This is a genomic window from Arthrobacter sp. CC3 (genome assembly GCF_039907775.1).
GTDB lineage: Bacteria > Actinomycetota > Actinomycetes > Actinomycetales > Micrococcaceae > Arthrobacter.
Genome location: NZ_JARCCY010000012.1, coordinates 1 through 57,671, shown reverse-complemented (window position 1 = coordinate 57,671; position 57,671 = coordinate 1). Strand labels below are relative to the sequence as shown.

The 57,671-nt window shown below is 63.8% G+C and carries 49 protein-coding genes, 2 tRNA genes and 1 riboswitch (1 of these 52 running past the window's edge); of the genes, 45 read left to right on the top strand and 6 right to left on the bottom strand.

All coding sequences use genetic code 11. The features are described 5' to 3' along the window. The 20 genes from PV761_RS09420 to PV761_RS09325 all read left to right on the top strand — a co-directional run. Window positions 1–498 carry the 3' end of an Rne/Rng family ribonuclease gene (locus PV761_RS09420; protein WP_347896162.1) on the top strand. Its footprint begins 2,871 nt before the window's first position, so only the last 498 of its 3,369 coding nucleotides appear in the window; its start codon lies off the left edge, out of view; the stop codon is at window positions 496–498. Between the two features lie 131 nt (window positions 499–629). Continuing rightward, window positions 630–727, top strand: a riboswitch (TPP riboswitch). Continuing rightward, window positions 710–2,299 carry a bifunctional hydroxymethylpyrimidine kinase/phosphomethylpyrimidine kinase gene (locus PV761_RS09415; protein WP_347896160.1) on the top strand — a complete coding sequence of 530 codons (1,590 nt, stop codon included), beginning with the start codon at window positions 710–712 and terminating at the stop codon, window positions 2,297–2,299. (Overlaps the previous riboswitch by 18 nt.) A gap of 323 nt (window positions 2,300–2,622) precedes the next feature. Next, complete coding sequence (rplU, locus tag PV761_RS09410) at window positions 2,623–2,931, top strand: 50S ribosomal protein L21 (protein WP_011692233.1); 309 nt, start codon at window positions 2,623–2,625, stop codon at window positions 2,929–2,931. Window positions 2,932–2,991: 60 nt separating this feature from the next. Next, entirely contained in the window at window positions 2,992–3,255 is a 264-nt protein-coding gene (gene rpmA, locus PV761_RS09405) for a 50S ribosomal protein L27 (RefSeq protein ID WP_009372867.1), read from the top strand. A gap of 116 nt (window positions 3,256–3,371) precedes the next feature. After that, a complete protein-coding gene (gene obgE, locus PV761_RS09400; protein ID WP_028269008.1) occupies window positions 3,372–4,961 on the top strand; it encodes a GTPase ObgE in 1,590 nt (529 codons plus the stop codon). Between the two features lie 64 nt (window positions 4,962–5,025). Further along, entirely contained in the window at window positions 5,026–6,123 is a 1,098-nt protein-coding gene (gene proB / locus PV761_RS09395) for a glutamate 5-kinase (protein WP_347896252.1), read from the top strand. A 26-nt stretch (window positions 6,124–6,149) separates the two neighbouring features. Next, window positions 6,150–7,499: a glutamate-5-semialdehyde dehydrogenase gene (locus tag PV761_RS09390; protein WP_347896157.1), complete on the top strand. Its 1,350-nt coding sequence runs from the start codon at window positions 6,150–6,152 to the stop codon at window positions 7,497–7,499. Between the two features lie 80 nt (window positions 7,500–7,579). Then, the gene (locus PV761_RS09385; RefSeq protein WP_011692229.1) at window positions 7,580–7,804 is read left to right on the top strand and encodes a hypothetical protein; all 225 of its coding nucleotides are present in this window, start codon (window positions 7,580–7,582) and stop codon (window positions 7,802–7,804) included. A gap of 40 nt (window positions 7,805–7,844) precedes the next feature. Next, window positions 7,845–8,477: a nicotinate-nucleotide adenylyltransferase gene (gene nadD / locus PV761_RS09380; protein WP_269319484.1), complete on the top strand. Its 633-nt coding sequence runs from the start codon at window positions 7,845–7,847 to the stop codon at window positions 8,475–8,477. Window positions 8,478–8,485: 8 nt separating this feature from the next. Next, window positions 8,486–9,775, top strand: coding sequence for a hypothetical protein (locus PV761_RS09375; RefSeq protein ID WP_347896155.1), 1,290 nt, complete (start codon window positions 8,486–8,488; stop codon window positions 9,773–9,775). Window positions 9,776–9,880: 105 nt separating this feature from the next. Continuing rightward, a complete protein-coding gene (gene rsfS / locus PV761_RS09370; protein ID WP_011692226.1) occupies window positions 9,881–10,282 on the top strand; it encodes a ribosome silencing factor in 402 nt (133 codons plus the stop codon). Window positions 10,283–10,421: 139 nt separating this feature from the next. Then, window positions 10,422–10,494 (top strand) — tRNA-Ala (locus PV761_RS09365). A gap of 210 nt (window positions 10,495–10,704) precedes the next feature. Then, window positions 10,705–10,777, top strand: a tRNA-Ala gene (locus PV761_RS09360). Between the two features lie 71 nt (window positions 10,778–10,848). Continuing rightward, the gene (locus PV761_RS09355) at window positions 10,849–11,199 is read left to right on the top strand and encodes a zinc ribbon domain-containing protein YjdM (protein WP_028269013.1); all 351 of its coding nucleotides are present in this window, start codon (window positions 10,849–10,851) and stop codon (window positions 11,197–11,199) included. Window positions 11,200–11,253: 54 nt separating this feature from the next. Next, the gene (locus tag PV761_RS09350; protein WP_347896152.1) at window positions 11,254–12,366 is read left to right on the top strand and encodes an NAD(P)-binding domain-containing protein; all 1,113 of its coding nucleotides are present in this window, start codon (window positions 11,254–11,256) and stop codon (window positions 12,364–12,366) included. Between the two features lie 118 nt (window positions 12,367–12,484). Further along, window positions 12,485–13,621 (top strand): methyltransferase, encoded by a 1,137-nt coding sequence (locus tag PV761_RS09345; RefSeq protein ID WP_347896150.1) that lies wholly within the window; start codon window positions 12,485–12,487, stop codon window positions 13,619–13,621. A 204-nt stretch (window positions 13,622–13,825) separates the two neighbouring features. Then, window positions 13,826–15,028 (top strand): ROK family transcriptional regulator, encoded by a 1,203-nt coding sequence (locus tag PV761_RS09340; RefSeq protein WP_043437307.1) that lies wholly within the window; start codon window positions 13,826–13,828, stop codon window positions 15,026–15,028. Window positions 15,029–15,142: 114 nt separating this feature from the next. Further along, window positions 15,143–16,498, top strand: a complete 1,356-nt coding sequence (locus PV761_RS09335; RefSeq protein WP_347896148.1) for an extracellular solute-binding protein — start codon at window positions 15,143–15,145, stop codon at window positions 16,496–16,498. A 3-nt stretch (window positions 16,499–16,501) separates the two neighbouring features. Further along, a complete protein-coding gene (locus PV761_RS09330) occupies window positions 16,502–17,383 on the top strand; it encodes a sugar ABC transporter permease (RefSeq protein WP_347896146.1) in 882 nt (293 codons plus the stop codon). After that, the gene (locus PV761_RS09325) at window positions 17,380–18,270 is read left to right on the top strand and encodes a carbohydrate ABC transporter permease (protein WP_347896144.1); all 891 of its coding nucleotides are present in this window, start codon (window positions 17,380–17,382) and stop codon (window positions 18,268–18,270) included. Before PV761_RS09330 ends, PV761_RS09325 begins: the two co-directional genes overlap by 4 nt. A gap of 8 nt (window positions 18,271–18,278) precedes the next feature. On the opposite strand, the gene PV761_RS09320 is transcribed toward PV761_RS09325, so the two are convergent. Continuing rightward, window positions 18,279–18,482, bottom strand: coding sequence for a hypothetical protein (locus tag PV761_RS09320; RefSeq protein WP_231510972.1), 204 nt, complete (start codon window positions 18,480–18,482; stop codon window positions 18,279–18,281). Between the two features lie 162 nt (window positions 18,483–18,644). On the opposite strand from PV761_RS09320, the gene PV761_RS09315 reads away from it, so the two are divergent. The 8 genes from PV761_RS09315 (at window position 18,645) to metE (ending at window position 28,137) form a co-directional block, all read left to right on the top strand. Next, on the top strand, window positions 18,645–19,652 hold the full coding sequence (locus PV761_RS09315; RefSeq protein ID WP_347896142.1) for an AAA family ATPase: 1,008 nt from the start codon (window positions 18,645–18,647) through the stop codon (window positions 19,650–19,652). Between the two features lie 10 nt (window positions 19,653–19,662). Next, complete coding sequence (locus PV761_RS09310; protein WP_347896140.1) at window positions 19,663–20,598, top strand: DUF58 domain-containing protein; 936 nt, start codon at window positions 19,663–19,665, stop codon at window positions 20,596–20,598. Beyond that, window positions 20,588–21,112 (top strand): hypothetical protein, encoded by a 525-nt coding sequence (locus PV761_RS09305; protein ID WP_347896138.1) that lies wholly within the window; start codon window positions 20,588–20,590, stop codon window positions 21,110–21,112. Before PV761_RS09310 ends, PV761_RS09305 begins: the two co-directional genes overlap by 11 nt. Further along, window positions 21,103–22,116 carry a VWA domain-containing protein gene (locus tag PV761_RS09300; RefSeq protein ID WP_347896136.1) on the top strand — a complete coding sequence of 338 codons (1,014 nt, stop codon included), beginning with the start codon at window positions 21,103–21,105 and terminating at the stop codon, window positions 22,114–22,116. Before PV761_RS09305 ends, PV761_RS09300 begins: the two co-directional genes overlap by 10 nt. Further along, window positions 22,113–23,123: a vWA domain-containing protein gene (locus PV761_RS09295; RefSeq protein ID WP_347896134.1), complete on the top strand. Its 1,011-nt coding sequence runs from the start codon at window positions 22,113–22,115 to the stop codon at window positions 23,121–23,123. The genes PV761_RS09300 and PV761_RS09295 overlap by 4 nt, the downstream gene beginning before the upstream one ends. After that, entirely contained in the window at window positions 23,120–23,929 is an 810-nt protein-coding gene (locus PV761_RS09290; RefSeq protein ID WP_347896132.1) for a hypothetical protein, read from the top strand. The genes PV761_RS09295 and PV761_RS09290 overlap by 4 nt, the downstream gene beginning before the upstream one ends. Window positions 23,930–24,698: 769 nt before the next feature. Next, on the top strand, window positions 24,699–25,670 hold the full coding sequence (locus PV761_RS09285) for a methylenetetrahydrofolate reductase (protein WP_028269026.1): 972 nt from the start codon (window positions 24,699–24,701) through the stop codon (window positions 25,668–25,670). A 106-nt stretch (window positions 25,671–25,776) separates the two neighbouring features. Beyond that, the gene (gene metE / locus PV761_RS09280; RefSeq protein ID WP_347896130.1) at window positions 25,777–28,137 is read left to right on the top strand and encodes a 5-methyltetrahydropteroyltriglutamate--homocysteine S-methyltransferase; all 2,361 of its coding nucleotides are present in this window, start codon (window positions 25,777–25,779) and stop codon (window positions 28,135–28,137) included. A 148-nt stretch (window positions 28,138–28,285) separates the two neighbouring features. Here metE and PV761_RS09275 read toward each other — a convergent pair whose 3' ends face one another. Next, complete coding sequence (locus PV761_RS09275; RefSeq protein WP_347896128.1) at window positions 28,286–28,792, bottom strand: DUF2004 domain-containing protein; 507 nt, start codon at window positions 28,790–28,792, stop codon at window positions 28,286–28,288. 110 nt (window positions 28,793–28,902) lie between these two features. On the opposite strand from PV761_RS09275, the gene PV761_RS09270 reads away from it, so the two are divergent. Then, a complete protein-coding gene (locus PV761_RS09270) occupies window positions 28,903–30,342 on the top strand; it encodes an aldehyde dehydrogenase family protein (RefSeq protein WP_347896126.1) in 1,440 nt (479 codons plus the stop codon). Here the strand turns inward: PV761_RS09270 and PV761_RS09265 are convergent. Continuing rightward, a complete protein-coding gene (locus tag PV761_RS09265; protein WP_347896124.1) occupies window positions 30,339–31,253 on the bottom strand; it encodes a LysR family transcriptional regulator in 915 nt (304 codons plus the stop codon). The genes PV761_RS09270 and PV761_RS09265 overlap by 4 nt on opposite strands. A 209-nt stretch (window positions 31,254–31,462) precedes the next feature. Between PV761_RS09265 and PV761_RS09260 the strand changes: the two genes are divergently transcribed. From PV761_RS09260 to PV761_RS09205, 12 genes are all read left to right on the top strand, one after another. Beyond that, the gene (locus PV761_RS09260) at window positions 31,463–32,842 is read left to right on the top strand and encodes an FAD-dependent oxidoreductase (protein WP_043437312.1); all 1,380 of its coding nucleotides are present in this window, start codon (window positions 31,463–31,465) and stop codon (window positions 32,840–32,842) included. Continuing rightward, window positions 32,842–33,573, top strand: coding sequence for a DUF1365 domain-containing protein (locus PV761_RS09255; RefSeq protein WP_028269030.1), 732 nt, complete (start codon window positions 32,842–32,844; stop codon window positions 33,571–33,573). The genes PV761_RS09260 and PV761_RS09255 overlap by 1 nt, the downstream gene beginning before the upstream one ends. After that, window positions 33,570–34,979 (top strand): class I SAM-dependent methyltransferase, encoded by a 1,410-nt coding sequence (locus PV761_RS09250; protein ID WP_347896121.1) that lies wholly within the window; start codon window positions 33,570–33,572, stop codon window positions 34,977–34,979. The genes PV761_RS09255 and PV761_RS09250 overlap by 4 nt, the downstream gene beginning before the upstream one ends. Window positions 34,980–35,384: 405 nt before the next feature. Next, a complete protein-coding gene (gene nrdH / locus PV761_RS09245; RefSeq protein WP_011692201.1) occupies window positions 35,385–35,630 on the top strand; it encodes a glutaredoxin-like protein NrdH in 246 nt (81 codons plus the stop codon). Window positions 35,631–35,745: 115 nt separating this feature from the next. After that, a complete protein-coding gene (gene nrdI, locus PV761_RS09240; protein WP_051628681.1) occupies window positions 35,746–36,174 on the top strand; it encodes a class Ib ribonucleoside-diphosphate reductase assembly flavoprotein NrdI in 429 nt (142 codons plus the stop codon). Between the two features lie 2 nt (window positions 36,175–36,176). Next, complete coding sequence (gene nrdE / locus PV761_RS09235; RefSeq protein WP_197024877.1) at window positions 36,177–38,333, top strand: class 1b ribonucleoside-diphosphate reductase subunit alpha; 2,157 nt, start codon at window positions 36,177–36,179, stop codon at window positions 38,331–38,333. Window positions 38,334–38,423: 90 nt separating this feature from the next. Then, on the top strand, window positions 38,424–39,398 hold the full coding sequence (gene nrdF / locus PV761_RS09230; protein ID WP_028269034.1) for a class 1b ribonucleoside-diphosphate reductase subunit beta: 975 nt from the start codon (window positions 38,424–38,426) through the stop codon (window positions 39,396–39,398). Between the two features lie 430 nt (window positions 39,399–39,828). After that, entirely contained in the window at window positions 39,829–41,904 is a 2,076-nt protein-coding gene (locus tag PV761_RS09225; RefSeq protein ID WP_347896118.1) for a hypothetical protein, read from the top strand. A 282-nt stretch (window positions 41,905–42,186) separates the two neighbouring features. Further along, the gene (locus PV761_RS09220) at window positions 42,187–43,683 is read left to right on the top strand and encodes a class I SAM-dependent DNA methyltransferase (protein ID WP_347896116.1); all 1,497 of its coding nucleotides are present in this window, start codon (window positions 42,187–42,189) and stop codon (window positions 43,681–43,683) included. Beyond that, window positions 43,680–44,867 (top strand): restriction endonuclease subunit S, encoded by a 1,188-nt coding sequence (locus PV761_RS09215; RefSeq protein WP_347896114.1) that lies wholly within the window; start codon window positions 43,680–43,682, stop codon window positions 44,865–44,867. The genes PV761_RS09220 and PV761_RS09215 overlap by 4 nt, the downstream gene beginning before the upstream one ends. Before the next feature lie 127 nt (window positions 44,868–44,994). Further along, window positions 44,995–48,411: a DEAD/DEAH box helicase family protein gene (locus tag PV761_RS09210; protein WP_347896249.1), complete on the top strand. Its 3,417-nt coding sequence runs from the start codon at window positions 44,995–44,997 to the stop codon at window positions 48,409–48,411. Between the two features lie 48 nt (window positions 48,412–48,459). After that, the gene (locus tag PV761_RS09205; protein WP_347896112.1) at window positions 48,460–49,203 is read left to right on the top strand and encodes a hypothetical protein; all 744 of its coding nucleotides are present in this window, start codon (window positions 48,460–48,462) and stop codon (window positions 49,201–49,203) included. 84 nt (window positions 49,204–49,287) lie between these two features. Here the strand turns inward: PV761_RS09205 and PV761_RS09200 are convergent, their stop codons facing one another. Both PV761_RS09200 and PV761_RS09195 read right to left on the bottom strand, forming a co-directional pair. Then, complete coding sequence (locus PV761_RS09200) at window positions 49,288–49,845, bottom strand: hypothetical protein (protein WP_347896110.1); 558 nt, start codon at window positions 49,843–49,845, stop codon at window positions 49,288–49,290. A gap of 88 nt (window positions 49,846–49,933) precedes the next feature. After that, the gene (locus tag PV761_RS09195) at window positions 49,934–50,767 is read right to left on the bottom strand and encodes a metallophosphoesterase (protein WP_347896108.1); all 834 of its coding nucleotides are present in this window, start codon (window positions 50,765–50,767) and stop codon (window positions 49,934–49,936) included. Window positions 50,768–51,383: 616 nt separating this feature from the next. On the opposite strand from PV761_RS09195, the gene PV761_RS09190 reads away from it, so the two are divergent. Then, window positions 51,384–51,740 carry a helix-turn-helix transcriptional regulator gene (locus PV761_RS09190; protein ID WP_347896106.1) on the top strand — a complete coding sequence of 119 codons (357 nt, stop codon included), beginning with the start codon at window positions 51,384–51,386 and terminating at the stop codon, window positions 51,738–51,740. Between the two features lie 1,086 nt (window positions 51,741–52,826). Here PV761_RS09190 and PV761_RS09185 read toward each other — a convergent pair. Further along, on the bottom strand, window positions 52,827–53,165 hold the full coding sequence (locus tag PV761_RS09185; RefSeq protein WP_347896104.1) for a helix-turn-helix transcriptional regulator: 339 nt from the start codon (window positions 53,163–53,165) through the stop codon (window positions 52,827–52,829). Window positions 53,166–53,543: 378 nt separating this feature from the next. On the opposite strand from PV761_RS09185, the gene PV761_RS09180 reads away from it, so the two are divergent. From PV761_RS09180 to PV761_RS09170, 3 genes are all read left to right on the top strand, one after another. Further along, window positions 53,544–54,035: a hypothetical protein gene (locus PV761_RS09180; RefSeq protein ID WP_347896102.1), complete on the top strand. Its 492-nt coding sequence runs from the start codon at window positions 53,544–53,546 to the stop codon at window positions 54,033–54,035. Between the two features lie 262 nt (window positions 54,036–54,297). Continuing rightward, window positions 54,298–56,340, top strand: coding sequence for a Mu transposase C-terminal domain-containing protein (locus PV761_RS09175; protein ID WP_347896100.1), 2,043 nt, complete (start codon window positions 54,298–54,300; stop codon window positions 56,338–56,340). A 5-nt stretch (window positions 56,341–56,345) separates the two neighbouring features. Beyond that, entirely contained in the window at window positions 56,346–57,452 is a 1,107-nt protein-coding gene (locus PV761_RS09170) for an ATP-binding protein (protein ID WP_347896098.1), read from the top strand. Window positions 57,453–57,671: the final 219 nt, after the last annotated feature.

Sequence of the window (57,671 nt, the reverse complement as noted above, 5' to 3'; positions counted from 1 at the left end):
GAGGTGGCGGCTGCAGGGCGGCCGGCAGCGGTCCTGACCTTTGGCGGCGAAAAAGTGGCACTGCCGTTCGTAGAGCACGCCGGGGAAGCTCCTGCCTCCGGACCGGCACTGACCCTTGACCGCCTGGCCGAAGCTTTCGCCCACCTTGGTGAGCCTGCCGCGGCAGAGACTCCGGCATCACCGGTTGAACCGCAGGCACCGGCGGTCCAAGAACCTGCAGCGCAGGCACCGGCGGTCCAGGCTGTTGAAGCCGACTACACCGACCACACCGCGGTGCAGGGCCGGGCCCGCCGTCCCCGCCGCAACCGAAGCGCGAGCCGTGCCCAGGGCGCAGCGAACGAGACGTCCGTGGAACACCACGAGACTGCCCCGGTTGCCGCATCAGGGCACACGCACGAAGCCAAGGCACCTGAGCCGGCGAAGAAGGATGCGCCCGCCAAGGCGCCGGCCAACGAGCCGATCATCCTTGGCGTGGGGGTCCCGGCCTCGGAACTCTGAGCCAACGAGCTTTGATCAGGCCAGGCTCTGGTTCAGCCAGCTGACACCGCGGGTGCGGCCCGGGACAGGCGTAGCAATACGCGTGTTTCGGGCCGTGCCCGCGAGTTCGTTGCGGGGAAAAGCTAGGCTAGGGGACTGACACGGGGTGCCGCGCACAGGGCCGGCTGAGATCCAGACCCGTTGAACCTGTCCGGTTAGCACCGGCGAAGGGATGTCTCCTTTGGCTTCATCATTCCTGCCCACTCCTGCCACCCCCGTAGCGCCTGCACCGGGAGGCGGCCCGCTGCGCAGCACGCCGCGGGTGCTGGCCATCGCCGGTTCCGATCCGTCCGGCGGGGCGGGAATCCAGGCGGACCTCAAAAGCATTGCCGCCACCGGGGGATACGGCATGGCTGCCATTACCGCCCTGACGGCACAGAACACGCACGGTGTCCGGGCGGTCCACGTTCCGCCGGCCGGCTTCCTGACTGCGCAGCTAGAGGCCATTAGCGACGACATCAGCATCGACGCCGTGAAAATCGGCATGCTGGGCGACTCTGCGGTGATAGCCGCCGTCCGCAGCTGGCTGGAGAAAGCCCGTCCCGCCGTCGTGGTTCTTGACCCCGTAATGGTCGCCACCAGCGGGGACCGGCTCCTGCAGGAGGCTGCCGAGGCCGAGCTGCGGGAACTGCTGCCGCTGGCCGACCTCATCACGCCGAACCTGGCCGAACTGGCGATGCTGCTCAACGAGCCACTGGCGGACAACTGGGAAGCGGCACTCGGCCAGGGCAAGCGCCTCGCCGCGCAGGCCGGCACCACCGTGCTGGTCAAGGGCGGACACCTCGACGGCGGCGAATGCCCCGACGCCCTCGTCAACACTGAAGGACTGCTCGCCCAGGACGTTGTGGTGGTCCCCGGCGCGCGGATCGACACCAGGAACAGCCACGGCACCGGCTGTTCCCTGTCCTCGGCCATGGCCACCGCGCAGGCAAGGCTGGGGGATTGGGAGGCATCCCTGCGGGCAGTGAAGCCGTGGCTGCAGGGAGCGCTCAGGGAAGCCGGAGCGCTGGAGGTGGGAACGGGCAACGGCCCGGTGCACCATTTCCACCATCTGGCGCCGAAGGGCCAGGATGCGCTGGCCGCAGGGGAGTTCGCCGCGGCGCTCCGGCAGGACGCCGGAGCGGACCTGGATGACATCTACGGGCTGGACTTCATCCGCGGCCTCGCCGACGGCTCCCTTACCGAGCAGCACTTTGCGTATTACCTTGCCCAGGATGCCATCTACCTGAACGGCTATTCCAGGGTTCTGTCCCGTGCCGCCGCCATTGCCCCCACCGAGGCCGAACAGCTCTTCTGGGCCCGCTCGGCGCAGCAATGCCTGGAAGTGGAGTCCGAACTGCACAGGACGTGGCTCAGCACCCGGAACGTGGACGCCGCCCTGGGACCGGTCACCAAGTCCTACGTGGACCACCTGCTGGCCTCATCTGTTTCCGGAAGCTATGGAGTGCTCGTGGCCGCGGTGCTGCCGTGCTTCTGGCTTTACGCCGAGGTGGGTGCCACCTTGCACGGTCAGTTCGAGGCGGCCGGGTCGCCGTCGGGCCATCCCTACGCCGAGTGGCTCCGCACGTACGCCGACGAGGAATTCGCCGCCGCCACCAGGGAGGCAGTGCGTATCACCGACGACGCCGCACAGGCTGCCTCTGCAGCAGAACGGCAGGCCATGCGCCTGGCCTTCCGGCAGTCGTGCCGCTACGAGGTGGACTTTTTCGACGCGCCGCGCGTGCATGCTGCACCGCAAAGTGTTCCGGAGCCGGTAAGGTAATGGGGCACGGTTCCGGAAGTCGTTGCAGCGGCAGTCTGTATTGCACAGAGTGGCGCCTATCACGTACTACCGTCGGAGCCAGCCTCATTTGCGGCCGAAGGCAAAATTAGCGTAGTCTAGATCTTCGGTGCTTACGCCAACACTTGGGTTATGACCCCGGAACAGTCTGTTTGGAATGACAAGCGGAATGGTTCGTGGGATAACTCATGGGTTCCCCCGGGGAATCCACCGGCGTTGAGGCACAGCGTGAGCCAGGCCAAACAATTGGACCCAGGTTCCGCACGCAAATCTAGTAATAAACGTCGAGAGAAGTGAGTTCCCCAGTGGTGTACGCGATTGTCCGCGCAGGCGGCCGCCAAGAGAAGGTTTCCGTTGGAGACTTCGTTACCCTGAACCGCGTCCCCGGTGGAGCCGGCAGCACCATTGAGTTGCCCGCACTGCTCCTGGTAGACGGTGACAAAGTCACGTCTGCCGCTGCGGACCTGGCCAAGGTAACGGTTACGGCTGAGATCCTCCAGGACCTTCGTGGTCCGAAGATCGTCATCCAGAAGTTCAAGAACAAGACCGGGTACAAGAAGCGCCAGGGTCACCGTCAGGAACTGACCAAGGTCAAGATCACCGGTATCAAGTAACCTTCCGTTACTTTCAGGTTTTCAGCAGATTCCCCAGAATTTTTAAGGCAGGCATTTCAAATGGCACATAAAAAAGGCGCGAGCTCCACTCGCAACGGTCGTGACTCCAACGCCCAGTACCTCGGCGTCAAGCGCTTCGGCGGCCAGGTAGTTTCCGCAGGCGAGATCATCGTCCGCCAGCGTGGCACCCACTTCCACCCGGGCGCCGGCGTTGGCCGTGGCGGCGACGACACCCTGTTCGCCCTGACCCCCGGCGCTGTCGAATTCGGCACCCGCCGCGGCCGTCGAGTCGTGAACATCGTTGCTGCTGCAGCTGCAGAGTAACAACAAGATCTAAACCGGTGGAGCGGGCCATGATGGCCCGCTCCACTGTTCTTTTAACCGCATTACAATCAATTTGGGCGTCCAAGACGGTCAGGTTAAGCACAGAGGAGATTCACGTGGCGAGCTTTGTAGACCGGGTAGTACTGCACGTATCCGGCGGTACCGGCGGTCACGGCTGTGTCTCCGTCCACCGCGAGAAGTTCAAGCCCCTGGGCGGTCCGGACGGCGGAAACGGCGGCGACGGCGGCGACGTCATCCTGCGCGTTGACCCCCAGACCACCACGCTGCTGGACTACCACCACGCGCCGCACCGCCACGCCACCAACGGCGGACCCGGCATGGGCGACTGGCGCGGCGGCAAGAACGGCGAAACCCTGATCCTTCCCGTTCCGGAAGGCACCGTCGTCAAGACCAAGGACGGTCGCGTGCTGGCCGACCTCGTCGGCGAAGGCACCGAGTTCATCGCTGCCGCCGGCGGCCCCGGCGGGCTCGGCAACGCCGCACTTTCCTCGCAGAAGCGCCGCGCCCCGGGCTTCGCGCTGCTCGGCATCGAAGGCGAATCCAGCGACATCGTCCTGGAACTGAAGTCCATTGCGGACATCGCCCTGGTGGGCTTCCCGTCCGCCGGCAAGTCCAGCCTGATTGCCGCCATGTCCGCGGCACGCCCGAAAATTGCCGACTACCCCTTCACCACGCTCATCCCCAACCTGGGCGTCGTCCAGGCCGGCGACGTGCGCTTCACCATTGCAGACGTCCCCGGCCTCATCGAGGGAGCCAGTGAGGGCAAAGGCCTGGGCCACCACTTCCTGCGGCACGTGGAACGCTGCGCCGCGCTGGTTCACGTCCTGGACTGCGGAACGCTCGAGGCTGACCGCGATCCGCTGTCCGACCTCGCCATCATCGAAGCCGAGCTCGAAAAGTACGCGGTTGACATGAGCTACGCCGGCAGCGACGGCGAAGTCGTCCCGCTCAACCACCGGCCGCGCCTGGTGGCCCTGAACAAGGTGGACCTGCCGGACGGCAAGGACATGGCCGAATTCGTCCGGCCCGAGCTTGAGTCCCGGGGCTACCGCGTGTTCGAAATCTCCGCCACGAGCCATGAAGGCCTGCGCCAGCTTGGCTTCGCCATGGCGGAGATCGTCAAGGCCGCCCGGGACGCTGTGGCCGCCACGCCGCCCAAGGTCCACGCCCCGGTGCTGCGCCCCCGCGCAGTCAACGAGTCCGGCTTCAAGATCCGCCGCGAGGAAAAGAACCTCGAGCCGCTGTTCCGCGTTTTGGGCGACAAGCCCGTGCGCTGGGTCAAGCAGACCGACTTCACCAACGAGGAAGCCATCGGCTACCTCGCGGACCGCCTGGCCAAGCTGGGCGTCGAAAACGAGCTGTTCAAGCAGGGCGCGAAGCCCGGCGACACCGTGGTGATCGGTGAAGACGACGGCGTGGTCTTCGACTGGGAGCCCACCATGATGGCCGGCGCCGAACTGCTTGCCTCGCCGCGTGGCACGGACGTCCGCTTCGCCGACATCGGCGACCGCCCCACCCGCGGTCAGAAGCGTGACGAGCAGCAGGAGCGCCGCGACGCCAAGGCTGCGGCCCGGGCCGAGCTGGAAGCCGAACGTAAAGCCGGCATCTGGACTGAATCAGTGAGCGGCCGCCGTGCCGCACAGCCGCTCAAGGAAAGCGGACTGACCACCGAGAATGAGGAGTGAACCCCCACACGTGACCGATAATTGCGCAATTGTCATCGAGGAACCCAGGACCGACGACCGCAGCATGCTCGCCAGGGCGCGCCGCATCGTGGTCAAGGTCGGATCGTCGTCGCTCACCAGCATCCAGGGTGGAATTTCAGAAGAGGCGCTGATCGGGCTTTCGGACGCGCTGGCCGCGAAGTGCAACGCCGGTACGGAGATCATCCTGGTGTCCTCCGGCGCCATCTCGGCCGGCCTGGCCCCGCTGGGCCTGGTGAAGCGTCCCCGGGACCTCGCCACCCAGCAGGCAGCCGCCAGCGTGGGCCAGGGGCTCCTCATGGCCCGCTACACGCATGCCTTCGCAGCACACGGCGTGACCGTGAGCCAGGTCCTGCTGACCGCGGATGACCTGATGCGGCGCAGCCACCACATGAATGCTTTCCGCGCCCTGAACCGGCTCCTCAACCTGGGCGTTGTGCCCGTGGTCAACGAGAATGACACCGTGGCCACGCACAAGATCCGTTTCGGTGACAACGACCGGCTGTCCGCCCTCGTGGCGCACCTGGTCCGGGCCGATGCCCTGGTGCTGCTCTCCGATGTCGACTCGCTCTATGACGGGCCGCCTTCAAAGGGTGCCAAGCGGATCGCCCAGGTGGACGGCCCCCAGGACCTTGAGGGCGTCAATATCGGCAAGCCCGGCAAGGCAGGCGTGGGAACCGGCGGCATGCAGACCAAGGTGGAGGCCGCCACGATGGCAGCCGATTCGGGAATCCCCGCGCTGGTCACGTCCACCGCCAACGCCGCAGCAGCCTTGAACGGCGAGGACGTGGGGACCTGGTTCTCCGTCAACAGCGGCCGCAAATCGGTGCGGATGATGTGGCTCGCCCACCTTGCGCACGTGCAGGGCCGGCTGTTAATCGACGACGGCGCCGTCAAGGCTGTCCGTGACCACCGCTTCTCGCTGCTCCCGGCCGGGATCACAGCCGTTGAAGGCACCTTTGAATCAGGCGACGCCGTCGAGATGGTTTCGCCGGACGGTACGGTCATCGCCCGCGGGCTGGTCAACTATTCCTCGGACGAACTGCCCCAAATGCTGGGACGTTCCACGGTGGAACTGGGGGAGTCCCTCGGCCGCGGCTTCGACCGTGAGGTTGTTCACGTTGATGACCTGGTTCTGGTCTAGCGGGCTGATTCGCCTAGACTTGAATGATGACTGAGGCACTGATTCACCAAGCCGCCGAGAAATCCCACGAGGCCGCGGAGGTATCTTCCGCGCCGGAAGATGCCCAGCTGTCCCCGGCTGAGGTCGAGGCTGCCGTGCACGCCATCGCTGACCGATCCCGTCACGCTGCCCGCCGGATGGCGCGCGCAAACCGCGCCTGGAAGGACAAGGGCCTTCGCGCCATCGGTGCGGCCCTGATCGCCAGCAAGGCCCAGATCCTGGCCGCTAATGCTCAGGATGTGGAAGCCGGCCGTGCCAACGGAACGTCGGCCGCCCTCCTGGACCGCCTGACGCTTAACGACACGCGCATCGAGGCCCTCGCCGCTGCGCTGGAGAACCTTGCGGGCCTGCCGGACCCCGTGGGGAATGTGGTCCGCGGCCAGACGCTGCCCAACGGCCTGCGCCTGCGCCAGATCAACGTTCCCATGGGCGTCGTTGCCGCCATCTATGAGGCCCGCCCCAACGTGACCGTGGACATTGCCGGGCTGGCGCTGAAAAGCGGCAACGCGGTGATCCTTCGGGGCGGCACAGCCGCCGCGGCCACCAATGAGGCCCTCATCCGGGTCCTCCGCGACGCTCTTGATTCAGTGGGCCTGCCCGCGGACGCCGTCCAGAGCGTGGACCAGTTCGGCCGTGAAGGCGCCAATGTCCTGATGCGGGCCCGCGGCCGGGTGGACGTCCTGATTCCCCGCGGCGGCAGGGACCTGATCCAGACCGTGGTCAACAATTCGTCCGTACCCGTCATCGAGACCGGCGAAGGCAACGTCCATATCTTCATTGACGAATCCGCCAGTGAAGACATGGCCGTGGAAATCCTCCTCAACGCCAAGACCCAGCGGCCCAGCGTCTGCAACACCGTGGAGACCCTCCTGGTGCATTCCGGATCCACCGTCCTGCCCGCCGTCGCCGCCGCCCTCCGGAAAGCCGGAGTCACACTGCATGCCGATGAGAGGATCCGCGCCGCGCTACCCGCCTCCGTGGAATCCGTTCCGGCCACGGACGAGGACTGGGCCACCGAATACATGGACCTCGACCTCGCGGTGGGCATGGTGGACAACCTGGATGAGGCTGTGAAGCACATCCGTAAATGGTCCACTGGCCACACCGAGGCCATCATCACCAACGACCTCGCGAACGCTGAACGGTTTATTTCCGAAATCGACTCAGCAGCGGTTATCGTCAACGCCTCCACCAGGTTTACCGACGGCGGTGAACTTGGCCTGGGCGCCGAGGTGGGAATTTCCACCCAGAAGCTCCACGCCCGCGGCCCCATGGGCCTGACGGAACTCACTACCACCAAGTGGATCGTGCAGGGCGAGGGCCAGATCCGCAGCTAGCAACGCTGTAACATGGAACAGAAGTCCGGAACGGCGGGAATGACCGCCGTCGTCATTTTGTGAACTCTTTAGGGGAGAAAATGCTGCTGCAGCAGGTAGGCGCGTCGGTCGCCGAACATGAAGAACTGGCTCCGCTGTGGGCCGAACCGTGGGTCTTTGGTGTTTCCATTTTTGCGATCATGCTCGTTCTGATGTTTGTGACGCTGTCCTACAGCAACCTGGGCAATCGGCATGAGGCCGTCGAGGAGCACTCGGATCCCCACCGCCAGCACCCGAACAAGCACGATCACGGCCAAGGCCACTAACATCACTGCGGTCCTGAAGCGGCGCGGCGCCAAGCGCCGCCTGCGTTTGGGTGTGATGGGTGGCACCTTTGATCCCATCCATCACGGTCACCTTGTCGCGGCCAGCGAAGTTGCGGCCAAGTTCGGCCTAGACGAAGTGGTGTTTGTCCCCACCGGCCAGCCGTGGCAGAAGATGAGCAAGAAGGTCAGCGAACCGGAGCACCGGTATCTCATGACCGTCATCGCCACGGCGTCCAACCCCAGGTTCACCGTCAGCAGGGTTGATGTGGACCGCCCCGGCCCCACCTACACCATCGACACCCTGCGCGACCTCCGTACGCTGCGTCCCGATGCGGACCTTTTCTTCATTACCGGAGCGGACGCCATGGCGCAGATCCTGTCATGGAAGAACATCGATGAACTGTGGTCGCTGGCGCATTTCGTTGGCGTGACCCGGCCCGGGCACGTCCTCGACGGAATGGGCAGGAAAGACGTCAGCCTCCTGGAAGTCCCGGCCATGGCCATTTCCTCGACTGACTGCAGGACGCGCGTCGCGGCCGGGAACCCTGTCTGGTACCTCGTGCCGGACGGGGTGGTCCAATACATTGCGAAATACGGCTTGTATGCCGGGCAGCCGGACCCGGACGACAGTGCCGCACTTACCGAGTTACACGAACCAGCCAGTACCGAGTGAGTTGTTAGATGAGCCAGGAACAGCCTCCCCTCCGTAGCCGCCGCGAATTGCGACAGGCCAGAGATGAGCGCGCGGAATCAGTTCAGGACGCGGTGCCCCCGGCACCGGGTTCGGTTCCCCCTGCCTCAAAAACGCCCGGGAACGCAACACCGGCGCCGGACCGCGAAGACGGCACAGGCCGCATCCGTCGTGTGGCTCCGGGGCCCGTGGACTCGGTCCGGACTCCGGCCGGCCCCGAGCGCTCCTCGCAGAGCCGGGCACGGGACCGCGCTGCCCTGCGCACCATCAAGGAACTGGCGCAGAAGGAGGAGCGGCTGTCCGGCGGCGGTCCGCCCACGCGCCGCCAGCTCCGGCTCCAGCAGCTCCAGGCGGAGGCGGCGCCTGCCACCGCCGCGAACATGGTCGTTCCGCCGGCCCGCACGTCCGCCCAGCGCACCGTTCCTCCTGCGCGTCCCGGGCAGGCCGCCCCGCAGGCGCGTCCAGGACAGCCGGCGCCACAGGCCGGCACCCAGCCCGCCGAGGCTCCGCGGGCGGAGTCGCCGGAGGCCAACGCGGACAGCAGGCTTCCCGATGGAATGACCGTCGAGCAGGCCCTTGCAGCGCGTTCCCTCATCGCCGAACAGGCCAGGAACCAGATCGCCAAGATGGAGCACATCGCGGCGAACGATCCCGAAGCAGTGGATCCTGAAATCCTTGCGGAGCAGATTGCCCTGGCCGAGCGCGCCGCCATCCTGAACAAGCGGGCCATGGCCAAGCAGAAGCTGGCCGAGCAGGCCAGCCAGCCTGCACACCCCAAGACCGAGCCCTCGGCTGTCAGCAACCTCGCGATGGTGACTCCGCTGGAGTTCGAGAAGGTCCCCGGCATCGACCGGCCGGTGATGAAAAAGCCTGCTACGTCATATGTCCCCGTGGTCACCAATCCCGGCCCCCGCTTGCAGCCGCCAGGCACCAAGGGGCCCCGCAAAACCGGCCTGCCGAGGCGGAACCCGGCGCCGGCCACCGGCCGGGCGGGCGTACTTGCCCGCGCGGAGGCTGCCGCTCAGGCTGCCGCCGATCCAGCGGCAGCAGCGGCGCCGTCCCCGGCTGTAGAGCCCTGGGCCGCTGAAGCCGGTGAGAATTTCGTGGACAAGCCGCGTGTAGCGGCCAACAGCGCCTACGGCCTGGAACCGCTGGACGCCGTCACCGCCGGCCTGGGCCGGGCGCACCGTATCAGGCTGCTCCAGCTGGCCGTCCTTGCTTTGGGGATTGTTGCGCTGATTGCCGGCGTCACCATGATCATCAGCGGCCTGGCACCCTGATTCAACGCACCGGGGCATCATCCGCCCCGCAGCCCTCTCCGACACCCTGGCGCTGATACCCATCGCGTCCGAACGACATAGCCTTAAACCACAACAAGGAGTCCCGTGACTGCAACCGATTCATCCATCGCCATAGCCCGCGTAGCCGCGCGTGCTGCTGCGGACAAAATAGCCCAGGACATCGTGGGCCTGGACGTCAGCGAACGGCTGGCCCTGGCGGACGTCTTCCTGATCGCCTCGGCGCCCAGTGAGCGCCAGGTCAACGCCATCGTGGACGGCATTGAAGAGGAACTGGGCAAGCAGGACCTCCGTCCTGTCCGCCGCGAGGGCCGTTCCGGCGGACGCTGGGTCCTGCTGGACTACTCCGACGTCGTCATCCACGTCCAGCACGAGGAAGACCGCGTTTTCTACGCCCTCGAGCGCCTGTGGAAGGACTGCCCCGTGGTTGACCTTCAGCTCGGGGAAGACACGTCCGCCAAAGCGGCGGTCTCCTCAGACAGCGAGTAATCCGGAGCAGGCCACCGAATATGCCCGATTTGGAATTTTCGGAATGCCTGTTCTAAGATATTTGAGTTGCTTCGGAGAGATCCGGACAAAGAACCGGGCCCGTCAGTGAAAACTGAAGGTGCCGGAGCAATGAAAATTCGGGGCTGTGGCGCAGCTGGTAGCGCACCTGCATGGCATGCAGGGGGTCAGGGGTTCGAGTCCCCTCAGCTCCACCGAATGGTCCGCCGGAATCGCAAGATTCCGGCGGGCCTTTTTGTTTTCCGGCCCTTCCTTTCGTGGCGTTTGTCCGTGCTCATGTCCGCCGTTCAGGGCAGTAGCGGCCGGCGGATCAGGCGCTCCGGACCCGAATTGGCGTCTTACATAATTGTGGTTTAAGATAATCAAGTTGCTTACGGAGATCGGTCCGGAAGAAACAAGAGTTTGGGGCTGTGGCGCAGCTGGTAGCGCACCTGCATGGCATGCAGGGGGTCAGGGGTTCGAGTCCCCTCAGCTCCACCCAGGTTCATCCAGCGAAAGCCGCCCTTCAGGGCGGCTTTCGCTGTTTAACGCTCGACTAATATGGGAGCGTGAACGAAACCCTCCCTCCCTGCCCTGAATGCTCCAGCGAGTACACCTATGAGATGGGCGCGCTGCTGGTGTGCCCCGAGTGCGCCCACGAGTGGTCGGCCGAGGCGACGGATGCCGCAGGAGCCACGGAGTCGGTCATCAAGGATGCGGTGGGAAATGTCCTCGCCGACGGTGACACCGTCACGGTCATCAAGGACCTCAAGATCAAAGGAAGCTCCACGGTCATCAAGGTCGGGACCAAAGTTCGCGGCATCCGGCTGATGGACGGCGTGGGCGACCACGACATCGACTGCAAAGTGGACGGTGTCGGACCCATGCAGCTCAAATCCAGCGTGGTCAAGAAGGTCTAGGCGGGACCGGAGATCCTCAACGCCCAGGCGGCCGGACTTCAGGCCGCGGATGTAGTGGTCATCGGCGCGGGCCAGGCCGGCTTATCCGCCGCCTACCACCTTCAGCGTCGCGGCTTTCTGGCCGCGGGCGGAACCGGCGAAAACGCAGCTCCAGCCATGGCGGAAAATGCGCCAGGTTCATACGTTGTGGTTGACGCCGAAGCCGGGCCTGGTGGCGCATGGCGGCACCGCTGGCAAAGCCTCCGGATGGCCACCGTCAACGGCATCAGCGACCTGCCGGGCATTCCGAAGCCGGACGTCGACCCGGCTGAGCCGAGTTCCGCGTTCCTTTCACGCTACTTCGGTGACTATGAGAGCGGGCTCGGGCTGAATATCCTGCGGCCCGTGAAGGTCCGTTCGGTGTCCCGTGAAGATGACCGCCCTTCGGGGCGCCTTCGGATCGAAACATCCGCGGGCAGCTGGTCCGCGCGGGCGGTCATCAACGCCACCGGCACGTGGACCAGGCCGTTCTGGCCGATCTACCCGGGACAGTCCAGCTTCCGGGGCAGGCAGCTGCACGTGGCCGACTACGTGGCGGCCGAGGAATTCCGCGGGCAGCACGTCATCGTGGTGGGCGGCGGAATTTCCGCCGTCGGGCTGCTGGACGAAATATCCCAGGTGACCACCACCAGCTGGTTTACCCGCCGGGAGCCGGTGTGGCGGGACGCCGAGTTTGACCGGCAGGCGGGCCATGATGCCGTCGCCCTGGTCGAAGAACGGGTCCGGCAGGGACTCCCGCCTCAAAGCGTGGTGTCTGTCACGGGTCTTATCCGGACGCCCTCGCTGCGTGCGGCTGCCGCGCGCGGCGCCCTGAACCGGCGGGAGATGTTCACGGCGATAGAGCCCGACGGCGTCAGGCTGGCCGATGGAAGCTTTCTGGCCGCCGCGGTGATCCTCTGGGCCACCGGCTTCCGGGCGGAGCTGGAACACCTGTCGCCGCTGCACCTGCGGGGCAGCGGCGGGGGCATCGCCATGGACGGCACCCAGGTGGCAGCGGAGGAAAGGGTCCACCTGGTGGGGTACGGGCCGTCGTCGTCCACCATTGGCGCAAACCGGGCCGGCAGGGCGGCAGTAGCCGGCATCCTGCGGATGTTCGAGCGCCGCGCGGCTGAAGCGGCGCGGACCTGACCGTTGTGCACGCCGCGGACAGCACCGTTTTCGCGGTAGGTTTACTGGGTAGCTTTTCGCCCCGTGGTTCCCTCCCGGCGGCGGAATGACAATGGACAGGGAAGGCGGCAGCTTGCACGTGGCGGACAACACCGTGGCATCAGTACTCGCCGGTCTGCGCCGGTTCCCCGACGTTGAAGCCCCGAACCTGCAGGCCTGGGATGCTACCGACAAGCTACTCCTCGAAACAGCGTCGGAACTGCTGACGCCGGAGAGCCGGATCGCAGTGATTGGTGACCGCTACGGGGCCCTCACCCTGGGGGCGCTGGCCGGCTACGGCGTCCGGGACGTCAAGGTCCACCAGGACCTGATCACGGGGGAGCGGGCACTCCGTAACAATGCCGCAGGGCTTGGCATCGACGCCGGTTTTGAGCAGTTGCCGCTCGGCGCCGCACTGTTCGACGACGCCGACGTGGTGCTGCTCCAGCTGCCCAGGACGCTCGCGGAGCTCGAGGAAGCGGCGGACGCTGTGGCCCGCTACGCGGCTCCGGACACGGTGCTGCTGGCCGGCGGCCGGATCAAGCACATGAGCCTGGGCATGAACAGCGTCCTGCAACGGTACTTCAACGACGTTCAGCCGCAATTGGCCCGGCAAAAATCCCGGGTCCTGATAGCCAGGGACGCCAAGCCGGTAACGGGACCGCCGCCGTTTCCCGTCGCGGACAGCAACAGCGAGCTGGACCTCACAGTCTGCGCACGCGGTGCGGTATTCGCGGGTACCAAGCTCGACATCGGAACAAGGTTCCTGCTGCGGTACGTGCCCGACATGCCATCGGTACCACATGTTGTGGACCTCGGCTGCGGGACCGGCATATTGGCCGCCATGTACGCCAGGATCCATCCGGAATCGAACGTCACGGCGACTGACCAGTCGGCCGCGGCCGTCGACTCTGCCCGGGCCACAGCTGAAGCCAACGGCCTGGCGGGGCAGATCACCGTCCTCCAGGACGATGCCATGGACTCCCTGCCGGACGGAAGCGCCGGCCTCATCCTGTTGAATCCGCCCTTTCACCTGGGTGCCAGCGTCCACGCCGGGGCGGGAATCAAAATGTTCCGTGCCGCTGGAAGGGTGCTGGCGCCGGGCGGAGAACTCTGGACCGTCTACAACAGCCACCTGCAGTATCTGCCCGCACTGGAACGGTTTGTCGGCCCCACCCGCGTGGCAGGCAGGAACGCCAAATTCACTGTTGCGGTCAGCACCCCCCGCGCTGCGTAGCGGCAAGTGCCGCGACGCCGGAGCCGGGTGCACGCCCGCCACGGCAGCGAAACCACCGTGGCCAAAGTCAGCGTGTGAGCGTACCGCAGCGCGCGCGGGTAACGTACGATTCAAGCATCAGCAGTGCATAACCGAAGAAGTTTAGGGGAATCCGTGACTGAGATCCGCACGCCATCGCCGAGGCGCGGAACCAATTTGCCCCGTATGGGGGACTTCAATCTCACGGTGATCCTTGACGCCATCCGCCGCTCCTCGGGAGGCCTCAGCCGGGTGGAACTCGCCCAGATCGTGGGCCTGTCGCCGCAGACGATCTCCAACATCTCACGCCGCCTGCTTGACCAGAACCTCATCGTCGAAGCCGGCAAGGAAGGCAGCGGGCCGGGGAAGCCGCGCACCATCCTCCGGCTGAACCCCGCCGGGATGTACGCGGTGGGCGTTCACCTCGATCCCACCGTCACCACCTTCGTGGTGCTGGACCTCGTGGGGTCCGTTGTCAGGCACTCCAGGATCAACACTCCGGGCGCCAGCGATCCGGACGGCATCATTGCCATCATTGCCTCGGAGATCAAGGACCTGGTGGCCGCCTCCGGCGTTGATCCTGACAAGATTGCCGGCCTTGGCGTGGCCGCCCCGGGTCCGATCAACCTGGACGAGGGCACCGTGGTTGATCCGCCCCTCCTCCTCGGCTGGGACCGGGTGCCGCTCCGGGATGCCCTCGCGGAGGCCACCGGCCTGTCCACCCTGGTGGACAAGGACGTCACCAGCGCAGCCGTCGCCGAAACCTGGGCCGGCGGGCCCAGCGGCTCCGGCAGTTTCGTCTTCATGTACATGGGCACCGGCATTGGCTGCGGCATCGTCCTCAACGACGAAGTGGTCCGCGGAACCTCGGGGAACGCCGGTGAAATCGGGCACATCATTGTGGATCCGGACGGCCCGCCGTGCGACTGCGGGCTCAGGGGCTGCGTGAAGTCCAGCAGTATCCCGCAGGTCCTCGTGGCGCAGGCCGAAAGCGCCGGAGTCCTTGACGTTGTGCGCCACCCGTCCGGTGCGCTGGACATCCAGGAAAGTTTTGCCAGGCTCTGTGACGAAGCGGACGCCGGCAACCGCAAGGCGGCTGAGATCCTCGACCACTCCGCTGTCCTGGTCGCCCGGGCCGTGGCTGTAGTCACCAATACCCTCGACGTCGAGAGGGTGGTCTTCGGCGGTCCGTTCTGGACTCGTCTCTCCCGTCGTTACCTGGACCGGGTCCCCGGGTTGCTGGCGGAGAACAGCGCGGCCCGCCAGATTCATGACATTGAGGTTGTCGGAACCGGTGTAGGAGAGGATGTAGGTGCCATCGGCGCCGCCTGCCTGGTGCTTGAGCATACGCTGGCCCCTCGCGCGCAGCGGCTGCTGCTGGAAGGCTGAGGTCGGCGTCCCTGCTTGAGAGAGGGAAGCACTAACCTGAAATTGCAAATCGGCTAAAGGCTGGGGCCAGCTGGAGGACATTGGGGGCTGCAGCCGCTCGAAGATTGGAGCGTCATGCACCGCCCTGCCAAATTCCTTGTGGCGCTGTTTTGTGCGACAGCGCTGGTGGCAACATCAGCCTGCTCCGCGGAACAGCCGGCCGCCGAAAACAAGACCCTGAAGATCGTCTACCAGAAGACCGATTCGTTTACTGCCCTTGACACTCTGTTCAAGGACGCCAAGAAAGACTTCGAAGCGGCAAACCAGGGCACAACCGTGGACCTGCAGCCCATCGAGGCCAACGATGACGATTACGGCACCAAGCTGTCGCTGGCCCTCAGATCGGCGGAGACCGCCCCGGATGTCTTCTATGAGGACACCTTCAAAGTACGGTCGGACGTCGATGCCGGGTACCTCCTGAAACTGGATGGCTACCTCGAGAAATGGTCAGACTGGAAGCTGTACAACGAGGCCGCCAAAGCGGCCGGCACCGGCGACGACGGCGGCATCTATGCGGTGCCCCTCGGTACAGACACCCGCGCCATCTGGTACAACAAGACAGTCCTGCAAAAGGCGGGAATAACCGTCCCGTGGCAGCCCCGGAACTGGGACGAAATCCTGGAAGCGGCCCGCAAGATGAAAGCCGCGGACCCGTCGCTGGTCCCGTTCAACATGTACGCCGGCAAGGCCACCGGTGAGGGCACAGTCATGCAGAGTTTCTATGAGCTTCTCTACGGCACGGACAGCGAACTGTACGACCAGCAGGAGAAGAAATGGGTGGTGGGCTCCCAGGGTTTCAAGGATTCCCTGATTTTCCTGAAGACCCTGTATGACGAAGGGCTGGCCGTGACGCCGGCCGAGGCGCTCGATGCCAACGTCTGGAAGAAGGTCTTCGGCGAATGGCTGCCCAAGGGCAAAATGGGGGCCACCGTGGAAGGCTCCTACACGCCGTCGTTCTGGCAGAAGGGCGGCAACTATGAGTGGGCCGGCTACGCCGACAACATGGGCGTGGCGAAGTTCCCCACGCAGCGCGGCCAGGAACCAGGCGGCGTCAGCATGTCGGGCGGCTGGACGCTGGCCGTCGGGGCGGACTCCAAGAACCCGGACCTGGCTTTCAAGTTCTTGTCCGAGGCCTTGAGCAAGAAGAACTCCCTGGCGTTCACGGTGTCCGGTTCCCAGATCGCAGTCCGGACGGACGTCGCCGCCGAACCCGAATACCTGGCCGCAAATCCGTTCGTCAAGGACGTGTCCGAGCTCGTTTCCGTCACCCACTACCGGCCTGCCACAGCGGACTATCCGCGGATTTCCGCCGCAGTCCAGGTTGCCACTGAAGCCGTGATCACCGGTGCCCTCTCACCGCAGGAGGCAGCCGCGCAGTATGACAAGACAGTCAAGGACCTGGTGGGTGACGCCAAGGTCGTGCAGAAATGACGCATGGTTGAACGAAAAACGGTCCGGCAGCAGCTCCGGTTGCTGCCGGTTGTGCCGTCAGTCCTCCTGATCCTCCTTTTCCTGGCCGCTCCCATCCTCTGGTCCTTCCACGCCTCCTTCACCAACGCGGCCCTCACCGGCCGCAATGCCAGGAACCCGGCCTGGACCGGCGTCGAGAATTATGTGCGGCTGCTGGGAGACTCTGCATTTCCGGCCGCGGTTGTCCTGACGGTCGTCTTTGTCGCGGCGTCCGCGGTGGTGGGCCAGAACATGCTTGGACTCCTGATCGCGGGCCTGATGACGCGGGCACGCAGGCCGGTGGCCGCCGTCGTCGGAACCGCCGTCGTGGCGGCCTGGGTGTTACCCGAGATCGTTGCGGCCTTTGCCGCTTACGCCTACTTCAGCAAGGACGGGACCCTGAACCAGGTGCTTGGCGGTGCAGGCGTGGCCGGCGCCGACTGGCTGTACGCCTACCCGATGGTGGCCGTGGTGCTGGCCAACATCTGGCGCGGCACCGCGTTCTCGATGCTGGTGTACCGGGCAGCCCTGGCCGACGTGCCGCAGGACATCTCCGAGGCGGCCCTGATGGATGGTGCGGCTGGCTGGCAGCGCCTGGTGTTCATCACCCTGCCGCTGATCCGGTCCAGCATCGCCACCAACCTGATGCTTGTGACGCTCCAGACCCTGGCCGTTTTCACCCTGATCTGGGTGATGACGGCCGGCGGTCCGTCCAACGCCAGCACCACCTTGCCGGTCCTTGCCTACCAGGAAGCCTTCAAGTTCGGCGACATTGGCTACGGCACCGCCATCGCCTCGGTGCTCATTGTTCTGGGCCTGGTGTTCGGGATTGCCTACGTCCGGCTCCTCAGGGGGGATAAACGATGACGACGGCGGGCGGGCCGGAATTGGACGAAACGTCACGGCGCGTCCGGCACGGCCAAGGGGAACGGCCGGGACGCCGCCGGGGCCGGGGTCCGGCGGACGCCGCTTTGCTGCTGATCGGCGCCTGCTTCGTCCTGCCGCTGCTGTGGCTGGTGTTCGGCTCGCTGGACGCCGAGGCGGGCTACCAGACGCGGTTGCCGGCCAGCGCCTCGTTAGCGAACTTCACCGCGGTCCTTACGCCGGAGCTGCTGCTCAGGCCGCTCTGGAACAGCTTCCTGCTCTCAGCCGGGACAGCGTCTGTAACCCTGGTGGCCGCTGTGCTGGCTGCCTACCCCCTGTCCCGCTTCGAGTCCAGGTTCAACCGGCCGTTCATGTACTCGATCCTGTGCGGTACCTGCCTGCCGGCAACCGCAATCATGGTGCCTGTGTACGGCCTGTTCGTCCAGCTGCGGCTGCTGGATTCCCAGCCGGCCACGGTTCTCTTCATGGCTGCAACCGCGCTGCCCATGGCCATCTGGATGACCAAGAACTTCATGGATGCGGTTCCCGTTTCGCTGGAGGAGGCCGCCTGGGTGGATGGCGCGTCCGGGCTCACGGCCCTGCGCGCCGTGGTGCTGCCGCTCATGCGCCAAGGCCTGGGTGTGGTCTTCATCTTTGTTTTCATCCAGACATGGGGCAATTTCTTCGTGCCCTTCATCCTGCTGCTGTCGCCGTCCAAGCAGCCCGCTTCGGTCTCGATCTTCAGTTTCTTCGGACAGCACGGCGCGATTGCCTACGGCCAGTTGGCCGCATTCTCGATCCTCTACTCGGTTCCGGTCCTGGTCCTTTACGTCCTCGTGGCGCGCGGAGCCGGGGGATCGTTTGCGCTGTCCGGGGCGATGAAGGGCTGAGCCGGGCGTCAGTCGATGTCTTCGACAACCGTTCCGAACGGGATCGTGTCATCCAGATGGGCCTGGTGGCCGGTGGGTCCCGGGTTGTAGAGGACCCTGACCCCATGCAACTTCTCCGCCGCAGACTGCATGAGGATCGGCCGGACGGTGTTGATGAAACTCTCGCTCTTGCCGGCGAGATACTCCTGGTAACTGGCTGGAAGCTGAATCATGCCATCAGGATAGTCCTGAGCGGCCCGCATGGGGAGGGTTCCCCATTGCAGAATCCGCTAACCACGGCTTGGATAGGATGGCCCGTGGCGGACGCGTTGTGACCGCCAGAGGGTCCGGCAGCACCAGCGGCCGTCCACGAACAGCAACCAGGGGGATTTCGAGTGCTTCAGTCAACGGCCGCCGTCCGGATCGAAGCGGCGGAACTGGCCCGGGCGCAGCAGGTCATGGCCAGCATCTCGCGTAGCTTCGACGCGAAGGTCGTGGGGCAGGCGAGGCTCCGGGAATCGCTGCTGGTAGGACTCATGACGGGCGGCCACATCCTGCTGGAAAGCGTCCCGGGGCTGGCGAAGACCACCGCTGCGCAGACAGTCGCGGAATCTGTGAGTGCCGAGTTCCGGCGGATCCAGTGCACCCCTGACCTCCTGCCCAGCGACATCGTAGGCACCCAGATCTATGATGCGGCCAAGGGAACGTTCGTCACGCAGTTGGGCCCGGTGCACGCCAACATTGTGCTCCTGGACGAGATCAACCGCTCCAGTGCAAAAACACAGAGTGCCATGCTCGAGGCGATGCAGGAGCGGCAGACGTCCATCGGGGGAGTGGTGCACCGGCTGCCCAGCCCGTTCCTGGTGCTGGCAACGCAGAACCCCATCGAGCAGGAGGGCACCTACCTGCTGCCCGAGGCACAGATGGACCGTTTTATGCTCAAAGACGTCCTGGACTACCCCACGCCGGCCGAAGAGGCCGAGATCATCCGCAGGATCGATTCGGGCGTCTTCACCGACGAACAGCGTCCGGCCGCCGCCGCGTCGCTGGACGCGGTCTCGGAAGTGCAGGGACTGGTCAGGCGCGTTTACATCGACCCGGCGATCGTCCGGTACATCGTCGGCCTGGTGTTCGTCACCCGGAACGCCGCCCAGTACATCGACTCCCGGCTGGCGGGGTTCATCGAATTCGGAGCCAGCCCGCGTGCCAGCATCGCCTTCAGCCAGGCCGCCCGCGCAGTCGCCCTCCTGAACGGCCGGGACCACGTGATCCCCGAGGACGTGAAGGCGCTGGCCCACCGGGTGCTCCGGCACAGGATCATCCTCGGCTTCGAGGCGGTGGCGGAGCAGGTTCCGGTGGAGACGGTCATCGACGCCATCGTGGCATCCGTCCAGACTCCCTGAGCGCGCGCCTGTGTCCAGCCTCCTGACCCGGGTGAAATCGAAGATGTCCATCTTCGCCCACCGCAAAGCCCGGGGAATGCTCGACGGCGAATACGGTTCCGTCTTCAAAGGCCGCAGCCTCGACTTTGACGACCTCCGGGCCTACCTTCCCGGAGACGAAGTCCGCGACATCGACTGGAAGGCTTCCGCCCGGCACGGATCCCCGCTCATCAAGCGCTATGTTGCCGTGCGGCGGCAGACGGTGCTGCTGGTGACGGATACCGGACGCAATATGGCTGCTTCCTCGCTCGGCGGCGAAGCGAAGAAGGACGTTGCCGTGATGGCCCTGGGGGTGGTGGGCTACCTGGCCCACCGTCACGGCGACGTGGTGGGGCTGGTGTGCGGTGACGAGTCCTCGTCCCGGTCCCTGCCCGCGAAAGCCGGTGAAGCGCACCTGGAAAGGCTCCTCCGCGCAGTCAACGACAGCACGGCACTGACCTCGCCCCGCAGCAGCATCGGCGAGCAGCTCTCCTACGTGGCACGCAACTTCGGCCAGCGCATGCTGCTCTTCGTGGTGGCCGACGAAGTGGTGCCGGATGCCGGGATGGAGCGGTTGCTGCGCCGTCTGCGCGCCCAGCATGAGGTTCTCTGGCTGACGGTACGCGACGCACAGCTGGCGGGGGCCGGCCCTGCCGGGCTACAGCCGGCCCGAACGGAAGCGGCGGGGGCACAAACGGCCGGCCTGCCTGCCGACCGCTACGATGTTGCGGACGCCGGCCTCCTGCCCGCCCGCCTCGCGGCATCTGATACTGTGATCCGCGCCTATGCGGCGGCACAGGAGCAGCGGGATGCGGCCCGGGAATCCGTGCTGCGGCGGCTGGGCATTGCCCACGTCCAGGCAGGCAGCAGCCATGACGTGATGCCCGCGGTGTTCACCCTGCTGGAACGGCACCGCCGTGGAAAATGACGCAGGGTTCTACGCTCCTTTGAGCTACAGCCCCTGGTTGGCGTGGGCGGGTCTGGTCCTGCTGGTGCTCGCCGCCGCCTGGCTTGCATACGTCTTCCTGAGCACCCGGCAACAAGACAGCTCAATAACGGCTCCCGCCTCCGGGCCGCCGTCGGATCCGTCCGGACTCAAACGGGACTACCTGCGCCGGATTGACGCGGTGGCAGCCGCGGCCGCCACAGGCAGGCTGTCCGCGCGCGCCTCGCACCAGGAGCTCAGCCTGCTCATCAGGAGCTTTGTCCGCGACATTGCCGGCATCGACGCCCCGCGGATGACCCTGGCCGAGCTCCGCGAACAGAACATTCCCGCCGCCGCCCTGGCCGTCAGCAGCCTCTATCCCGCGGAATTCGGCCCTGAAGGCCCAGAACCCGGCGCCCCTGAACCCTCCGCCCCTGAACCCCGCGCCCCTGAACCCCGGGACCCTGTCGCGGCTGCCGCGGAAACGGCCCGGGAGGTGGTCCGGACATGGAACTGATCTTCTGGTGGATGATTCCGGCCGCCCTGCTCCTTGGTGCGGGGACATATTGGCTGGCCCGGAAACGGGAACAGGGCCGCCAAGCCACCCTGCGTCCGGTGGCCCACGGCCACCGGCTCACCGAACTGCCGGAGTACCAGGCGGCAGTGCGTCGCCATCGCCGCTGGCTCACGGTGGCTGCCATCGCCGGGGGAGTCCTGATGACTGCAGCCCTGGTGGCCGCGGCCAGGCCGGCCGGGCGCAGCACCATCAGTCCCGAGCAACGCAACCGCGACATCATCCTGTGCCTTGACGCCTCCGGATCCATGAGCAGCGCCGACGCGGCGGTCGTGGAGGTCTTCGCCCGCCTGGCCCAGGGATTCGACGGCGAACGGCTGGGCCTGACCGTCTTCGACAGCAGCGCGGTGCAGGTCTTCCCCTTGACGGACGACTACGACTTCGTGCAGGAACAACTGCAGGCCGCCAGGGAGGCATTTGACGGCGCGCCCGGCAGCGCCGGATTCCTGGACGGCACGTGGAACGGTGCCGGATCCTCCCTGATCGGGGACGGCCTGGCCTCATGCGTGCAGGGCTTCCCGGCAACTGACGGGGGAGGCGCGGACGGAAGCGGCGGTTCGGAGGAGCGGTCCCGTTCCGTCGTCCTGGCCACCGACAACTTCGTCTCGGGCGAACCCATCTTCACCTTGACCGAAGCGGCAGCGCTGGCCAGAAAAAAGGACGTGCGGGTCTACGCCCTCAACCCGGGGGACTTCGACTACGGAACGGACCCCGATCAACCCGGTGCCGAGCTGCGTGCGGCCGCAGAGGGGACAGGCGGGGCCTACTACCCCCTGGACAGTCCGGACGCGGTCGCGGATATCATCCGCAAGGTTCAATCGACGGAGGCCACCGCCTTTACCGCCGCCCCGCAGGCCGTCGTTTCGGACCGCGCCGAGATCCCGCTGGGCATCGCCCTGGTCTCCGGCCTGGTCCTGGCAGGCGCCACCTGGAGGCTGAGGTCGTGACCTTCCAACCCATCTGGCCGTGGTGGATCATGCTTCCCGCTCTTGCCGGGCTCGTCGTTGTCCTGGGGTGGACGGCCGTCCGGAGCCGGCAGCCTGGAGCAGTACTCCACGGCCTGCTGCTGCCCGCCGGCCTCATGGCACTGCTGCTGCTGGCGGCGCTCCGGCCGGGGGTGCCCGGCGGCAGCGTCCGGTCAGCAGCCGCCGACCTGAATGTCTTTTTCGTCGTCGACACCACCAGCAGCATCGCGGCCGAAGACTACGGAAACGGCAGCCCCAGGCTCGACGGCGTCCGGAAGGACATCATGGCCATCGCAGGGGAGCTGGCCGGTGCAAGGTTTTCCCTGATCACGTTCGACTCCCAGGCGGTGGTCCGGATGCCGCTGACCACGGACACGTCAGCCCTCAACACCCTCACCGGCGTGTTGGAACCCCAGATCACCCAGTATTCGACGGGCAGCAGCGTCACTGTGGCCGGGACTGTCCTCAACGAGCGGCTCAAGGCTGCCAGGGACAGCCACCCTGAGCGGGCGCGGATTGTGTACTACCTCGGCGACGGCGAACAGACCAGCGGCAAGTCGCCGGAGCCGATGCGCGTTGAAGGCTCGCTGGTCAACGGCGGCGCGGTGCTTGGTTACGGCACCGGGCAAGGCGGACGGATGAAGGAAAAATCCAGCTATTCGTCCGAGGGTACCGCCGCCTACATCCAGGACCGCAGTGCCGGCAACGCCGGGGACGCCGTGTCCCGAATCGACGAGGACACCCTCCGGGAAGTGGCGTCACAGCTTGGCGTGCCCTACCTCCACCGCGCGGCCGGGGACGGGACGGCCCCGATGATGCAGGCGGCCAGGCCCGGCGCGCTCCACGAGACCTCGGAGTCACTCGAGGGAAGGACGGAGCTCTACTGGGCCCCGGCACTGGCTGCGTTCATCCTTGCGCTGTGGGAAAGCATCCGCGTGCTCCGCCAGTTGAAGCAACTCCGGCCCGGAAGAACGGAGTTCGGCCGATGAACCCCGAAAAGAGCCCGTCAGCCGTGCCGGGCCGCGACAAGCACCGGAGGCGCAGGTTGCTGCTGCTATCCGCAGCGCCCGTGCTGGTTGCCGTGGCGCTCGCTGTCAAGCTTCTGAGCGTCGGCTATCTGGGCAGCGAAGCGGCGGCGTCATTCGGCCGCGGCGACCAGGCCGGCGCGGCTTCCGCGGCGTCCGGCCTGGGCATTGCCAACGTGGTGGAGCAGCACAAGGCGCCCTTTGCCGCAGGCGACGCCCTGGTGCTCAGCGGGGATTTCAGCGGTGCCCGCAAACTCTTTGAAGCATCCCTTGCTGACGCTGCGCCAGCCGATGAGTGCAAGGTGCGCGTCAACCTGGTCCTCAGCGTTGAACGGCTGGCGGACGCGGAAACGGCGGCAGCCGACGCCGCCAGGCCCGCCGATGCCGCCAAGTCCGCGCAGTCGGCCGCTGATGCGTCCCGCCTGTATGACGAAGGCCTGGAGGTCATCAGGGCGGCTCCGCAGGGTTGCTTCAACCCGGACGAAAGCCAGGACAGCGCCAACGGCGCAGACGGCGAGGGTGACCGGCTCCGCGGCGCGGAAGAACGGCTGCAATCCAAAGCGGAAAAGCTTGGCGCCGCGGGGCCCGACGCTGAAACCGGGAACGGCGCAGACAAGCAGCCGCAGCCCGATCCGGAACCGCAGCAGAGCCAGCTGGACAAGCTCGAGGAGTCGGCCAAGTCCGCGCAGCGGGAACGAAACGGCGGCAGGCAACGGGACGAATACCTGGGTAACAACGATGCCGGGAGCGGCACGGACAGGCCCTGGTGATCTTCACCGTTGTTCGCGGGCTTTGGTAGTTTCCAGCCTCTCTGCACGCTGGGGCATATGCCCAGGAGCATTCTGCGCTCCATGATGAACCAGGCCAGATCGATGAGGGGTGCAAGAAACCACAGGACGGTTGGGGGTGTAGATCCTGATCCGCACGCGGCTTACCAGCCGGGTGCCGTTCGTGTCCGGGTTCAGGGCGAAACACCAGCTGACGCGTTCCGGCACAGGTTCCAGCACCATGTGGTGCTCGTGGTCAAGGGCGGCGACCGGCCAGTCCGGACCCCTGCCAAGCGGGATCACGTCGCCTGCTCTGAGGCCGTCAGGTGCCGCGGGGGTCCGAAGCCGGTCATGGACGAAGCCTCCTTACCTGCTCTTTAAGCCATGCTAGGAGCACGCTGGACGGGTAGGACAGGGGCTACAGTCAATTTGCGGCCTTTCGGCGAACAATGTTCTACGCGGCGGCGCAACAGAGCGTAAAGGTGCGTCTTAATTCGGGGGCCAGCTTGAACCCCTTCGGGCCGGGCCCTAGAGTCTTATACAAGTTACCGAGGTAACGTGTCAGCGATCCTCCGCCAGGAGGGTGTGGGTGCCCCCATGTGGGCCTGACATTTGCTCACGGACAACTTCTTATCAGGCGTAACAGTCGCGGCTGCGCCCTGCCGAAGTTCACTCCGTGTTCCCAAACTCAAATTCATTGACGGTTCTGCGTCTCCGAGGTCCCCTGGACCAAGGTGCACATGCCGGCAATGGCCCAAAGCCAAGGACGCAAATGTCTCCACCTAGCCTTATTGACACACATCCGAATCTCTCCGACACCGCTCCGGTGGCTCTTTCCTATGAGCTGTTCCCGCCGCGTTCGGCGGCTGCCGCCGCGTCGCTCTGGACCACCATTGGCGAACTGGAAGCCACGGACCCGGACTACGTTTCCGTGACGTACGGCGCCAGCGGCTCCAACCGGGACACCGCCGTCGAACTCATCAACCGGCTCCTGCTGGAAACGACCCTCCGCCCGCTGGCCCACCTGACCTGCGTGGGCAACACACCGGAGGAACTCTCCGAGATCATCGGTGAACTGCTCGACGTCGGCGTCCGCGGGATCCTGGCCCTCCGTGGTGACCAGCCCAAGGATGGCGGAACGCCTGCCAGCGGCTCGCTGCGGTACGCCCAGGACCTGATCGAACTGATCCGCCGCGTGGAGCAGCGCCGTTCAGCGCTGCTCTGTGCCGGCAAGGTGGCGGTCGGCGTTGCCGCGTACCCCACCCGGCACCCTGAGTCACCCACGGAAGCCCACGACGTCGAGGTGCTGCTGGCCAAGCAGCGCTCCGGTGCGGACTTCGCCATCACGCAGGTGTTCTTCCACACCGAGCAGTACGCCGACCTCATCACGAGGGCCCGCCGTGCGGGGGTCACCATCCCCATCATTCCGGGTGTGATGCCCCTGACCAGCGTGCGCCGGCTCAACCGCCTGGGCGAGCTGACCGGCGTCGAACCCGCTCCGGAACTCATGGCGCGGCTGGCCGCTGCGGACACCGACGCCGAACGACGGCTGATCGGGGTCCGGGCAACAGTGGACCTGGCCAATGCCGCCCTGGACGCCGGCGCGCCGGGAATCCACTTGTACACCTTCAACGAGCACGCCTGCGCGCTCGAGGTCCTGGACAAGCTGGCGCTGCCCCGCCCCGTCCGTCCGGCGAGCAGGCTCAATGCCATTGCGCGCCGCCACCAGGAAATGGCGAGCTAGAAGCCGGTCCCAACCGTCAGCTCCGCCCGCCAAAACTGGCCCCTGCACCAAAACTCCCAGCCGTAATACACCCATGCCTTTCACCAACACATCCAAGGACTTTCACATGACTGAGCAGAACACCCCGGCCGTGACCACTCCCTTCCCCGCCGCCTCGATCCTGGGCTACCCGCGCATCGGCCGCCGCCGCGAACTGAAGAAGGCCGTCGAAGCCTACTGGGCCGGCAAGATCGACGCCGCCGCCTTGGACGCCGCTGCCAAGGAAATCCAGCTGGGCACCGCCAAGCGCCTGCAGGGCCTGGGCCTGACCGAAGCCGCCGCTGTTCCGGGCACCTTCTCCTACTATGACCAGGTCCTCGACGCCGTCGCCCACCTCGGCGCTGTCCCGGCCCGTTTCGGCAACCTCCTCAACGCCGAGGGGCAGCTGGATATCGACGGCTATTTCACGCTGGCCCGCGGTAACAAGGACGAACAGCCGCTGGAAATGACCAAGTGGTTCGACACCAACTACCACTACCTGGTTCCGGAGATCGGCCCGGAGACCAACTTTGCGCTGACCTCCAACCGCATCGTCGAGGAATTCGAATACGCCCTCGCCAACGGTGTGGAGACCCGCCCGTACATCGTGGGTCCGGTCACCTTCCTGCTGCTGAGCAAGGCTTCCGACGACGCCCCGGCCGGCTTCAGCCCGCTGTCCCGCCTTGAGGACGTCCTGCCGGTCTACACCGCGCTACTTGAGAAGCTGGCCGCCGCAGGTGCCAGCTGGGTCCAGCTCGACGAGCCCGCCCTCGTTGTCGACCAGGACACCTCCGCCGAGGAAATCCAGGCCGCCGTCGCCCGCTCCTACGAGGTCCTGTCCGCTGTGGCCCAGCGCCCGCAGCTGTTCGTCTCCACGCCGTACGGCGCACTGAACGGCCAGCTCGGCACCCTGGCCGCCACCAACATCGACGCGCTGCACATCGACGTCTTCAAGGGCGCCGTTCCGTCCGCAGCGGCACTCGCCGCACTGGGCAACAAGACCCTGGTTGCCGGCGTCGTGGACGGCCACAACATCTGGCGCAACGATCTCGCCGCCTCTGCGGAGAAGATCGCTGAACTGAAGAAGTCCGTGGCCAAGCTCGCCATCAGCACCTCCACCTCCACGCAGCACGTGCCGCACGACGTCGAGGAAGAAGCCCAGCTGTCCGCGCAGCTCCGCAGCTGGCTGGCGTTCGCCGACCAGAAGGCCGTTGAGGTTGCCACCCTCGCCGGCCTGCTGAGCGACGCTGCCGGTGTTGAAACAAGCTCAGTGCAGCGGGCCATCGACGAGGCTACCCGCATCATCGCCTCCCGCGCCGCCGCCGAGGGCGTGCAGCGCGCCGACGTCCGTGCGCGCACCGCCGCCCTGACCCCGGCCGACTTCAACCGCTCCGAGTACTCGGTCCGCGAAGCCGCCCAGGAAGAGGCACTGCACCTGCCGCCGCTGCCGACCACCACCATCGGTTCCTTCCCGCAGACCTCCGAAATCCGTTCGGCCCGCGCCCGCAACAACAAGGGCGACCTCACCAACGAGCAGTACGAGCAGCTCATGAAGGACGAGATCAAGCGCGTCGTGGAGCTGCAGGAAGAGCTCGGTTATGACGTCCTGGTGCACGGCGAGCCCGAGCGCAACGACATGGTCCAGTACTTCGCCGAGAACCTTGAAGGCTTCGACGTTACGGTCCACGGCTGGGTCCAGTCCTACGGCTCACGCTGCACGCGTCCGTCCATCCTCTGGGGCGACGTCACCCGCAGCGCCCCCATCACGGTGGCCTGGGCCGAATACGCCCAGTCGCTGACCAGCAAGCCGATGAAGGGCATGCTCACCGGTCCGGTCACCATCCTGGCCTGGTCCTTCGTCCGCGATGACCAGCCGCTGGGCGAGACCGCCAACCAGGTGGGACTGGCGCTGCGCGACGAGATCGCCGACCTCGAAGCGGCCGGCATCAAGGTCATCCAGGTGGACGAACCCGCACTGCGCGAACTCCTGCCCCTGCGCAAGGCCGACCAGGCTGCCTACCTGGACTGGTCCGTGAACTCGTTCCGCCTGGCCACCGCCGGTGCTGCCGACGCCACGCAGATCCACACCCACCTGTGCTACTCCGAGTTCGGCGCCATCATCGACGCGATCGACGGCCTGGATGCTGACGTCACCTCGATCGAGGCCGCACGTTCACGCATGGAGGTTGTCCACGACCTCGAGTCCCACGGCTTCGGCCGCGGTGTTGGCCCGGGCGTCTACGACATCCACTCGCCGCGCGTCCCGGGTGAGCAGGAAGTCACCGAGCTGCTCAGCACCGCCGTGAAGCACGTTCCGTCCCGCCAGCTCTGGGTCAACCCGGACTGTGGCCTGAAGACCCGCGGCTACGCCGAGACCGAAGAGTCCCTGCGCAATCTGGTCACGGCCACCAAGACGGTCCGCGCGGAACTGCTGCAGGCAGCCAAGTAGGGCTTCGCCGGCTCAACCACCGCACAACGCACGACGGCGGCCGGTCACCACAGGTGACCGGCCGCCGTCGTGCTTTACCTATCGATTGCTGAGCAACCGCCGTTTTGACGGTTCATAAGGGCCGTTGCGGAGCAGTCGATGCAGCGCTTTACGACTCCCAGACGATCTCGTCGTCCACCACACCGTCCTCGTCAGCGGACGCCACCAGGACTTCGTCGGTGAAGTGCTCGCCCAAGGTGAAATCCAGGACGAAGTATCGTTCGGGCTGGCCGGGGTAGATGCCCACGTGGCCAAGTTTCAGCGCCTTCAGGAACACGGCATTGGTCAGTTGGCTCTTGTCCTCCACGCCGAACACCTTCCTGAGATGCTCGTCCTTGATGGCGTTGCAGTGGAAGTGCCGGTACTCCTGGGGGCTGGTGCCCTCCTGCTCCAGTTCCTCGGCGATCATGTCCCGGACCTGGTCCACTAGCTCGGGCAGGTACCGCAGCCGGTAGTCAACCTTGTGCATGGCCGCCTCGTCGAAGTGGTCGTGGGCATTGATGTTCAAGTCCAGCTCTACCGGCTGGCCGCCCAGTTCATGCTTCGCTGCGATGTTGTGGTCCCGGCCGTGGTTGAGCTCGATTTCACCAAAGTGCCGGCTCGCTACCTTGTTCATATCTTCAACATAGCCCTCTCGGGCAGTCCATTCCAGCATCCGGGATTTTTTCTGGGACTGTATCCCCGCGCTGCAACCCGGCTGCATCCCGGCGCGGGTACATTGATCGGATGCACACTGCCGCCGCCGTCGCCCGATCCCGCGAGCTCTTCGACAGCGGGGTGACCCGCCCGCTGGCGTGGCGCCTCGAACAACTCGGCAACCTGCGCAGGATGCTCACGGAACGGCGTGAGGATTTCATCGCTGCACTGTCCAGCGACCTGGGGAAGCACCGGACCGAGTCCGTGATGACCGAAATTGCCTTTGTGACCGCGGAAGCCGCCCACCTGGAACGGCACCTGGCGGCGTGGATCCGGCCCCGCCCGGTGGCCGTGCCTGTTGTCCTGCAACCCGCGCGGGCGTGGACCGAGCTGACTCCGCTTGGTGTGGTGCTGGTGATCGGGACCTGGAACTACCCGGTCCAGCTGACCCTCGCACCCCTGGCCGGAGCACTGGCGGCCGGCAACACCGTGGTGGTCAAGCCCAGCGAGCATGCCCCCGCCACGTCGGCGGCCCTGGCCCGCTGGGTGCCTGAATACCTCGACGGCGCCGCGGAGGTGGTGACCGGCGGTATCCCGGAAACCACCGCGCTGCTGGCGGAGCGTTTCGACCACATCTTCTTCACCGGCGGGCAGGCAGCGGCCCGTGTCGTCATGCGGGCTGCAGCCGAGCACCTGACTCCCGTGACCCTGGAACTGGGCGGCCGGTGCCCGGCCTTCGTGGACGAAACCGCCGACCTGGCCACCACTGCACGGCGCATTGCCTGGGGCCGGTTCGTGAACGCCGGCCAGACATGTGTGGCTCCGGACTATGTGCTGGCAGCACCCGAAATACTGGACGCCCTCCAACCGCTGATCGTGGACGCCATAACCTCCATGTTCGGCGAGGATCCTGCGGGCAGCGCTTCCTACGGCCGGATCGTTGATGACCGGCACTTCGAGCGGCTCGCTGAGCTGGCCGACAGCAGCACCGTGGTCCACGGCGGCCAGCGGGACCCCGGCAGCCGCTACTTTGCGCCCACCCTCCTGCGGCCAGCCCCCGGGGACGCAATCCTGGGCGAGGAAATCTTCGGCCCGCTCCTGCCACTGGTGGCTGTGTCAGGACAGGACGAGGCCATCCGGATGATCAATGCCGACCCCAAGCCGCTGGCGGTTTATGTATTCAGCGCCGATGACAGAGTCCGCAGTTCCTTCGCTGCCGAAACCTCATCGGGTGCGCTTGCGTACGGGGCGCCGGCCGCGCACGTCTCGGTCCCGGGACTCCCGTTCGGCGGGGTCGGCGGCAGCGGCATGGGGGCTTATCACGGCGAACATTCCGTGCGGACGTTCTCGCACGAGCGGGCCAGCCTGGACAAGCCGCTATGGCCGGACACTTTCGGGCTTGCCTATCCGCCCTACGGCAAGGCGAAGGACAAACTCGTGACCACCCTGATGTCGTTCGCCGGGCGGGCGCCGGGGCTTCCGAAAATCCTGCGTTCCAAGGCCCGCCGCTTCCGGGCCCGCGAATCCTAGCGCGTGGCTCCCAGGCTGTGCAGGGTGTCGGCCAACAGTTCGACGAAGAGCTGGACGCGTGCCGTCTGCTTGTCGTTGATCAGCAGGGCAAACACGTTGCGGGCAAGCCTGATCTCCGGAACATCGAGGACCACCACCCCGGCCGGCCGGTGCCGAAGGGCCAGCTCCGGCACGAGCGCGGCACCCAGGCCCGCGGCTGCCATTTCCAGGCTCGCGTGGAAGTCGTCGCTATAAGCCACCACTCGCGGGTGCAGGTTGCAGCTGGCGAACAGGCGTTCAATAACCGTGGCGTCGCTGGTGCCCGGGTGATGGACAATCCACGGCATGTCGGAGAGGTGGTCCGCCGCCACCTTGGCGTCGGCGCGGAAACCCCAGGCCGCGGGCAGCACCACGCGGAATTCGTCGTCGCCGATCCACTGCCGGTTCACGGTGTGGGGCCACGCCAGGCCGGACTGGCCCACCTGGTAGACCAGGGCAACATCGAGTTCGCCGCCGGTGCGGAGCCCCTGGATGGTCTGGGACGGCTCCGCCACGGACACCCTGAGGTCGATGCCCAGGTCCTTCCACTTCGAGTTCTGCAGGATCCGGGGAAGCACATAGGTTGCCAGGCTGGGGAAGATGCCGAGCCTCAGTTCCTGGTGGGTGGCGTCGTGCGTCCGGGAGGCAGCGGCCATCAGGGCCTCGATGTCCGTCAGGACCTTGGCGGCATGCCGCGTCATCACCAGGGCGGCTTCGGTGGGCTGGATGCTCCGGGCTGAACGCTGGAAGAGGTCCACGCCGGTGTCCCGCTCCAGGGCGGACATTTGCTGGGAAACAGCCGACGCCGTGTAGCCCAGCCGGTTGGCGGCGGCCGCGAACGAACCCAGGCGGGTGACCTCCACGAGGGTCCGCAGGTGAACAGGGTTGATCAATGGTTGTCCTTCGCCTCGGAAATCCCGCTTCATTGTGGCATATCGCCCCGCGGCCCCGGAATGTCGCCGCTGACGGGACGTGTCCATGGGGAAGAATCGCGTCAAGGCGCCCGGCTGAAATTCGCAGTCATCCGGGCGCCCTTCGGTGACGAATTGCCCATAAGACGATTCATCAGGACGATTCAGGCGAAGCCAACAGGAGTAGATCAGTGTCGCAAGCAGCAACGATTCCGGACGGCCGGCGGGTAGCCGTCATTGGCAGCGGCGTGGCAGGGCTGACCGCAGCCTATGTCCTGAACCGGCGGGACAACGTGACCCTGTTCGAGGCCGACTCCCGGCTGGGCGGCCATGCCCACACCCACGACGTCCCGCAGGCCGGCGGCCCGGTCCTGGGCGTGGACACAGGTTTCATCGTGCATAACGAACGCACTTACCCGACTCTCCTGCGGCTCTTCGCGGAGCTGGGGGTGGAGACGCAGGACTCCGAGATGAGCATGTCGGTCCGCTGCGACGGCTGCGGCCTCGAATATGCCGGTGCCCGCGCCAAGGGGCGCGGCATTATCCCGCGGCCCTCCACCCTGCTGCGCGGCAGGTACCTGCTGATGCTGCTGGAAGTAACGCGTTTCCACCGCCGTGCCCGCGCCCTGCTGGCAGCGTCCGGCACCGCCGCCTCGGGTGACTCATCCGGCAACACGGACCCGGAACTGACGCTGGGGGAGTTCCTCGCCCGCGAAAAGTTCAGCAGCTACTTCATCTCGCACTTCATGACCCCCGTGGTGAGCGCCGTCTGGTCCTGCGACCCCACCACTGCGCTGGCTTATCCGGCCCGCTATCTGTTTACCTTCCTGGCCCACCACGGCCTGCTCGGAGTTTCCGGCTCCCCGCAGTGGCGGACGGTCAAGGGCGGCTCGCGCACCTACGTGGACAAGCTGGCGGCCACGCTGCCCGACATCCGGCTGTCCAGTCCGGTCACGGCGGTGCGACGCGACGGGGAGGGCGTTGAACTGACCACCCCGCACGGTACGGAAACCTTTGACGCCGTCGTGATTGCCACGCATCCCGCGCAGGCGCTGCGCATGCTCGCCGATGCTTCGCCTGCGGAGGAGGAGGCGCTCGGCGGAATGCCCTACTCGGTCAACCAGACGCTGTTCCACCGCGACGAAGCAGTGCTGCCTGCCAGCGCCAACGCGCAGGCGTCCTGGAACTACCGGCTGCCGTCCTGCGATGCACGTCCGGACAAGGTGCTGGTCAGCTACGACATGACGCGCCTGCAGCGCCTCGAGCCCGCTGACGGCGGGCGCTACATCGTGAGCCTCGGTGAGTCCGAACTCATCGCCGACGGCACCGTCCTGGACCGGATGGTCTACGAACACCCGCAGTACACCCCCGGTTCGCTCCGGGCCCAGCAGCAGGTCCTCGCACTGGGGGACGGGCGCCTTGCCTTTGCCGGCGCGTACCATGGCTGGGGTTTCCACGAGGACGGAGCACTCTCCGGGGTCAAGGCCGCCGCCCGGCTCGGCCGGGACTGGGAACAGCCGGCCGGCGTTTCCGGTCCCGCACTGGCGGGCGTCGCCGCGGAGGGCGCCTGATGAACACCCAGGCGGCCATCTACCGCACCTCCATCGCGCACGTGCGCCGCACGCCGCTGCACAATGCGTTCACGTACCGCAGCTACAGCTGGTTTGTCGACGTCGACCGGCTTCCGTCACTGCCGTGGCCGCTCCGGCTGCTCGCCGATTTCCGTGCCTCGGATCACCTCGGCGACGCGGAAGGCTCGCTCCGCGGCAACGTGGAGAGGTTCCTGCGGACCCGGGGGATAGAGCCCGACGGCGGCCGGATCACCATGCTTGCCAGCGCCCGGGTGTTCGGCCACGTGTTCAACCCGCTCAGCCTGTTCTGGTGCCACGATGCCGTCGGGAACCTGCGGTGCGTTGTTGCCGAAGTGCACAACACCTACGGTGAACGGCACTGCTATCTGCTCGAAACGGACGACGCAGGAAGGGCCAGCGTGCCCAAGGCGTTCTATGTTTCCCCCTTCAACGACGTCGAAGGCCAGTACCGGATGAAGCTCCCGGAACCGGGGGAGCGGCTTGCGGTGTCCATTGTTCTGGAGCGCGAAGGGCAGAAGCCCTTCATCGCGACCGTCGACGGCGAACGCCACGACGCCTCCCTGCCGAACATTCTCTCCGCTGCGCTCGCCGTGCCCCTGGCACCGCTGCGTGTAGCCGCGCAGATCCGCTGGCAGGGCATAAAGCTCTGGGCACGTCGGCTGCCCATCATCAAACGACCACACCACCCCTCACAGGAGGCAGTCCAGTGACCCTTACCGAAGCTACCGGATCCGCAGCAGGACAGCCTGCGAACGAGCGTTCCGCCCACGCCCGCGCCGGCCTCGCCGCTGGCTCCGCAGTGCCCTACACCGTTCCCCAGCCGCCCGCAGTGGTTGACGCCGACATCTGGCCGAGCATTGCCACGGTGCCCTCGTCGCTCAAGGCGAGGGTTGCCGGCCGGGCTGCCGACGCCATCTTCAAGGCAGCGGTTCGGCGGCTTCCGCTCGAGGTCCGCTACCCCGACGGGACCGTTCTGGGAAAGGCGGCCCCCGGCGCGGCAGAGGCGTCCGGCCGCCCCTACCCGGTGATGACCATGAACCGTCCCGAAGCGTTCGCTGCCCGGCTCGGCGACGGCGGACTCATCGGCCTGGGTGAGTCCTATATGGCCGGCGACTGGGACGCCGATGACCTCACCGCAGTGATGGAGGTCTTCGCTGCCCGCGTCGGCACGCTGGTGCCCGAGCCGCTGCAGAAACTGCGGGCCCTCTACCTGCCGCGCCAGCCGCGCAGGGAACGCAACACGGAGCAGAACACGCGGTCCAACATCTCGCGGCACTACGACCTCTCCAACGAGCTCTTTGCGTCCTTCCTGGACAGCACCATGACCTACTCCAGCGCCCTTTTCCCGGAGAGCGGCGACGCCCTTCGGCACGTTGCCTGGGACGGTTTCGCCGAGGCGCAGCAGGCCAAGATCGACCGGCTGCTGGACAAGGCCGGCGTACGCGAGGGGACGCGTGTGCTGGAAATCGGCACCGGCTGGGGCGAGCTCGCGCTTCGTGCGGCAGCCCGCGGAGCGACGGTCTACTCGGTCACGCTGTCCAGCGAACAGCAGGAGCTCGCCCGCCAGCGAGTGGCCGAGGCCGGCTACGCCGACGCCGTCACCATTGAACTCAAGGACTACCGTGCGGTGGAAGGCGAGTACGACGCCGTCGTCTCGGTGGAAATGATCGAAGCCGTCGGCTACGAGTACTGGGCCACGTACTTCCAGACGATCGAACGCGTCCTGGCCCCCGGCGGGAAGGTGGCCATCCAGGCCATCACCATCGCGCACGACCGGCTGATCGCCACCCGGACCAGCTACACGTGGGTGCACAAGTACATCTTCCCCGGCGGCGTCATCCCGTCTGTCCGGGCCATCGAGGAAATCACCGAGAAGCAGACCGGACTCCGGGTCCGGGAACGCCTGGCCATGGGCGAGCACTATGCGCAGACCCTGCGCCTCTGGGAGGAACGGTTCATGTCCAGCGCCGACGAGGTGGCGGCCATGGGCTTCGACGCGATCTTCCAGCGGATGTGGCTGTTCTACCTCTGCTACTCCCGGGCAGGCTTCGAGACGGGCTACCTCGACGTCCAGCAGATCGTCCTGGACCACGCAGCGACAAAGCACCACATCTAGTTCCGTTCATCACATCGGGGCCCTGAATCTTCATTCAGGGCCCCTTTTGTGTGCCTTCCGACACGCCCGCCGCACCGTCGCGACACGCCGTCCACCGGGCGACACGCGGGACGTTTAATTGTGGCTAACTACTCCACAGGGTGTGGATTTCGTCCGCGAAAACAGCTGAATCCCGGACATTTTTGACCACCCTGCCTGTGGATTAACGGTGCATTAAATGACATACTTGTAATACATCATCTTGGGGTCCGCATCGGGGCCGTGCACTACATGTAGTATCGACATACAGATTGAGCGGGACGCAGGACCGGCGCGGATGAGGGGTTTCAGTTCCGGGCAGTGTCTACCGCAACGATGGACAAGAGACTTCAAAAAGCAGTGACTTCAACAAAGGGGACAGGAACCATGACCGTTACGGTTTACACGAAGCCGGCCTGTGTTCAGTGCAACGCAACGTACCGCGCGCTGGACAAGAAGGGCATCACCTACCAGAGCGTCGACATCTCCCAGGACGCGGACGCCCTTGAGCGGCTGAAGGCCCTCGGCTACATGCAGGCCCCCGTCGTGGTCACGGACCAGGACCACTGGTCAGGCTTCCGCCCGGACAAGATCGAAGAGCTGGCGCTGAGCGCTGCCGCATCCGTGGCCTAGCCCAGGCTTCACCGCCGCTTCCGGCACAGAACTTTACGTAGATGAGGTGACTCCCATGGCAGCGCCGGCACTTGCCGATGCGCCGCTCGCAGCGGATGCTGCGAATACGACGCCGATGACACGGACATCCAGTCACCTCATCTACTTTTCCTCCGCCTCCGAGAACACCCGGCGCTTCGTGGAGAAGCTCGGCCGGGATGCGGCCAGGATTCCCCTGCATCAGCGAGAAGCTGAACTCGTGGCCTCCGAGCCCTTCGTCCTGGTGGTTCCCACCTACGGCGGGACCGGCGGTGAGGGCTCGGTGCCAAAACAGGTCATCCGGTTCCTCAACAACCCGCAGAACAGGACACTGATCCGCGGAGTGATCAGCGCAGGAAACACAAATTTCGGGGACAACTTCTGCATGGCGGGCGACATCATCGCCTTCAAATGCCAGATACCGCACCTCTACCGCTTCGAACTCATGGGGACGCCTGAAGACGTCCGCCTGGTAAATCAAGGATTGGACAAGTTTTGGACACTACTGTCGCAGACACAGAAGTAACCATGCCCGCCGTCGAGAAGACCGCAGAGAAGCCGCCGCTGCCCGCCGCCTACAAGGGCCTGGGCTACCACGAGCTGAACGCCATGCTGAACCTGTACGGACCGAACGGTGAAATCCAGTTCGAGGCGGACCGCGAGGCCGCACACCAGTACTTCCTGCAGCACGTGAACAACAACACCGTGTTCTTCCACGACCTGGAAGAGAAGCTCGACTACCTGGTGAAGAACCAGTACTACGAGCGCGAGACCCTCGACCAGTACACGATGAACTTCATCCGCGAGCTCTTCAACCGCGCGTACAAGAAGAAGTTCCGCTTCGAGACCTTCCTGGGCGCCTTCAAGTTCTACACGTCCTACACGCTGAAGACCTTTGACGGCAAGCGCTTCCTGGAGCGCTACGAGGACCGCGTGTGCATGGTTGCCCTGCACCTGGCCCGCGGCGACGAGCAGCTCGCCCTGCAGATGGTTGACGAGATCATCGAGGGCCGCTTCCAGCCGGCCACGCCCACGTTCCTGAACGCCGGCAAGAAGCAGCGCGGCGAGCTGGTCTCCTGCTTCCTGCTCCGCATCGAAGACAACATGGAGTCGATCGGCCGGTCCATCAACTCCGCCCTGCAGCTGTCCAAGCGCGGCGGCGGCGTGGCGTTCGCGCTGACCAACATCCGCGAAGTCGGCGCGCCGATCAAGCAGATCGAAAACCAGTCCTCCGGCGTCATCCCCGTGATGAAGCTCCTCGAGGACAGCTTCTCCTACGCCAACCAGCTCGGTGCCCGCCAGGGTGCCGGCGCCGTGTACCTGCACGCCCACCACCCCGACATCTACCGGTTCCTGGACACCAAGCGGGAAAACGCGGACGAAAAGATCCGCATCAAGACCCTCTCGCTCGGCGTTGTCATCCCGGACATCACCTTCGAGCTGGCCAAGCGGGACGAGGACATGTACCTGTTCTCCCCGTACGACGTCGAAAAGGTCTACGGCATGCCGTTCTCCGACGTCTCGGTCACCGAGAAGTACTACGAGATGGTGGACGATTCCCGGATCAAGAAGACCAAGATCAAGGCGCGCGAGTTCTTCCAGACCCTCGCGGAGATCCAGTTCGAATCCGGCTACCCGTACATCATGTTCGAGGACACCGTAAACCGGGAAAACCCGATCGACGGCAAGATCATCATGTCGAACCTGTGCTCCGAGATCCTCCAGGTCTCGCAGCCCACCACGTACCACGATGACCTGTCCTACGACCAGACCGGCAAGGACATCTCCTGCAACCTGGGCTCGCTGAACATCGCGAAGACCATGGATTCCCCGGACTTCGGCCTGACCATCGAGACGGCCATCCGCTCGCTCTCGGCTGTTTCGGACATGTCCAACATCACCTCGGTGCCGTCCATCGCCCGCGGCAACGACCAGAGCCACGCCATCGGCCTCGGCCAGATGAACCTGCACGGCTACCTGGCACGTGAGCGGGTCCACTACGGTTCCGAAGAGGGCCTGGACTTCACCAACATCTACTTCTACTCGGTGGTGTACCACGCGGTGCGCGCCTCCAATAAGCTGGCCATTCAGACGGGTCAGACGTTCGGCGGCTTCGAGAAGTCCAAGTATGCCTCGGGCGAGTTCTTCGACAAGTACACGGAGCAGGAGTGGGTGCCGCAGACCGAGAAGGTCGCGGAGCTGTTCAAGAACATCCACATCCCCACGCAGGATGACTGGCGCGAGTTGAAGGCTTCCGTCATGGAGCACGGCATCTACAACCAGAACCTGCAGGCCGTCCCGCCGACGGGCTCGATCAGCTACATCAACAACTCCACCTCCTCGATCCACCCGGTGGCGTCAAAGATCGAGATCCGCAAGGAAGGCAAGCTGGGCCGCGTGTACTACCCGGCGCCGTACCTGACGAACGACAACCTGGAGTACTACCAGGACGCGTACGAGATCGGCTACGAGAAGGTCATCGACACCTACGCCGCTGCTACGCAGCACGTGGACCAGGGCCTGTCCCTGACGTTGTTCTTCAAGGACACCGCCACGACGCGCGACATCAACAAGGCGCAGATCTACGCCTGGAAAAAGGGCATCAAGACCATCTACTACATCCGTCTCCGCCAGCTCGCGCTGGAAGGGACCGAGGTGGACGGCTGCGTCAGCTGCATGCTCTAATCTTCAACTAAATCGTGACAGTACGACGGCGGGCGCCCGCCCGCCGTCGTACGCTTAACTTCAAGAACAACCCAACGTTTAGGGGATGACATGACCGAAAAGGTCAAGCTGCTTAGCCACGTCGAGGCGATCAACTGGAACCGTATCCAGGACGACAAGGACGTGGATGTCTGGAACCGCCTCGTCAACAACTTCTGGCTGCCGGAGAAGATCCCGCTGTCCAACGACGTCCAGTCCTGGGCAACACTGACCCCTGACGAGCAGCAGCTCACCATGCGCGTGTTCACCGGACTGACCCTGCTGGACACCATCCAGGGCACCGTCGGCGCCGTCTCGCTGATTCCGGATGCGATCACGCCGCATGAAGAAGCCGTGTACACGAACATTGCCTTCATGGAGTCCGTGCACGCCAAGAGCTACTCCTCCATCTTCTCCACGCTGGCCTCCACGAAGGAGATCGACGAGGCGTTCCGCTGGTCCACCGAGAACGCGAACCTTCAGAAGAAGGCGCAGATAGTCATGGATTACTACCAGGGCGACGATCCGCTGAAGCGCAAGGTGGCTTCCACGCTGCTGGAGAGCTTCCTGTTCTACTCGGGCTTCTACCTGCCGATGTACTGGTCCTCACGGGCCAAGCTGACGAACACGGCAGACCTCATCCGCCTGATCATCCGCGACGAGGCCGTGCACGGCTACTACATCGGCTACAAGTTCCAGAAGGGCCTGGAGAAGGTCTCCGAGGAGAAGCGCCAGGAGATCAAGGACTACACGTTCGAGCTGCTCTTCGAGCTGTACGAGAACGAAGTCCAGTACACGCACGACCTCTACGACTCCGTCGGCCTGGCCGAGGACGTCAAGAAGTTCCTGCACTACAACGCCAACAAGGCGCTGATGAACCTGGGCTACGAGGCCATGTTCCCGGCGTCCGTCACCGACGTGAATCCGGCCATCCTCTCGGCGCTGTCCCCGAACGCGGACGAGAACCACGACTTCTTCTCGGGTTCGGGTTCGAGCTACGTGATCGGCAAGGCCGTCAACACCGAAGATGAGGACTGGGACTTCTAGGTTCTTGTGAGACCCCGACGTAACTGAGCAATTTGGCGGTTTCTGAGCAAAAACCGCCTCGTATCTGAGCATTGCTCAGTTCGTTGCGAGTTCACGAGTTAGTTGGCACAAGCGACAAGTTAGTTGGCGTGGTGAAGGCACAGCCTGGCTGGCGGCCCCGCCTACTGGTGGGGCCGCCAGTTACTGGCGACAGCCAACCAAGTCAACTAGATCTGATGGCGCACTTAGCCTCTGTGTGAGCCCGCAAGTGTGAGGTCGGAGTTTGGCTGGCGGTTAGGCAAATATCGTCTGCTCGCCCCACTTAGCGGCCAGCAATCGCGCTCTCCGAATGACGATGTTTGAACTTGTTGAGACCACAGCGTTGCTGCACGGGGAGCTCACGAGGGGCATTCCCTCCGTCAATTGATATATGCGTCTATTTGGGGGAAGTATGAACGCGAGCCCAACCTCGCTCGTCGGCTTTGCGGTCCTGAGGGCCAACTATGATGCACAGGCACCAAGCTATATCGACAACTTTCGCAGCTTTGCTTTGGACATCCTCTGTCAGCATCAGTCCGGGATAAGCAGCACCGATCTGGCTCAGATTCTCAGGTCCCGATTCGGTCTGACGACTCCAGATTTGGTAGTGGAGAAGATCCTCAAGCGCGCAGTTCGTGATGGGTACGCCCGCCGAGAAGGGAAGATGTATTGGAGCACGGATAAGGGCCAAAAGACTGCGCCTGGCGTTAGTGCGTCTATTGCCCGCTACGAACGCCAGCAGAACGAGCTGGTAACAAAGTACAAAGACTTCATCAAGGAAAAGTACGCCGAACACAGTAGCGATTTAAGCCTTGACCCGGCGGGAGAACTTGCCAAGTACCTTGAATACCACGCGGTACCCCTACTGTCTCAGAGCCTAACGGGACGTAAGGCCGCTGCCACGCCCGGCAGCCGAGCATCTGAATACGTCATTTCGAAGTTTATTGCGCACTTGGCCGACGTAGATCAGACGGGCTTCGGCTACGTTGAAGATGCTGTCAAAGGGGCAATACTTGCGTCAGTGGTAACGCTGGATACTTCGACGTTCGCCCAGTCCCTGAAGGGTCTTTCGATCTATCTGGACACCCCTGTCCTCATAAATGCGCTCGGATATTCGGGAGCGGCGCAGCAGCAGGCGACACTTCAGATGATCAAGCTCGCCCAAGCCCTTGGTGCGTCAACCTACTGTTTCGACCACTCCTTGAAGGAGCTCGACGGCGTACTGGCCAGCGCTGAAGGGGTAGTTCGCGCCGGCGGACGTAGACGCGAGGGCCTCCGTCCTATCGACCTGCATTTTCAGGAATCGCGTACATCGCCCTCAGACATCGCTCTTGAGCGGGATCGTGCATCCCCGGCTCTGGCCGAACTCGCAATCGAAAGGCGCCCTAAGCCAGATGGGTACAAGGAATACGGACTAGACGAAGGGCGATTGGAGGAGCTGATTCAGAGTCACATCCACTATCGATCGGATGGGACGAGGAAGTATGACGTGGACAGCCTGTCGGCCATCCACCGCCTTCGTCGGGGCAGCTCCCCTAGGCAGTTTGAGAAATGCGGCCACATTTTGATCACCGATAACGATGGTCTTGTGCGTGCGGTCGAGAAACTGGACCAAGAGAATCACGAGTGGCCGCTGGCAATGACAGACGGGGCGCTTGCCGCCGTTCTGTGGGTTAGGAGTCCAACGATGGGAGCGGGTCTTCCACGAAAACAAATCCTGGCTACTGCTTACGCTGGCATGCAGCCAGATGGCCATCTTTGGGCAAAATATCTTGACGAGGTAGCCAAGCTGGAATCGCGCGGCGTCGTTAACGCTGACGACGCAGTAATTCTTCGGGCTACGACGGTCGGCCGCTCAGCCCTCATGGAAGAGACGCTCGGCGATGAACAGTATCTGTCAGCGGACTCCGCTGTCGACGTTCTTGAGCGGATCAAGAAGGACATAGAGCGGCCGTTGCTACAAAATTTGGTTCAAGTCGGCAAGTCGCAAGAGGACCTGGCTCATTCCGCGGACAAGGCGGCGCAATCATGGCTGGACCAGTCGGAGGCTTTGGAAAAGACCACCGCGGAACGGGATAGAGCCCAGCGCCAGGCGGCCGTCACTAGCGCCGAGCTTCTGAAGCGAAGCCAGGAGTCGTCAGTTCGGGATGCCTTGATTCGTGCGGGCGCGGAGGCTACGGCGAGAAGGACAATTAATACGGCGCTTCTCCTCCTTCTAGTTCCGACGGTCGGGATAGCGATTCTGAAATTTCTGAATCCGCCGTGGATGAGCCAAGCGCCGGACTTGTTTGGGCTTGTGGCTGCGGTTTTTGGCGTCTTACTAGTCGTCGTCGCAACAACACGTAATTTTGCTAAAGGTACTGTGCGGGAGTGGTTAGCGCCATTGGAACGTCGACTGAGCACCCGGATCGAACGGCGCCGCCGTAGGCTGGCCGGACTTCCAAGCGCACCATCCCGCGAGTCAGCCGAAGGCATTGCTTCACCATGATGGTGGGTGTTTCGCGTCTTCAGGCGGCGAACAGCGCTTTCTCACGGTGAAATTGGGATTTGCAGTTAATGGCCACGGCGCGTGATCGCCGGGAAGTAGCCTCTCAGCGCCAATCTGGGATCTGGCTGTCGACTAGAAGATCTGAATCTGGCCGAACGATGGATTGCTAGTCAGCTCAAGTGACTTGATGGGATGGACATCGTGCTCTGGCGACTGCCTGACGCCTCGCGCATGCCTGCGAGGCTGCCGAACCGCCGGTGGACTACCGTCTAAACTCGGACAGTGATAACAGGCGAAATCAAATCTCAGGTAGACAAGGTCTGGAATGCGTTCTGGACCGGCGGCATCTCCAATCCTTTGGAGGTGATCGAACAGATCACGTATCTGCTTTTCCTGAAGCGCCTCGACGAGAACCAGACGCGCGCGGAGAACAAGGCCAACCGCACAGGAAAGCCTGTCGAAAACCCGGTCTTCCCGTCGGGCCTGGATGAGAAGGGGCGCTCGTACCAGGACTTCCGCTGGAGCAAGTTCAAGAACTTCTCCCGCGACGAGATGTTCACCGTCTTCGCTGAGCACATCTTCCCTTTCCTGCGCACCGGGCTGGTACAACTAGCTAGCGGCGAGGAGTCCTCCTACGCCCAGCACATGAAGGACGCCCGCTTCACTATCCCCAACGCCGGGCTGCTCGAAAAAGTCGTGGACATCATCGATGAAATCCCCATGGACGAGCGCGACACCAAAGGCGACCTCTACGAGTACATGCTCGGTAAAATCGCCTCGGCCGGCACCAACGGACAATTCCGCACGCCCCGCCACATCATCGACCTAATGGTGAAGATGACGGCGCCCCAGCCGCTGGAGGCCGTTTGCGACCCGGCCGCCGGCACCGCAGGGTTCCTTGTCCAAGCCGGCGAATACCTCCGACTGCACAACCCCAACCTGCTGACCACCCCCGAGCAGAGCCGGTTCTTCCACCACGGGCAGTTCCACGGCTACGACTTCGACAGCACCATGCTGCGCATCGGGTCCATGAACATGCTCCTCCATGGCGTGGAAAATCCGGACATCGCCTATCGAGACTCTTTGGCCGACCTGCACGGCACCGAGGAAGAGAAATACGACCTCATCCTCGCCAACCCACCGTTCACCGGCAGTCTGGACTACGAGAACGTGGCCAAGGACTTGCTGTCCGTGGTCAAGACCAAGAAGACCGAGCTGCTCTTCCTGGCATTGTCCCTTCGTCTGCTCAAGCCAGGCGGTCGCGCAGCCGTCATCGTGCCCGACGGCGTGATCTTTAACTCATCTGCGGCACACACAGCGTTGCGGAAGATCATTGTCGAGGATCACAAGCTCGAAGGGGTGGTGAAACTCCCCTCTGGCGTGTTCAAACCCTACGCCGGGGTTTCCACCGCAATCCTATTCTTCACCAAAACGAACTCCGGCGGCACCGACAATGTTTGGTTCTACGACGTGAGATCAGACGGCTTCAGCCTGGACGACAAGCGCACTTCGCTGGATTCGTCAGATCTTGAGGACGTTCTTGGCCGGTGGCAGCAGCGGACGACGGCGGAGGCAGAACGTGCACGGACCGACCAGTCCTTTCTCGTCCCCAAGGCTGAGATTGCCGAGAACGGTTACGACTTGTCGTTGAACAAGTACAAAAAACTTGAGCACGTGGAGATCGACCACAAGGAACCGGCCGACATCATTGCCGACTTGGAGAGGCTTGAGCAGGAAATCGCCCTGGGAATGACCGAGCTGAAAGAACTCCTCAAATGATGACGACCCAGCTGTCGGGGAGCCGAGCATGGGCAGGGACCGGAGAAATTCGGCACGTCCCGCTGGCCAGGGTGTGTGACATCATCATGGGGCAGGCGCCGGCCGGAGATACGTACAACACTTTGGGGAACGGGATCGCCCTCATAGCTGGGGCAGGTGATTTCTCTGGCGGTATTTTGGCACCCAAGAAATTTACTGAAAAACCAACCAAGCTCTCTGAACCCGGCGACATCGTGCTCAGTATTCGAGCTTCGATCGGAGACAAGGTATGGGCAGACCAGACTTACTGTCTGGGGCGCGGGGTGGCAGCCCTTCGCGCAAAGCCATGCATAGATCCCAAGTATCTTTGGCACTGGGTTTCCGCCTCGAAACGGACCCTGATGGGCAAGGCCAAAGGCGCTACATTCCTTCAGGTCAACCGAACAGATATTGGGGAGCTGCCGATTGCTGTCCCGCCCTTGGATGAGCAGCGAAGGATTGCGGCCATTTTGGACAGTGTCGACGGACTCCGCACTAAGCGCCGCCAAGCCCTCGCCGAACTCGATACCCTTGCGCACGCCATCTTCCATGGCATGTTCGGCGACCCCGTAAACAACACAAAGGGCTGGCCTCAACAGAAGCTGGCAACTCTCGGGCGCATTTCTACCGGTAATACGCCATCGAGAGCAGTGCCCGAAAACTTCGGTAACCACCTCGAATGGGTGAAGACGGACAACGTCAACACGCCACAGGTACTAGTGACTCCCGCAAAAGAAGGCTTGTCGGAACAAGGAGCGAGGAAAGCGCGTATCGTGCAACCTGGGTCCGTGTTGATCACTTGTATTGCCGGCAGCCCCGGGGTAATAGGGAACGTGGCGCTGACGGATCGAACCGTTGCCTTCAATCAACAAATCAATGCATTTACTCCCAACGCTGGACCCCACTTGTACTGGTATGCCCTGCTCAAATCGATGAAGCCTCTCGTTCAGAAAGCATCCAGCGGAGGAATGAAGGGACTAGTCAGCAAATCAGCACTTAGCGCAATCGACGCAATCGTCGTTCCTGGATCTTTCCAGATGGAATTCGCGGAACGCCTTACCGCAATCGAACGTCTGAAAGACCGGCATTGCGCCCAACTTGCGGATCTAAACGCCCTGTTTGCTTCGCTCCAGCACCGGGCCTTCACCGGGGGACGTGATGAGTGAGGCCCGCTCTGTGGAACGGATGTTGCATTTCCGCAAATTGAGTTGAACGGGTGTCGCCCGGCCACATGCCGGGCAGAACCATCTAGGCTCCCAAGAAGAGAACAACAAAGGAGTGGCATTGGGGGATGTGAACAGCAACTTCGCTGTACTACAGGCGGAGTGGCCGGGTATTGCAAAAGAAGCGCGGCTGGCCGAGCTGTATGCGCGGAAAGACCCTCGGTCTTCGCTGCTCTACGCGCGGCGGTCCGTCGAAGCGCTGCTGGCCTGGCTGTACGACGCCGACGACGCGCTGACGTTGCCTTACAAGAGCGATCTCAACGGCCTGATGTCGGAGCCAACATTTAAGCGGCTCGCGGGCGAGACGATCGTCAGCAAGTTCCACCTCATCCGCAAGGTCGCGAACAGCGCCATCCACACCAACGCCGCCATCACCGTCCAGCATTCTGAGCAGACCATTCGGGAACTCTTCCACGTCTGCATCTGGCTGGCGCTTCGCTACACCCGAGATCCTGCCAACCGCCCGGCCTCGACTGTTGCCTTCAACGGACAGTTCCTCAGCCCGACTCCGAAGCCGGGCGTTACGGTGCCCGCCGAGAAGCCCCGCACTGCGGACCAGACGGCCAAACTCGCCGAAGAACTGGCGGCCAAGGACGCGGCGCTGGCCACGCAGAAGCAGGACAATGAGCAGCTGCACGCCCAGCTTGAGGCCCTGCGCGAACAGATCGCCCGGGCGAAGGAGGAAAACAAGAAGCTCCCGGACAGCCACGACTATTCAGAGGCCGAAACCCGGGTCTACATCGACCTCTATTTGGGCGAGGCAGGATGGGCGCTGGACAAGGCCGAGGACCGCGAATTCGAAGTCCACCACATGCCCACCCACGCTGGCCCTTCCACGGGAACCGGGTTCGTGGACTATGTCTTGTGGGGATCCGACGGCAAGCCTCTCGCCGTCGTCGAAGCCAAGCGGTCGTCTAAGTCGCCTTATGAGGGTCAGCAGCAGGCCAAGCTCTATGCCGACGCGCTGGAGACGGAGAAGGGCCAGCGCCCGGTCATTTACTACAGCAACGGCTACGAGCACTGGATCTGGGACGACGCCTCCGGCTATCCGCCTCGTCCGGTCCAGGGCTTCCACACGCGGGATCAGCTCCAGCTCATGGTGGACCGCCGGGCCACCCGCAAACCCTTGGCTACCGCTGCCATCAATTACGAGATCGCAGGCCGCAGCTACCAACAGGCCGCCATCCGGGCCGTCACCGACGCGCTGGAAACGGACAGGGAGCGCAAGGCGTTACTGGTCATGGCGACGGGCTCGGGTAAGACGCGTACCGTCGTCGCACTCTCCAGCCTGCTGATGCAGGCGAACTGGGCAAAGCGCGTGCTGTTCCTGGCTGACCGTGTCGCCCTGGTGGACCAGGCGGCCCGCGCCTTCAAAACCAATCTTCCTGGATCGTCCCCGGTGGTGCTCAGCCGAGATGTGGAGGCGGACAGCCGCATCCACGTCGCCACCTACCCGACGATGATGAACCTGATCAACGAACGGACCGACGACGGCACGGTCCTGAAGCAACGGTTCGGGATCGGCCACTATGACCTGATCATTATCGATGAGGCCCACCGTTCCGTGTACCAGAAGTACCGGGCCATCTTTGACTACTTTGATGCGTATCTGGTGGGCCTGACGGCCACGCCGCAGTCCGAGGTGGACCGCAACACCTACTCCCTGTTCGACATCGAGGACCACGTCCCCACGTTCGCTTACGAGCTGACGCAGGCGATCTCCGACGGTTACCTCGTACCACCCCGGACCGTATCAATTCCGCTGAAGTTCCCGGTCGAAGGGATCCGCTACGAGGAACTCTCGGAGGAGGAAAAGGAGGAGTGGGACTCCGCCGAATGGGACGAGGAGGGGGAGATCCCGGACGCCGTGGATCCTGCGATCCTTAACACCTGGCTGTTTAACGCCAACACGGTGGACAAGGCGCTCGAGGTGCTGATGACACGCGGGCACAAGGTCGCCGGGGGAGACCGGCTCGGGAAGACGATCATTTTCGCCAAGAACCAAAGGCATGCGGAATTCATTGCCGATCGGTTCAACATGAATTACCCCCAGTACGGGGGCAACTTTGCCCAAGTCGTCACGCACAGCGTCAACTACGTTTCGACACGGATCGATGCCTTCGCCCGAGCGGAGGACAGTCCGCACATTGCCGTGTCCGTGGACATGCTGGACACCGGAATTGACGTGCCCGAGGTGGTCAACTTGCTCTTCTTCAAGGTGGTGCGGTCCAAGACTAAGTTCTGGCAGATGGTCGGCCGGGGTACCCGGCTCAGGCCGGAACTGTACGGACCTGGCGAGGACAAGCAGGACTTCTTCATCTTCGACGTCTGCCAGAACATTGAATACTTCAACGCCGAACTGCCCGGTTCCGAAGGCTCCCTGGGACAGTCCCTGGCGCACCGCAGCTTCGCCGTCCGGGCACAGCTGCTGGCCGAAGCCCGCACGGCCGGCCTCGACGGCGACTACGTCCCGGCACTTCAAACCGGACTGGTGGGACAAGTGGCGGGGCTGCCCCGGGAGAACTTCCTGGTACGCCCGCAGTTGGAGTGGGTGGAGAAGTTCTCGAAGCCCGCTTCGTGGGGCACCCTTGGCACGCAGGATCTGACTGACCTGCAGACAAAGCTGGCCCCCTTGGCGACGCTGGCATCCGCCGCCGATACAGAGGAAGCCAAACGCTTCGACCTGCTGATGTACCAGGCTCAGCTGGCTTCACTGACCTCAGCGGCAGCCGTGGAGCCGTACCGCAAGAAGATTGTCGAGATTGCGTCCGCCCTGCAGGACCAGCCGAACATCCCCGCCATCGCGGCCCAGATGCTCCTGATCCAGTCGATTCTGGAGGGAGGGGAGTGGGGCCAGGTCTCGCCGCAGTGGCTGGAACTGATCCGGGTCCGGCTCCGGGGGCTGGTCCACTTGATCGAGAAGAAGCGCCGCAAGGTGGTCTACACGAACTTCGAAGACACCCTCGGTGAGATCGTCGAAGGTGAGCTTAAGGGGACCGTGACCGGATCGGTAGATCTGGCCCGGTACCGCGAGAAGGCCCGGATGTACCTGCAGGGGTTCCTGGACCACATGGCAATCCATCGTCTACGCCGCGGGCTGCCCCTGACCGAGACCGATCTGGCTGAACTTCAGCGCATGCTGATCGAGAGCGGAGCGGGTTCACCCGAGGAGCTTGAAGCGGCCACCACACAGGCTGAGGGGCTAGGGCTGTTTGTCCGTTCCCTGGTGGGTATGGACCGTCAGGCCGCCTTGGATTCCTTGTCCGAGTTCGTCGGGGACAAGACCCTCAATGCCAACCAGATGCACTTCGTTAACATGATCGTCCAGCAACTCACCGAGAACGGCGTGGTGGAGGTCGGCGCGCTGTACGAGTCTCCCTACAGCGACGCTGCCCCTGCCGGACCGGAGAGCTTGTTCCCGGAGTCGGACGTGGATCTGCTGGCTGAGGCGCTGAACCGGGTGCGCGTGTCGGCGATGGTGGGGTAGCGGAGCCATGGTTAGGTCTGATCCAGCGTGACTGGGAATGAAGGGTCTGTGGAAGCCATGTCTGGTCTTGCCATGTCGATGGTCGGGAAGTTGCTTGAGGAAGTCTCGTGGGAACACGCCACCAGTTACCGTCAGGGCGGTCGGGGACGAGAGAACGTACTGAGCGCAGAAGTCATGATGGCTCTGGACTTCCTTCCACGCGATCGCTTCCTTGGCGCCGCAATTCGTGCAGCGACGGGCGCCGAGTCAGCTAGGACTTTGCTGATCAATGAGATTGAAGAGGCCGAACTTCGATTCCTGCCCGGGGACCTGACGCTCGCCCCGAACCGGCCAGGAAATGACCAGTTGGTGGTGCAGCCAGACGCGCTCATCACTTCTCCGAGCTCTTTTGTCCTCGTTGAGGCCAAGCGTGTCCGAGCGAGTTCGTTCCAGCCCGAGCAGCTGGCCAGGGAATATGTGGCAACGATGGCGCACGCCGGGACGCGCACCCCTCTGATCCTGTTGCTGGGCGCGGCACCTCCGGTTCTGGTCCGAGGCCGAGGCCGAATGAGCCTCGAAGACGCCATCTCCGCCGAACTTGAGTCCGTACTACTACGCGCTAACAACGAGGAGCTGGCGTTGGAAGGGCTGGTTGAACGGATCCACGATGTCTTCTGCTGGATTACCTGGACGGAGCTCTCGGCCGTGATTGGCAATCAGGCTGCGGACTTCTCGACGACCGATCCGTCCGTCAACGCGTCCGTCCAGCGTCTCGCGGAATCCCTACGCTCGTCGATTGCCTGGCACACCTAGGCCGTCTGGGCGCCAGATACGCCGGCACATGCGGCCTTGACCACCGACACAATATGGGGTGAGGGATATTTTCCTCTGGATCATTCATGGGCTGACCTTAGGATCAAGCGGCCGCTTTGCAATCTCCTTCACCCACGACGGGCTCTCTATGCCTTGCTTCCTGTCAGTTGAGAGTCGAAGGCGGGCGGCGCGAACGATCACGCGCTCCTCGGGGCGGGTCCGGTCCTGTCTGTTGCCTTCACCAAAGGAATTCTTGTCGGCCAAAACTCTCGTCGCCGTTCTGTCTCGGAGCGGCCCCCTCCATGCTTCGGCGATGATCAGGGTCTCCTCTTTGCCTGAAATACTGCTGGTGTTGAGGAGCTCCAATGCGGCCAGGCCAACCTCGCGTTTGGCCGGATCATCATCTAGGCTCGCTTCCAACGCCCATCGTGCCCTGGACCACCAGGCTGACTGACTGGCGGGGATCGTTTCGGCGTCAAAGGCGACGGCATCCGCGACAGTCGGCCGCCGCTGTGCGAACCAGCCGATCGCCGCAACGAGGAGCACGACGAGTGGCCCTAAGGCGGCGACGATCTGCCACCACTCGGCGTCCCCGGTGTGGACGATGACGTCGATGGCGCTCCGTGAGGGTGCGTGGTTCACGGGACCGGTACTGACGCCAGTCCAGACCCTGTCCGGCAAGGGCGCTCGTGAGGGCTGTTGGCGCCTGACAGCACTCCCGCGGAGCGACTCATTGGTTAGCCCGGATGCTGAGCGATTCGATTCGCAGCGGCGCTTCACCTGGCCAAACGAGCACCGCGTTGCCTTCGCGGGAGTTCTCCTTATTGAGCACGTCGATACGCGTTACGCGCCCGTCCGGGTGTGCTAGTTCGTGGATCCGCCGCTGGTGCCAGTGGCCGCAGAAGACGTGTGGAACGGCCAGTGAATCGACAACCTCACGGACCAAGGTCCGGGTTTTTTCCGCTCTTGCCGTGAGCTCCGGTTGCAGCTCGAAGTCGCCCGTCAGCGGTATACCAGCGGGCGCGTCGTGGGTAATGAGGACATCAACGGGTCCGCCCGCGATCAGCCTTTTCGCATCCTCCGGCGTTGGCTCCTCGTTGCTCCACCAGTCCTTACCCTCCGTCCGGTGTCCGTAATCGACGCTGAAGGCTCCGCCGAGGGCGCCGACAACCAGACCGCTGATGTCCGCTCGGCCGCCCCTGGGCAGCACCCGAATGTTGGAACGAAAGGTCGCTAGGCCGTCGGCTCCGACAGGGAGCTCCTCCAAGGTTTTCCAGTTGTCGTGATTGCCGCCTGAAACGATCAATGTGATCCCGAGTGCCTGCAGATACCCGTTGAGTCTGGCTTCGTAGCGGCCTCGTTTGGCACCAGGCCAGTCCAGGCCAAAATCGCCTACATGCAGCATGGTGGTTGCGCCCTCACGCGCGGCAGATTGAATCGTGGCTATGGCCCACCCCTGGTTGCCGTGCCAGTCACCGGCGACAACAAAGGGTGCGTGGTTGCATGGTGAGTTCTCGATGCCGCGTCGTTCTCCTGCCTTAGTGGAATTCAATATGACCTCCATGGGGCCAATTCCCTTGAAGGCGTGAGATGGAAAGTACCTCGGTTGTGCCACGGAGTGTGAGAATCCCATCGAGCCTGAGGTCCAGCAGCATCAGGCCGCGTCGTCCTACCCGCATCTCGACGACGTTGAGAAGCTTGATCGCTTCGCTGTCGCGGCGGAGCTCAGCGGCTGGCAACTCGTCATAGGGAGAGGTCGGGTTCCGGTCTTTGGCGAGCCGTACGACCTCTCGGGGCGGATCCAGGTGGATGGCGTACAAGGTTCCGGATCCGGTCCGCACCGCATAGCTTCCAGTTGTTTCGTCGTTTAGTGACCGCAGGTTCGAATCCATCTTGGTTGCGGCGCTGGGGATGCTAGTCCAGCTCCGGGGGGACGGGAAGCCGGATCTCGAGGAACTCTGGCGTTGCACCATCTTGGATCTGCATTCGTAGATCGAAACTGGGGTCGAAGCCCTCAGGAACGTAGCTGAGGAAGTGCCTGAGTTGTGGCACGGATACGTCCTCGTTTAGATCGAGGATGACGGAAACTCCCATTGGACGGCCTTTCGCTTGCTTTGGTGATCTGTGTCTCATCTGCCCTTATGTATCACTAGTGATACAGACAAACATGTTTCATATTAGTGGCATTGGGTGTGCCCACTAGACCTTCACAAATCCCACCCGCCCAGCTGCAGCGTTGGCAGGAACGCCGAAAGCAGGTCGGGTCGAGGATCCGCGAGCTTCGCCTCGGGCAAGAACTCACTCAGGAGGCGTTGGGACTCGAGGCGGGACTGAGCCGGGTCATGATTATCGGCATCGAGTGGGGAAAGAAGAGCGTCGCCTACGAACGGCTCTGGGACATTGCTGACGTCCTGGGCGTGGACGTCACGGATTTCTTCGTAGGCCCTTCCCGTGCCCCTTCGAGTGAGCCTCACCGCCGTGGGCGCGTCAAAAGCAGCACGAGGAGCAGACTGTCCACCGATCCCGGCGCGCAATAGGCCTCACGGCAGGGAGGCGTCGTCCGATTACGGAGATCCGTTTGTTGTTCGTGCTTGCGGCTGCCAAGGGCTGTCCGGGGGAGTCCGCGCGCATGGAGCTAGAGCTCACGGACTCCGAAGACGCCGGATAATTTCTGCGGCCGCTTGCTGTTCGCGTTGTCCTGGATGCTCGGCCAAGTCGGCAGCCACTGCGATAGGCGGTATCTCGTAGGGGACAAGGTTGGCCGCATGGATTGTGACGTTGGGTCGTGTTCCGGGTTTGGCGGTTACCAGAAACCAGTCTTTGATGAGGTCCGGCAAGTCATGCCGGGCCACGTAAGCCTCGACTTCAGCGGCGACCATAAGTCCGGAGTCAGGGTGCGCAACGCCGGATAGCCGAAGGCGGGGGTCTTCACGCAACCCGTGCAAGTCGGACGCGCTGGCGGACATCCGGACCCTGTCGGCCCGCCGAGCAAGCAATGAGATGAGAGAGGATACGGGGTCCTCGCTCTCGTGGAATCTCCTGATACGGTCCTTGAGCCGGTGTCGCTTCACAGCATCCTGGTCCCGGCCGGGAGCCAGAGAAGGGCTCTGGAGCGCCCAGATGAATTCCCAGGCGCCGCGCTCTGACAACGGTCTTCCGGGAGCGGCTTTACGGTAGTTTGCGGCGTCCGATTCGTCGATCACCCATCGCCCTCCGACGCGCTGTCCGGGGATTCGTCCCGAGACGACGAGGGCGCGGGCACGGCTCTCTGCGATGCTGAGCCGCTTTGCCAATTCAGGAACGCTCAATAGCATTGCATAATTATAGCGCCAGCGCACCGAATTACGGGGGTGGCATGTCGACAGAGGCGTGTCAGTCGGGAATGGTGGGGATTCTAGGGACGTCGGGGGCCCGTGCGGCGCCAGAGCCGACCGTCCAGCACCGACAACGAGATTGTCAGCCGGCCCTACGGGCAACTTGGCCGCAGCCCTCGATCATTTCAGCCACTTCTAACCTGTTAGTGGGTGTGCGGAGCTTCGAGGTTCGCCGTGACTGGCCCAGCTGGCTTGTCGTTATCTTCGTAGACTGTTATGGTATCTGATTTAGATTTCGGAAATTGTTAGTTACTTTGTCGTGTCGCCCGCTGATTTCTCCGTGGTGATGCCGTGTAACAAGCGTTCTGCTTGTGCGACATCTTCAAGTCGCATGACGGCATCGCCTCTCAATACTCTTGTTATGCGGTCATAACCGACCCCTGTCATGCCGGCGTATTCGCGGACTGACTTGCCCAATTCTTTGAGTCGCCGATTGATTCTGACTGCATACTCGTGCTGAAGCTTCGAGGCTAAGATCCGGTCTGCGTCCAGATCGGACCCGGCTTCGATCCAGCGAATACTTTCGACCTTGCCGAAGCCTAGTGGTTCCTCGGTGTAAGCCCGAGGGCGGAATCGTGGATCACTCATTATGTGCCCATTGCCTTTCTCGCGTCCGATAAGGCGCTATGGTCGGGGTTCGAAGCACGACCTACATTTCGGCTTTAGAAACCGTTTTAGTTTCTCCTGCTTGTGACCTTAGTGGCGACGCGAACAATGGTGGAAATTCTAGTGCCGTCGACAGAATTCTGTAACCCGCGAAGGGGCGAGGGTCAAGAGGCGTCCTCCCAGGACAACCCGTCAAAAAAGAGACTCCAATTTCGGCTGAATCATGGTGCTTCCAGAAGACCGAGGCTGATCAGTTTGGAGAAGCGGGCTTTTAGACCTAATCTAGGTCTAGATAGCCGACTACGGCGCGCCTGAAACTCATCGGCCGCCAAGGAAGGTTACTGGCGAGGAGATATTCAAATGAGACAAGACGTGTCAGACCCCTACCGGCACATCGTGTCGCCCGATCGTTTCCTGCTGCTATGGGAGAAGGACGGCCTGACAATGCAGAAGCAGATGGGACCCGACCTTTCGCCGATGTGTTTTGAGGACACTGTGCCGGTCCGTTCGGGCCGCAACTACCAGCACCGACGGCATTATGAGGGGATGTATCCGGTCGTTTCGACGGGACAGGCAGTGTGGTACGAGTCGATGCTCGAGTGGCAGTGCCTGATGCAGCTGGAGCACGGCGGTGACCTAGCCGGCATCTCGACCCAGCCGTTCTGCCTGGTAGGGCCGGATCATTTCCGGCACTACCCGGACTTCTTTTACCGTCGTGTCTCTGATGGCGCGGGCGTGGTGGTGGACGTTCGGTCCGCTGACGAATCGATGAGTCGACGCGTGCACGATACAACCTGTCTGCGGCGCTTTGCAGCGAGGTCGGCTGGGAGTACGAAATCATGCACGGTTTGACCGGTTGGGCGGCCTTGAACCTTGAGTGGTTGTCGGCGTTCCGGCACCCGAGGTTCGCCCTGGCTCCGCCAGCAGTCGAGCGCCTCAGGCCGTACATCTCCCAACCTCGGCCGTTCGTTGACGCGGCAAGGCTGATCGATTTCGGGGCGCCGGAGGCAGGCAAAGCGGGTCTTTACCACCTGATGTGGACACGCGAAGTAGTAACTGTCTCTGACGGCCCATTTTTCGAGGATATGTTGATCGTGGCGGCAGAGGTTGAATCATGAAGCAGATAGGTGGATTCAGGCTCGGCGACACAGTCGCTTTCCGCGACCACGAGTGGGTGGTCGCCACTATTGCCGGTACGGTTTTCGGTCTGAGGGAAGTGCTGTCGGGCGACGTCATGTCCACGACGTTGACAGAGTTGGTTTTAGCTACCGGACGAACCGACGTGCTTGAGTCGTCGAGACACAGGATGATCGCGCTGCACGACGCCGACGAGGGGACGATCCTTTTGGCGGAGCATGTCCGCGAACTGGTTGACGGAACTGCGCCGGGTGGGGGAGAGCCGCGCCCTGAGTACGGCCTTGGCCTTCCACAGGGCCAGCGCAACGGCCGGAAGTTGGAGGAGCTCAAAGGACTCGGAATCCCAGTGGGCGATAGCACGCTACGCCGGTACATCACCGAGTACCGGAAGTATGGGCCAGCGGCGATAGTCGATGGCCGATCAACTCGAACCTACCTGCCCTTGGACGGCGTTGCGGACGAGGTTATCGCAACTTGTCACGGACTGATCCGGGAACGAGTTCGCAGCTCATCGACCACTTGGACCAATCTCGCCGCCGAAGTGCGCCTACGGTTTCTTTCCGAATGGCCGACCAAGCACTCTCTGCTTCCCGGAAAGAAGAAGATCATTCAGGTCCTCCAGGAGCTGTCCGGCGATCTTGACCCGACAGGTTCAGCGAAAAATCGGCAGACCGCCGAGAACTCACCGAAACGCGTTTTCAGCCCGCGTCCTGCCTTGCTACCAGGAGGCGAGGTCCAGGTCGACTCAAGCCCATTCGACGTGATCGTGCGGATGCCTGACGGGCGCCCCGGCAAAGTCGAACTGACGATCATGATTGACAAGGCTACTCGGTCGATCATGGCCACCAGCGTCAAGAAGAAGAACAGCGGTACGGACGTTGCCGCGATGCTGGCCGACTCCATGACGCCTCCACCGCTGCGCCCAACGGGGTTGCCCGCGATCGACACTTGGCGCCTGCGTCGGATGGACTTGCCCTGGGCCAAAAACCTCACCCCCGAGCAGAAGTCGCTGCTTGACACGACCCGTCCGGCCATAGTTGTAAACCGCCTGGTTACTGACAACGGCAAGGACTACAGATCGCATGTGGTCGAGGCGGCCTGCGCGCAGCTGGGGATCGTCCTGACCCGCTCGGCGGTGCGAACTCCCACGGACAAGGCCATGGTGGAGCGGGCGTTCCACACCATCAAAACCAGGTTCGTGATGCTGTTGCCTGGCCAGACGGGTGGCACCGTCGAGGCACGCGGCCACCAGCCGGAGCGCGAGGAGCTTCTCGATGTCGAGGAACTGATCTGGCTCTTTGATGCATGGGTAGCTCAGGTCTGGCAGAACAGTCCAATGGAGGGGTTGCGTGACCCCCGTCATCCGGCGGCGCCGCCGCTGAGCCCGAACGCGATGTACGCGGCGATGTTCCCGTTCGTTGGGTACCTACCGATGCCTTTGAGCGAGCGTGACTACATCTCGCTAATGCCCATCGATGAGCGCACGATACAGAAAGACGGCGTGGAGTTTGGGCGTCGGACCTACGACTCTCCGGCCCTAGCGCAACATCGGTCCTCCGGGTTGCTGGGCAAGAAGAAGTACGAGCTCCGTTACCAGCCCACCGACCCCAGCCGAATCTGGGTTTACATTGACCAGACTGATGAATACGTCGCATGCGACTGGCGCGACCGGCGTGTGGACACGCCTCACTCCCGACGCATGTGGGAGCTGGCCGCCCAGGTACGCAGCACCTTCCATCCCCTTGATCCCGATGAGGGCCTCGGTGAAACCATCTCACTGATCGAGCGCGCCCATAGGCAGTGGAAGCAGGAAGCCGCGAAATCCGAGCGGGCCGAGCTCTCTGAGCACCTCGACAATGTGCAGGGTCGAACGGCCCGCGAGGGCCGTGCCGCCCTCCGTTCTGTTGACGACGAGACCATCGCCGCCAACCCCACCAATCCGGAGATCGACCAAGCCGATGATTGGAACTTTGACGACTGGGAACCAGACGAAGCGTTTGGTATCGAAAAGGAGGTCTAAAGCCGGTGAAATACCGTAAACGATTGCGCACCGGCGGCGACCTTTCCCACTATCGTGGGTACCTGACCTGGGCACAGTCCCAGCGTGAGGCTGTCCGCATGCCGCCGAACGATACCGTAGCCGCTATGACGCACCTGCAGCGGCGCGAATACGACGAGACTCGCCAGATCTACCTGTCGCGCGGCATAACAGTCGCGACCAGGACTGTCCATGACCTCGATGCGACTGTCGTGGAGCAAATGGACACAAACTTTGCCAAGCGCGGCGGCGGCCACGGGATATTCCTCTCGGCGCCGTCCGGTGCTGGCAAGACAACGTCCCTACACCGCGTCCTCGGCGCGGTGCTCGCCGATCTAAAACAGGACGACCCGGAATTGCTTGAACGGGGAGAGGTTCCTGTCGGATACGTGTGCATTCCGGCACTGGGAACGCCGCGCTCCGTCTACCAAGTGCTCGCGGATTATCTTGGCATTGACTACACGGTAGGCGTCACCGAGGCCGAGCTGTCAACAATGGTCCGCAATGGAATCAACCTAACCAGGATGGAGCTCCTGGCGATCGATGAGGTCCAAAACCTCGACAATGCAGCCAACGCCGGATCCGTCGCTGACGCGCTCCGGCGACTCGGGGACGATGTGGATGCCACAATCATCCTGGCCGGCATTGACCTCGAGCACACCTCCATCACGACGGGCCGTCGGGGAGCTCAAATCGCCAACCGGTATCGTCGCGCCGCCGTCTACGACTATGCCGACGATAAACAGGAGGATTGGGGGAAACACTGGCTCAGTTTGGTGGGTGGAATGGCCGCAGCTCTGCCACTCCACGCCAGTGACCCACGGGAAATAGTGAAGCTCTCTACGCTGCTGTTCGACATCACTCGAGGCTCGGTCGGGATGCTCAACTCTGCGCTGACCCAGATCGCCCGTCGCAAGATCTCCGAAGGAGCCCTCGACAAAGAACAGGTGACTGCCGAGGACCTCGACCGCATAGCACTAACCCTGCAGGCTGAACGCCACCGCGTCCGAGTGACTGCGGGCGCGAAAACCTCGGGCAAGAAGGCCGCGGTAGTGGGGGCACACGGGCGGGGAAGGAACCGAGCTAGTGCTTGAGCCCAGGCCCTCCCTGGCCTCTCTATTGGTTCCCGAGCCCGTGCGCGGAGAGACTCCGGCAAGCTTTGCCCGCCGGCTGGAGGACCGCCTAGGTGCTCGCCACGGTACCTACCTCCGCAAGGCTTCCTCTGAACTACGGAGACTAGCCCCGTGGTTTCATCGGGCGGCCGTTGAAGGGCGTGTTTAAAGGGCGAAAAGGTGCTCTGACAAGGGAAAATA

Coding starts and splice junctions, on each gene's coding strand:
- PV761_RS09415 (WP_347896160.1), top strand. CDS start 710: ATGTCTCCTTTGGCTTCATCATTCCTGCCCACTCCTGCCACCCCCGTA.
- rpmA (WP_009372867.1), top strand. CDS start 2,992: ATGGCACATAAAAAAGGCGCGAGCTCCACTCGCAACGGTCGTGACTCC.
- proB (WP_347896252.1), top strand. CDS start 5,026: ATGCTCGCCAGGGCGCGCCGCATCGTGGTCAAGGTCGGATCGTCGTCG.
- PV761_RS09390 (WP_347896157.1), top strand. CDS start 6,150: ATGACTGAGGCACTGATTCACCAAGCCGCCGAGAAATCCCACGAGGCC.
- PV761_RS09385 (WP_011692229.1), top strand. CDS start 7,580: ATGCTGCTGCAGCAGGTAGGCGCGTCGGTCGCCGAACATGAAGAACTG.
- PV761_RS09375 (WP_347896155.1), top strand. CDS start 8,486: ATGAGCCAGGAACAGCCTCCCCTCCGTAGCCGCCGCGAATTGCGACAG.
- PV761_RS09340 (WP_043437307.1), top strand. CDS start 13,826: ATGGGGGACTTCAATCTCACGGTGATCCTTGACGCCATCCGCCGCTCC.
- PV761_RS09335 (WP_347896148.1), top strand. CDS start 15,143: ATGCACCGCCCTGCCAAATTCCTTGTGGCGCTGTTTTGTGCGACAGCG.
- PV761_RS09330 (WP_347896146.1), top strand. CDS start 16,502: ATGGTTGAACGAAAAACGGTCCGGCAGCAGCTCCGGTTGCTGCCGGTT.
- PV761_RS09325 (WP_347896144.1), top strand. CDS start 17,380: ATGACGACGGCGGGCGGGCCGGAATTGGACGAAACGTCACGGCGCGTC.
- PV761_RS09320 (WP_231510972.1), bottom strand. CDS start 18,482: ATGATTCAGCTTCCAGCCAGTTACCAGGAGTATCTCGCCGGCAAGAGC.
- PV761_RS09300 (WP_347896136.1), top strand. CDS start 21,103: ATGGAACTGATCTTCTGGTGGATGATTCCGGCCGCCCTGCTCCTTGGT.
- PV761_RS09290 (WP_347896132.1), top strand. CDS start 23,120: ATGAACCCCGAAAAGAGCCCGTCAGCCGTGCCGGGCCGCGACAAGCAC.
- PV761_RS09285 (WP_028269026.1), top strand. CDS start 24,699: ATGTCTCCACCTAGCCTTATTGACACACATCCGAATCTCTCCGACACC.
- metE (WP_347896130.1), top strand. CDS start 25,777: ATGACTGAGCAGAACACCCCGGCCGTGACCACTCCCTTCCCCGCCGCC.
- PV761_RS09275 (WP_347896128.1), bottom strand. CDS start 28,792: ATGAACAAGGTAGCGAGCCGGCACTTTGGTGAAATCGAGCTCAACCAC.
- PV761_RS09270 (WP_347896126.1), top strand. CDS start 28,903: ATGCACACTGCCGCCGCCGTCGCCCGATCCCGCGAGCTCTTCGACAGC.
- PV761_RS09255 (WP_028269030.1), top strand. CDS start 32,842: ATGAACACCCAGGCGGCCATCTACCGCACCTCCATCGCGCACGTGCGC.
- nrdH (WP_011692201.1), top strand. CDS start 35,385: ATGACCGTTACGGTTTACACGAAGCCGGCCTGTGTTCAGTGCAACGCA.
- nrdI (WP_051628681.1), top strand. CDS start 35,746: ATGACACGGACATCCAGTCACCTCATCTACTTTTCCTCCGCCTCCGAG.
- nrdE (WP_197024877.1), top strand. CDS start 36,177: ATGCCCGCCGTCGAGAAGACCGCAGAGAAGCCGCCGCTGCCCGCCGCC.
- nrdF (WP_028269034.1), top strand. CDS start 38,424: ATGACCGAAAAGGTCAAGCTGCTTAGCCACGTCGAGGCGATCAACTGG.
- PV761_RS09225 (WP_347896118.1), top strand. CDS start 39,829: ATGAACGCGAGCCCAACCTCGCTCGTCGGCTTTGCGGTCCTGAGGGCC.
- PV761_RS09215 (WP_347896114.1), top strand. CDS start 43,680: ATGATGACGACCCAGCTGTCGGGGAGCCGAGCATGGGCAGGGACCGGA.
- PV761_RS09195 (WP_347896108.1), bottom strand. CDS start 50,767: ATGGAGGTCATATTGAATTCCACTAAGGCAGGAGAACGACGCGGCATC.
- PV761_RS09185 (WP_347896104.1), bottom strand. CDS start 53,165: ATGAGTGATCCACGATTCCGCCCTCGGGCTTACACCGAGGAACCACTA.
- PV761_RS09180 (WP_347896102.1), top strand. CDS start 53,544: ATGAGACAAGACGTGTCAGACCCCTACCGGCACATCGTGTCGCCCGAT.
- PV761_RS09175 (WP_347896100.1), top strand. CDS start 54,298: ATGAAGCAGATAGGTGGATTCAGGCTCGGCGACACAGTCGCTTTCCGC.